Consider the following 55,979-nt stretch of genomic DNA (forward strand, 5'->3'; position numbering starts at 1 on the left):
CGGGTCACCTTCGCCCGCCCCATCACCGTCGATCTCGCCGCCGACTACGACGCACCCTATGAAGGGGGCTACTTCAACGGCTCCTTCACCCTTCTGGGCGAGACCCAGACCCTGACCGTCAGGATCCTGCCCGAGCCCGAGGAGTTCTGAGTCGGCGGCCCCCACCTGCTGGGCTCGGCGGGGTGGTGGAACCCGACCGGGCTCGCACCCTCCATCGGCCTCGCCACGCCAGGGCCGTTGTGCGCGGCCATCCGACAGCCGTCTCTCAGCTTGCCACCAACATCACCCACACCGGCCCCTTCGCGATGTTCAGCGGATCGCCGTCCGGTGTGGTGAAGGTCGTTCCACCTCGCGCCGAGGCGCGCTTCCACTCCCCCGGATATGTCCGCCCGTCCCGTAGCACCTCGGCGCTGCCGGAGCCGACGGTCACGGTCAGCGGGGAGTTGTTGCCCATGAAGTCCTGGAACTGGGACTCCTTGATCTCCACCCGCTGGACGACGACGGTCGCCGCGGTCACCGCCGTACCGTCCGGCTCGACCGCACGGCGACCGTCCATGGCGATCTGCCAACGGCCCCGATCGGCGGACCAGGTGAAGGTGAACCGAGCACTGGGGAAACGCACGGTGCGTTCGGTCACCGCCTCACCGCCACCCGGCGGTGGGCCCGTACGGAACCCGGCCCGCTCCAGGGCCTTCGCCCCGGCCGTGTCCTTCTGGACCCGCTGCGGCCGTACGTACAGGTTGTAGGGGGCGGTCCGTTCCTGGTCGCGGACGAAGGCCCCCGCCGGAGCGCTACCCGGGGTCACGGCGCGCAACGGCGCAGCCTCGATCAGCGGCAGCAACTTCGACTGGGCCCCGGAGAACACCAGCGTCGGGTCCGGGAACTGCGCCAGAAGCTCAAGATCGGACTCCCGGGCGCTCCGCACGGGTCCCACGGAGTCGGGGAGCCGAGTCGCGTACAGGGCCATGAGCCGGCTCAGCCCCGCCTCGACCTGCTCCGCGTAAACCACGTCCGCCGCGCTCAGCCCCGTCTGGGGACGGGCCTGCGGAGCATTGTCGATCTTGACGGCGAGCACGGGGCCCGCCGAAGGGGTGGCGGACTCCTCGGGCGAGGTCCCCGAACCGTCGGAGCACGCGCCCAGCAGGGTGGCGAGCACCACCGCGAGCACGGTGCCGAGCGCGGCTCTCCGTGTCCTGACCGACCGTTCCATCTTCTGCACCCCCGGAGTCGAGCGTGGGTCTCACCGTACGTCCGCCGGAGCCGTCCGACCTCCCGGGTGGTTCCTTCGGGTCCGCCGATGTGCGCGCGGTGGGTGGCGGCTGTGCCGCGTGCGACCGGGTGTCGCCCATGCCGGGCCGCGGACTCCGCTCAACTGCTCGAACAAACAGCCTAGTGGTGACGTACGAGGGGCTGAGCAGGTGGTCTCACCGCATGCGCAGGTGTCGGGAGAAGAACGACAGCACGTGATGACGCACCTGCCGCACCGACTTCGCCGGATCGCCCGGGCCGACCAGCCTGATCCGGTCATCGGCGGTCATCAGCCCGGCGATCTGCAACCGGGGTGCGATGGCCGCGTAGTCGGTGAACACCCAGTGCGCGGCGTCGTTGAGCTCTCGTCGACGGGCATGCCCACGCGAGTGCGCGAGCAGGGCGGACCAGGAGCGCTCGAACCGCGCACTGCGGTAGCCATCGGTCCCCAACAGCAGCAACGGCCGGTCCACACCGTGACGGGCGACCGGGAACAGTTCGCCCTCTCGACCGGGTCCGACCGATGGGTGGTCCAAGTACCCCTCAAGATTGACAGCAGCGCCCATGCGATCGTCCTCGTACATCACCTGGGCAGCGGTCGTCCCACCCGCCGAGTGGCCGTACACCCCCACCCGCCCCAGATCGAGCGCACACCCGAGGCCCTTCGGCAGCCTGCGTCCCTCTGCATCGGGATTCTGACCAGCCGCCAGTACGGTCAACTGGTCCAGTACGAACCGTACGTCTGCGATACGGGTGTCGATCATCGTGCGGAAGACCTGCGGGTAGTCGGGGGTTCCCGGTAGTGCGTACTCCCGTACGCTCCCGTCGGGAAACTCGACCGCACCGGATTCGCCCGGGTGATCGACGGTCACCACCACATGGCCGTGACTGGCCAGCTCTTCGGCAATGGCCGTGCCCACGGTGCGTGGGTCACCGCCTCCCGGGGTGTACAGCAGCACCGGGCGCGGGATCGGCTGCGCCGGCGCGTCCGTGTACGCATGGGTCATGGTGGCCGCCCAGTCCACCCCGCTCTCCGGCAGCTCCGGACGCAGATGGACGGTGTCGAACGCCGTGAACCACCGGGCTGCGACGGCGGTCATCTGTGGTGCGATCGAATGGCCGCGGACGGTACGGGCCGGGTAGAAGAGCGAGACCATCACCTCGCGAACACGGCCGGCGTCCCACGGGTCACGCCTCGCCCGATCGACCAGATGGAGTGTGGTGACCCCGATGCGGTGCGGCCCGGTGGGAGCCGGCAGTCTCAGGGTGAGGGCGTCCGTGGTCCGTTCCTGCGCAACGCCGTTGGACGCGAGCGATGCCGTGGCTACCGCCAAGACGGAGGCGATGACGGTCCTGCGGGCCACCACACCATCCCTCCCCCGGTCATGAGCACCATCAGCACCGCGTCCACTCGCTCCGGATCGACCGGCGCTGTGATCGTCCTCGTACCGTCCTAGGAACATGGCTGTCTCCCGCTGCCTCGGCGATGTCGGTCTTGCGCGTTCCGACAGCCCCCTGGGTGAATGAACGAAAGGGCATGGCCGGAATGCTGACGTAGGACAAAGGCGTGGGGCGAAGGTTGAGGTTCCACCCGAAACGATGGTGCAACGCGGGCAGGGAGAGTAGTGATCCGGATACGTTTCACGGCCGCCGACTTGGCACGGGTCCGGTTCGCACCCCGACCGGCTCCACTTGCGGAACTGAACGCGGCACTGATGATGATGTGCCACCCGCACGACCAACTGCTCTTCGGCCGTTGGAAAGAGCGGGTGCTCCGCTCGCTGCCGGCCGCTGTCAGCCCCTTGAGGGACCTGGTTCCCACGACACGGGCCCCGCGCTTCATCGATGTGTTCAGCGACAGCCTCGAAGGAGCACTGGAGACCGTACGGGCTTCGCCCCGAAGCCTGGTCCGCTCCGAGATCGAACGGGTCCACGCCAACGAGGGTTTCGCCGCACCACCGTGGATCCACGATCTGCACCGAGGTGACCACCGTGCCTGGCAGGTACTGCACCGGGCACAACACGCGGCGTTCGAAACGGTCGTACGCCCCGTCTGGCCTCTGGTGCAGGATCTGCACCAGAGGGAGTTCGCGCGCCATGCACTGACAGCGGCCGAACACGGCGTCGGTGCCGCACTCGCGGAGAGCGTTCCCGGTACCCGATGGCACGAGGACGTCTGGCAGCTGGAGGGGCCGGAACGGGACATCACCCTCCGTGGCCACGGCCTACTGCTCCTGCCCACCTTTCACTGGACCGGCCACCCGCTCATGTCCCAAGTCCCCGATCAACCGCTCGTCGTGACCTTTCCGGCAGGTCCGGGGCTGCCGCTCACACCGACCGGTTCGCAGAGCGCGGACGAGGCGCTGGCCGGCGTCATCGGGCGGACCCGATTCAACATCCTGCTTCGCTCGGCGGAGGAGCACACCACCAGCGAGCTCGCCCGGCTGCTGGGGGTGAGCAACGCGACCGTCTCGGCTCACACGACCGCGCTGCGCAGCGCCGGTCTGATCACCACGGTCCGCGCCGGGCGGGCGGTACTGCACCAACGCACCGCAGTGGGAACCCTGCTGGTCCAAGGTCGCGAAGTGCTCAACAAAGGAGCGGGTTGATGTCGTTCGCTGCCCGCCCACGGCTGCCGTCCCCTCTGGGCGGTCCGGAAGGAGTCCCCATGACAACGCCAGAAAACCTGGGCGAAGAAGTGCTGACGGGCGGCGGAGTCAACCATGTCGTACGGATCGGATCGACTGTCCGACGGCCGGTGGGGCCGTGGACCCGCACGGTCCATGCCCTGCTCGACCATCTGCGCATGGCGGGGTTCGCCGGTGCGCCGCGCGCCCATGGGTTCGACACGGAGGGCCGGGAGGTGCTGGATTTCCTGCCCGGCCATGTCGCCGACCATCCCCTGCCGGACTATGTGCGATCGGACGCGACCTTGTGTGCGGTGGCCCAACTGCTGCGCGATTACCACGATGCCACCGTCCGCTTCGTTCCCGGGGCGGACGCCGACTGGTACTTCCCCAGCCGCGAACCGGCCGAGGTGATCTGCCATGGCGATGTCGCACCGTACAACTGTGTCTTCCGCGGTGGCAGGCCGATCGCGTTCATCGACTTCGATACCGCCCACCCCGGGCCGCGTCTCTGGGACCTCGCCTATGCCGCCTATCGGTTCGTCCCCCTGACCGACCCGGACCGCGGAGAGTTCACCCTGCCCGTCGAGGAACAGGCCCGTCGGCTGCGGCTCCTCGCGGATGCCTATCGGCTGGGTGTCGACGATCGCGCGGCACTGACCGCAACGGCCCGGGACCGCTTGGAACACCTGGTCCGCCATATACACGCACAGGCGAGGGCGGGTTCCACGGCGTTCGCCGGGCACATCGCGGCCGGGCATGACTCCCTCTACCGCACCGACGCCGCGCACATCATCCGCCATACAACGACCTTCTCGACAGCATTGATGCGAGACTTCCCGGCCCCGTGAGACTCAGCCACCGGGGACAAGGATTCTTGCCCTCCCTGGGTGCTGGTACATCGATGGGCGTCCGGCCCTCGGGTCGGGCGCCGCTTCCGCTCCGGTCATGGGTGCAGCTCGGCGTACACCGGTGTGCGCTCAAAGGGGAACTCGACATGGGAGTCCCCCGCGAAGCACTGGTTCGCGTGCCGGCGCATCCTGGATCCGTAGACGTCGTGGTCCATCAACTCGGTGTAGCCCCGCGATTCGCCCTCGGGCAGAAAGCCCGCTGCGTCGGCCAGATAGACATCGAGTCCCGGATACATGAGCCCGAGGAACGGCATGTCGTCACAGTCGAGGGCGAGCACCGGGTACTCGCCTTCTGCATCCGGCTCGGTGACGGCGAGGATCCGTCTGGAGTCCGATCCGCCAGGCAGCAGGAAACACTCGGAGAAACGCCCGGCCAGCCATGTGAACTCCTCGGCCCACATGTCGCCCATCTCCTGCCCCACCAGTTCGTCGAGCGGAAGCGGCGTGAAATCGCCGTCGGAGTCGAACCACTCATGGCGCTCCAGGAGGCTGGTGTCGAACGCCAACCAGGCGCGCAGGCTCGGTGACAACGGGCGTCCGGACGGAAACACGGCACCCGCGAGGGCCTTTTCGTCCATCGGGCGGGCAGCGGCACCCTCCACCCAGGGTATGTGCCGATACGACAGCACGGACGCCGCCGGATCGCGTCGCACCTTCTCAATGACCTGCTCCGTCAATGCCACTCCATGGGCAGGGCTTCCCGCCCCCTCAATCGTCATGGCCCGGACGGTAGCAACTCCCATTGACAGCAGATGGATCGGCGCCCCCTGATCCTGTCGTGGTCGACCCCGGGAATCGCCAACGGGCGGGACACGGTGGAGGGGCGGCGCAGTGGGCCCGCGAAGCCCCAGTGTCCCAGGACCGCGAGACCGCGACACCACATGGGCACAGGAGCACAGTCAACTCATATGGGTGGTCGACTATCGCTTTTCGGACAACCATCGCCACTCGCCGAGGCATTGCCTCACTCATACACTCCCCCTCTATGCTTCTACAGTCGTGTAGAAATAGAGTGGGGGTGACGGTGCTCCGGTCGGCTCGTGGAGTGACACGCGCCCAGGCTTGCGCTGGGGCCAGGCAGTCCCAACCGAAGGGGCCGGTGTGCCCCATCACGCGCACATCGGCCCAACACTCGAACATGACAACGCACAGATGAGGAGTGAACTCCGCGATGGTGTTCAAACGACTGCTCGGTTCGCTCGGCGTGGGCGGTCCCACGGTTGACACGGTGCTCGACCCCGGCACCCCGCTGCCCGGAGGCAGCTTCACGGGGCAGGTCCATCTCCAGGGCGGGAACACGGGCGCTGCCATCGAGCGGATCGGATGGGAGTTGGTCGCCCGGGTCGAGGCCGAGACGGACGAGGAGGCGCACGAAGGATCGGTGGTCTTCGACCGGTTCACCGTGAGCGGAGGCTTCCACCTCGCCGCGGGACAGCAGCTCACCCTCCCCTTCCAGGCGACACTGCCCTGGGAGACCCCGATCACCACGCTCCACGGCCAGAACCTGGGCATCACACTCGGAGTGCGCACCGAGGTGGTGGTGGCAGGAGCGAGGGACAAGGGCGATCTGGATCCCTTGACGGTGGGCCCCCTACCCGCGCAGCAGGCGGTCCTGGAGGCGCTCGGACTGCTCGGGTTCGGATTCGCCTCGACCGATCTGGAGTACGGACGCATCGGCGGCACGGGGCAACGACTGCCCTTCTACCAGGAGATCGAGTTGACTCCGGCCCCCCAGTACGCGTACGCCATGCAGGAACTCGAAGTGACCTTCCTGGCCCATCCGGGCGGTATGGAGGTCGTCTTGGAGGCCGACAAACCGGAGGGCCTGTTCTCCTCGGGGCACCAAGCCCTCATCCGGTTCGAAGTCAGCCACCGGGAGAACTCCGGGCGGGACTTGACGGCGGAGGTCGACGGCTGGATCCGTCAACTGACCGCATCACTCGGCACCCGGACAGTACCGGCTCAGTCTCATTCCGGATCGCCGGACGGCCATGCGTACGAGGTGGGCCACCGGGGAGCCGAGGGCCCTTCCAAGGGGTCGGGTACGGCCATCGCTGCCGGAGCCGCGGGCCTGGCGGTCGGGGTCGCCGGGGGCATGGTGGCCGCCGAAGTCGTCGACGAGGTGGGTGACTTCTTCGAGGGGGCCTCCGAGGAAGGATCCGAGGAAGACTGAGCGCGGGCCCCTAAACCCTCGGCGGTCCCGCCGCCACGTCCCTTGCGTGCGCGCCCATCGCCGCGGCGGCAAGCGCGTCCATCGGTTTGCGTGGCGGGCCGCGCGAACCGGGAGGGGCTCCTACCTCCGCGCCTCGGTCGACATCGGTTCAGCGGGCGCGTCGCGCAGCCCGAGCCGTAGGTGTTCCACGTGGTAGAGGGCCTGGTCGAGGAGTTCAGCGACATGGTGGTCGTAGAGGGCATAGACGATCGAACGGCCACGGCGTTCGCCGGTGACCAGGCCGAGGTTGCGCAAGAGGCGGAGTTGGTGGGAGCAGGCCGAGTGTTCCATCCCGACCGCGTCCGCCAGGTCACCGACCGAGCAGGGTCCTTCCTGGAGCCGGGCCAGGATGTAGAGCCGGGAGGGGGTAGCCAGCGCCTGGAGCGTTGCGGCCACATCTGACACCCCTGCCGCGTCGAGGCGCTCGCGGGCGGTGACACTGCTCTTGTCGGCGGCTCCATGACCCATGGGGCCCATCTTACCGACAACACATGAAGACATATTCATCTGTACATGTATTCTGAGTTGTGTCGCCGCCCTCCTGCCCGTGAAGGGTTCTTCCGCCATGCCCTCTGCCGTGGTCCACCGCTCCGAAAACCCCCTACCGGCCGTCACGATGAGACCGCCGCTGCGCCGTACGCGGATGTTCGCCCTCGCGGAGGCCCGTTGGGCCGGAGCCGCTCTCGCCCTCTTCCTCATCGCGCTGCCGTTGCAACTGACCGGAGCCCCGGCCTGGGCCTGGGGGCCGCTCTACGGGCTCGCCTACATCGTCGGCGGCTGGGAACCCGCCTGGGCCGGGGTGTGCGCACTCAAACAGAAGACGCTCGATGTCGACCTGCTGATGATCGTGGCCGCCCTGGGGGCGGCGGCGATCGGGCAGGTCATGGACGGCGCTCTGCTCATCGTCATCTTCGCGACCTCCGGCGCCCTGGAGGCACTGGCCACCGCACGCACCAAGGATTCGGTGCTCGGCCTGCTCGACCTCGCCCCGGAGAGCGCGACCCGACTCCTGGACGACGGCGGCGAGGAGAGGGTGGCGACCGGGGACCTGCTGGTCGGGGACTGTGTGTTGGTCCGGCCGGGCGAGCGGGTCGGCGCAGACGGTCGGGTGCTGGACGGTGCCAGCGAGGTGGACCAGGCGACCATCACCGGGGAACCACTCCCCGTGGCCAAGCAAGCGGGTGACGAGGTGTTCGCCGGCACACTGAACGGCACGGGCTCCTTGCGGGTACGGGTCGAACGGAGTGCCGGCGAGTTCGTCATCGCCCGGATCGTGGCCATGGTCGCGGAGGCTTCCCGGACGAAGGCACCGACCCAGTTGTTCATCGAGAAGGTGGAGCAGCGGTACTCGGTGGGCATCGTGGTGGCGACACTGGCGGTGTTCGGGATTCCGCTCGCGTTCGGCGAGGAGTCGGCCGACGCGCTGTTGCGGGCCATGACCTTCATGATCGTCGCCTCACCCTGTGCGGTGGTGCTGGCGACGACGCCTCCGCTGCTGTCCGCCATCGCCAACGCCGGGAGGCACGGCGTACTGGTGAAGTCCGCCGTCGTGATGGAGCGCCTCGGCCAGGTGGACACGGTCGCACTCGACAAGACCGGCACCCTGACCGAAGGCACTCCGCACGTCGCCCTGGTCGCCGCTTTGGAGGACAGCGGCCTCGATGAGGACGGCCTGTTGGCTCTGGCCGCCGCGGCGGAGCACCCCAGCGAGCACCCACTGGCGCGGGCCGTCATCGATGCCGCGCACGAACGCCGGCTCAGCATCCCTTCCGTGGGGCAGTTTGAGTCGACCCCCGGTGTGGGGGTGCACGCCACCGTCGGTGGTTTGCAGATCTCGGTCGGAGCCCCTGCCCGATTGCTGTCCGGAGCGCCGACAACAGCTCATCCCGTCGCGCTTGCCGTCGCCCGGGAAGTCGAGGACGGGGGCCGGACCGCGGTGGTCGTACTGCGGGACGGTGTCCCGATCGGAGTGTTGGGCATCTCCGACCGGCTGCGTCCGGACGCGGCTGCCGCGGTCGCCTCCCTCACGGCACTGACCGGAGCCGCCCCGATCCTGCTGACCGGCGACAATCCACGAGCCGCCGCGCGACTGGCCGAGGAGGCGGGCATCACCGACGTTCGCGCGGGTCTGCTGCCCGAGGAGAAGGTCGCCGTCGTTCGTGAACGGGAAGCCGCGGGCGGGCGGGTGTTGATCGTGGGGGACGGTGTCAACGACGCCCCCGCGCTGGCCGCCGCCCACACCGGCATCGCCATGGGCCGCGCCGGATCGGACCTCGCGCTGGAGACCGCCGATGCGGTCATCGTCCGCGATGAACTCGCCACGATTCCTGCGGTGATCGCGCTGTCCCGTGCCGCCCACACCTTGGTCGTGCAGAATCTGGTGATCGCCGGTGTGTTCATCTCCGGCCTGGTCCTCTGGGATCTCGTCGGCCATCTGCCGCTGCCGCTGGGAGTGCTCGGCCACGAAGGGTCGACGGTGATCGTCGGTCTCAATGGCCTGCGGCTGCTTCGGGATTCGGCCTGGCGCCGAGCTGTTTCGTCCACGTAGACCGGACAGGGTGCCGTAGGAGCGTCCCGTACTCGGGCCCTGTCCTGGAACTCGGCCGGCTCCGACCGAGGTCGACCGGTGCACGAGCACGGCCCGCACTCCTCCCGAGACCTTTCGTCCCGAGCAGCCCTGCCTTCAGTGTGCGTCGGCGGGCGGACTCCGGGACCGCCTGTGGGGCTGGGCCGACGATCACCCGTGCGCAGGGACGCACCCATGGCTCCCGCACCGCCTACGATGTGGGCATGAGCGCAGGCATGCACCTGGCAGGTGCGCATCATTCGCAGCAACCGGACGAACGGCTGGACGTCGCCGCATCCGTCCTGGCGCTGCTCGCGGACCGCACCCGGCTGGCTCTGTTGGAACGACTCGGTCGAGGCGAGGCCGACGTGACCACGCTCACCCATGCATGCGGCGCGGCGCGGCCGTCCGTGAGCCAGCACCTGGCGAAACTGCGCCTGGCGGGCCTGGTCACCGCCCGCAAGGACGGGCGTCATGTGGTGTACGCCCTCCGCCATGGGCATCTGCGTCGACTGGTGGACGAGGCCCTGAACGTCGCCGAGCACCAGATTGGCGCCCTACCACCCCACGACTGACAGCGGGGCGGTCCGGTATGCCCAAAACCAATAGGTGCATACGTGCGCACCTATTGGCTACGATGCCGTCGTCGCACCATGCCGCCTCAGGGGACGGAACGGGATCGATGCTGTCCGTGCTGCGCAACCGCACCTATCGACATCTGTTCACCGCCCAGGTCGTCGCCCTGGCCGGAACGGGGCTCGCCACCGTCGCTCTGGCCCTTCTGGCATACGACATCGCAGGTGACAGCGTTTCAGCAGTCCTCGGCACCGCGTTGGCGATCAAGATGGTCGCCTATGTCGCCATTGCCCCCGTGGCAGCCGCATTCGTCGACCGGATACCGCGGCGTGCCCTGCTGGTCTCGATGGATCTCGTCCGCGGCGGCGTCTCTTTGGTCCTGCCATTCGTCACCGACGTATGGCAGATCTATCTGTTGATCTTTCTCCTACAGTCGGCTTCGGCAGTCTTCACCCCGACCTTTCAGGCCACGATCCCCGAGGTCCTGCCCGACGAGCGCGACTACACCCGAGCCCTGTCGATGTCCCGGCTCGCGTACGACCTGGAGAGCCTGTTCAGTCCTGCGCTGGCCGCAGCCCTGCTGGCCTTCGTCTCGTACAACTGGTTGTTCGCCGGAACCGGTGTCGCCCTGATGGCCTCCGCCGCCCTGGTCGTCTCCGCCGTCCTCCCCAAGCCGAGGCCCGTCGAGCGGACGGGCAACAGCTATACGAAGGCGGCGTTCGGCACCCGGCTGTTCCTGGCGACCCCCCGCCTACGGGCGCTGCTGGCCCTCGACCTCGTGGTCGCCGCCGCCGGAGCCATCGTTTTCATCAACACGGTCGTGCTGGTCCGCGACCACTTCCAACGCCCGGCCACCGCGGTCTCCCTCGCGCTGGGCGCCTACGGTGCCGGCTCCATCCTGGCCGCGCTGGTGCTTCCCCCGCTGCTGCGGCACTTCACCGACCGTACGGTGATGATCGCCGCGGCCTTCACCCTCCCCACCACCTTGACGGCCGTGATCCCGATCGTCGCCACACCGCCGAGCGTTTGGTCCTGGCCCGCACTGCTCGCCGCCTGGGCGGCGATCGGCGCCGGCTGCTCGGCCGTCCTCACTCCCGCAGGGCGAGTGATCCGCCGCTCGACAGGCGACGCGGACCTGCCTTCGGCCTTCGCCGCGCAGTTCTCCCTCTCCCACGGCTGCTGGCTGCTGACCTACCCCCTCGCCGGATGGCTCGCCACGCAGAGCGGGCTTCCGATCACGGCCATGGTCCTCGGTGTCATCACATTGATCGCCGCAGTCACAGCAGCCGCGCTCTGGCCCGTCCGTGATCCCGCACAGCTCGAACACATCCATCCAGACCTGCCCCGAGACCATCCTCATCTCGCCAACGCCCACCCCTGTCCCGGCGGATGGCGGCATGACCACCGCTATGTCATCGACCAGCACCATCATCACTGGCCGCGAAGGAGCCCGATCGGCACGGTCGGATCCGGGCACCGCTGACACGTGGAAGGATCCGGGCACAGCTGACACGTGGAAGGCGGTGCCAGCGCCGGTCGGCAGGTCCTTTGGCCCTATATCGGGGTTGCTGCCTTCAGGATGAAGAAGAGGGTGAAGGCCGAGTTCGCCGAGGACAGTGCGGAGGCCGTGGTTCCCGCCGCAGCCGCCCAGGCCGCCAGGCCCGCCAGGGTGAAGACGGGCGGCCACAGACGTGCGACGGGGGCCGGTTGCAGCAGCGCGGCCACCCTGCGCGGCACCGGTCCAGCGGTGGCGAACCCCGCGATGGTGGCGAAGGGCGCTCCCTGGGACACCAGTGCGGCCTTGCCGACTGCCCGCGCAACGGTCCGGCGACTCCCGACGGCTTCGGCGGCGCTCTCGTCCGCCCACCGTTCGACGGTGTAGGCGACGGCCGTGCGCAACGGCCTCAGGAACGGGTTGGCACCGGCCGCGAGCCATACGGTCAGCAGGAACCGATGATGACGAGCGGCCAGATGGGCTCCCTCGTGTGCCAAGAGCGCGCGGCGCTCGGGTGCGGTGAGTTCCGCCAGCATCCCCGTCGTCACCACGATCCGATCCCGTCTCCCGGGCAGGGCATACGCATAGGGCGTCTCGTCGGGGAGGACCACGACCGGCCCCGGAGGAAGCTCCACCAGGGCCCGCTGGGCATGGTGGCGTACGCGGTGATGGCGCCAGGCCGTTCTCGTGCAGGCGAAGATCAGGGCGAGGAGTGCGGGGATGGCGGCCTTGCCCGCGAGTTCGTCGTACGGCACCGCCGCGCGGACCTCGGGGTCCGACCATCCGTCCGGCAACGGGTTACCCGGCAGTTGGGCCGTCCCGACCACGACCAGCAGGGCGAGACACATGGTGCTGCACAGCGCGAGGACGCCCGCCACACCGGTCAGCAGCCATGTCGCGACGCGCGGATGGAGATGTTGTTCGGCCACGCGGGCGATCGGCCACGCGGTGAGCGGCAGTACCAGTGGCAGGAAGACGAAAACCCCCATGGGTTCAGTCTTCCTCTTCCTCAACGCTCTGAGCCAGCAGGTCGCGCAGGAGTCGCTCGTCCCCCGGCGACAACGCGGTGACGAAGCTCGCCAGGACCGCTTCGCGGTCACCTTCTCCGTCCAACACACGGCGCATGCGCAACGCCGCGAGTCCCGCCTCGTCCGTTGCCGGAGTCCACTGGAACGAGCGGCCGGCTCGGGCACGGTTGACCAGGCCCTTGGCATGCAACCGCGTCAGAATCGTGATCACCGTCGTATAGGCGAGGTCTCCGCCCAGGCTGTCTTGGACCCAGGCTCCGTTCACCGGCCCCTCGGCCCGGCGCAGAGCGGTGAGGACTTGGGCTTCCAGCTCGCCCTGGCCCCTTCGGCGGGGCTGCTGACCGGCACCGCCGTTGTTCTGGCCCGTCATGTCCGTCAACCTCCCGCCTTCGAAACCCGCCGTGCGTTGGGATGGGGCCATCGTACTGAGGCACCACCGGCGCACCGCGTGTCAGCGCTGCCCTCCCAGGCCATCGGACGAGGAAGTGGACGCCGACGGCCCTCTTGCCGACCGTGCGCGGTCCCGGCTGATCAGCCAGCCACATCGGGTACGGCGGGGAGCATGACGCAGTACGCAGACGGCCGGCCGACCGCCGGGGCCATTCCCTCTCCTGGACTGCGGCGGAGCAGTGGGTCGGCGGCTCACCGGCCTCGGGCGAGGAGGCCGGTGGCGTGCCGCACCGATATCCCTATCGGTCCCGGAACCGTCAGTCGAAGGGGGTGCGGCGGCCTTCTCTCACGTAGTTGCCGGTGCCGGAGATGTGTTCGTTGCTGTGTACCGCCTTGCCCTTGGCGAGGTGGCCGAACATCTGGATGCCGAATCCGCCGTCGAGGTCGTCCAGGATGCGCTTCTTCCACGGCCGCCGGACGATCTGGGTGGTCAGACGGCGAATGGTGCGCGGCTGAGTCATGATGTGGTCGGCGATGGTGTAGGCACGGTCGACGAGTTGGTCGGCCGGGAGGATCTCATTGACCAGGCCGTGGTCCAGGGCGCTCTGAGCGTCGAAGGATTCACCGGTGAGAAGTGCATAGGCGGCGCGCTTGACGCCGAGGAGTTCCTGGAAGGCGTTGTGGATGCCGTCACCGGGCACCGAGCTGATGCCGTAGTGCAGGTCGTAGATGTGGGCGTCCTCGGCCATCAGCGTCAGATCGCACATCAGGAGCACCTCGGAGTGGTACCCGTCACCGTTGAACAGGCCAATGGTGGGTATCTCAAGGTCGTTGACCATGGCGCTGACGTTGGTGCGGCCGTCCTTGTAGGCGTACTCGTACGCCCAGTACTCCAGGTCCTCCTCCTCCAGCTCGAAGCCCGTGGGATCGGAACCCATCATCCAGTCACGGCCGGTACCGGTCAGGATGAGCATCTCGTTCTGAGGGTCGGCTCCCACGGTCTTGAGGAACTGACCGAGGGCCCGATGGTTCTGTACGTTGAGCTGGACCGAGTCCCCTCGGGTGTGGGCACGTGCCAGGAGCACGCCGTCCTCGCGACGATCGAGGGTGAAGAAGTCCTTGAAGAAATCCTTGTACTCGTCGAACTTTGGTGTGGGCAGGAACTCCTGCAACGACATGCTGCTACCTCCGTTGCACATGCGGGTGCTGGTTCGTCAGTGGATCGGTTCGGTACGGGGTTCAGAAAAATGTGCCCGTGACGGAGCGGACCGGCACGAGGGCGGCGTCGCCGGCCAGGCGACTACCGGTTCCAGGGCGCTAAACCGGATCGGACGGTGATCGCCCAACGCCCACGGCCGTCATGGGTGCCGTGTGGCACCACTGCCGCGGAGCAGGGTGCCATGCCGCCTCGGGCGTTCGGGCCCCAGCAGGGCTCGACAAGGAACGGAGTGTCGAGTTGCGGTGCCGGTACGGTCCGGGCAGCAGTGATCAGTACGGACTCTGACCTGTGAATCATGAAGTGATCCCCCTCCGCTGCGTCAGCGGCACGTTCAGTGAACGCTAGTGGTTGGATCCATTCAGCGCAATACCCACAGGGAATTCAGGAAGAATTGCCATATTAGGGCTCCGATCGGATACAACTCACTGATCTGATGCCCCACCAAGGCCAGCCCCCATGCACACAGGAGCGGGCCGTCCCACGAGGTGGGACAGAGAGGTGGGACAGAAGGGTGGGGACCCATGGGGTCGGAGGGTGGACGCCGGCTCCCATCACACCGCCGTGGACACAGTGACCACCGCACCGGACACGTCCTGCTTGGCCCCGAATCCATAACGCCAACGGGGGCTGGCCTCGGAGCGGGACGACGTCGCAGATCTCCGCAGTGCCGGAGTCCTCGCCACCGCCCCGGGCGGCAGCCATTCGAGGGGACCCCGCGCTTGCCCTGTCCGGCCTCCCGGAGAACTCTGAGGACATAGGGGGAAGGTTCGCGACGATCGCGCCCTGGCCGCAGCCTCCGTCGCCGCTCGGGCAGCCGAGGGCAGCGACTACCGGAGGATCGCCATCGGCGACGGTTCGACGGCCGGGACACCGGCGCTCAGCCTCGGGCGCGCCGCCGCACGCGTACGCCACCCTTGATGCCTCCCTGGGTGTGGGGACAACGAACCCAACCGGCCCAGGCAGCGATCGGGAGCGCTAGACCTCGTCGGGGTGCAGTGCGTCGAGGATGAGGGAGAGGCCGAAATCGAACTCCTCGGCGTAGTCGTACCCGGGCCCCAGGGACTGCGCGGTGATGAGCTCTGCAAGGTGCGGGTGGGTGTCGGTGGGCAACGCACGCAGGATGCCCCCGGCCACGTCATCGAGTTCGCTGTCGCTGGTGAAGGGCAGGCTCAGCTCCTGGAGGACGAACCCGTAGACGTAGCTGTCGATCACCGTGACGGCGCGCGCAGCCATCGTGATGGAGAAGCCTCCCGCCCGTAGGGCCCCGAGGACGGCGTCGTGGTGACGCAAGGTCGCCGGACCCGGCCGGCTGCGGGAGTCCATCAGGCCGACGGCCCACGCGTGGGCTCGAAGAACGGCGCGAGCCGAGCTGGCGCCGTGACGCATGACCGCCTTCCAGTCCCTCGTCGAGGACGGCAGGTCGATCTGGCCGAACACCGCGTCGACCATTCCGTCGAGGATGTCGTCCCGGCCGCGCACATGGTTGTAGAGGGACATGGCCTCGACGCCCAGCGTGGCGGCGAGCGCCCGCATGGTGACCCCGGCTTGACCCTTCTCGTCGGCCAGGGCGATCGCGGCGGTGACCACTCGTTCCCGGCTGAGCCCCGCCCTCTTCGGTTTGGTGCGCCGACCGGTGCCGTGCTCGCTCATGAGCCTCCTCCGCTACCGCCTTGCTTGACGTACGGCGTAAGCTTACCTTTACTTACAGCGTAAGTTTCTTTGGTCGAGCAGGGCAGGAGCTGAGGAATGAGCAGGGAGCGGATACGGAAGGTCTGCGTCGTCGGCGCTTCGGGGAAGCTGGGGCAGTACCTGGTTCGGCATGCACTGGACCGCGGCTACGAGGTCGTCGGGGTCTGCCGCGAACGCAGCGTCGACAAACTGGCCGCACTCGCGGACAGGATCACGATCGTCGCCGGCCCCACGAACGACCGCGAAGTGATCCGACGAGCCGTCGCCGGGTGCGAAGGGGTACTGACCGTGCTCGTCCCCTGGGGCATGCAGCAGTACTCGTCGGGCACCGCACAGGCCGTACTCGATCACGCGGACCCCGACGCCCGCCTGGTCTTCTCCTGCGGCTGGCACGTCCCCCGGAACGAGCAGGACCGGTACTCCCGGAGATTCACGGCGTCCGCCCGGATCGCCACCTGGCTGGGGCGCGCACTGCGGGTCATCGACATCGATGACCAGGTGGAGGCATCGCGCCGGATCTTCGCCAGTGACCGACGGTGGACCCTGGCCCGCGGAAGCGACCTGGAAGAGGGCGAGAGTCAGGGGCTTCCCGTGTGGAGCCGACACGTCGGTGCCCCGCTCCTGGAGAGCAACATGACACGGCGAGTGGACTTCGCACTCTTCTTGGTCGAAGCGCTCACCGACGAAACACTCGTCCACGAGGCCCCGGCGATCGTCGGGCGTCTCACCCCCAGCGCGCTCGCCCACGCCAGCGACGGTTGATCCCCCGCAACACCACACACCGACGAAAGGCAGGGCGACAGATGACCGTACCGACCACCACCACACGTCTCGCAACGGCCTCCGAACTCGAAGAAGTGGCAGCGTTGTGTACTGCCGCATTCGCCGACGAGGCGGTGATGGCCTGGGTCCTTCCTGATCCCAGCACCCGCATCCAGCAGTTGCACGGCATGTTCGGCAGCTCTCTCGGTGGCGCCGCTGACGCGGGGGCGTTGATGCTCGCAGTCGCCGACGGCGAACGTATCGGCGCCTCGATCTGGCTGCCCCGAACGGGCGGGCCGCAACCGACGGAACTGCCCGTCGGCACCGACCCAACATCCCTGCGTCTACGGGCCGTTCAGAAAGCGACGGACACCCGGTGCCCCGAGGATGCCCACCTCTACCTCCAGTCCATGGCCGTTCGGCCGGAACACCGAGGTCGGGGGGCAGGAAGCGCGATGCTCACATCCGGACTTGCCCGGGCGAAGGACATGGGGCTACCGGTCTATCTGGAGGCATCCACGCCCGACAACCGCACGTTGTACGCACGGCATGGATTCCGCGACCACGGTGAACCGATCCACCTCTCGGACGACGGCCCCTCACTCCAACCGATGTGGCTCGACAGCTGATGCGCAACACCCGGCGGGGCGCGTCAATGGAACGCGGTCGCCAGTAGTCCCGGCAGGTCGCGGATGTCGTCGAAGACGACGGTTCCCGATCCCTCCAGTCGCGAGGCCGGTGTGAGGCCACCGCAGTAACCGAAGGACCGCATGCCGGCGTCCCGGGCCGCCTGCACTCCGTACCCGCTGTCCTCGATCACCGCGCACCTCTCGGGATCGACGCCCAGGGAACGGGCAGCGTGCAGGAAGAGGTCGGGTGCGGGCTTACCTTGGCTGACGTCTGCCGCGCTGAAGATGCGTCCACGGAAGTGGTCGATCAGATCGACGATCTCCAGGCTTCGTCGGATCCCGGCGTGATCACCGTTCGATGCAACACAGAAGGGGGTCATGAGTCGGTCCAGTACGTCCGCGATTCCTTCGACGGCGGTCAGTTCGGCCTCGAAGGCGGCCTGGTACCAAGGCTCGTACTGCTGCTGCCAGTCCTTCTGCAGGCGCCGTCCGAGTCGCTCTTCGACGGCCGCGGTATAGACCTCGGTGGACGATCCCACGAACCGCTCGATGATCTCGGCCTCGGTGAATGTGCACCCCAGATCATTCATGACCATCGCGTCCACGGCGACGCATATCTTCTCGCTGTCCACCAGCACGCCGTCACAGTCAAAGATCACCAGTTCAACAGGGGTCTGCTTCATGGTTCGCAGCCTAGAGGTGTGACCGACCGGGACCCACACCATAGTGGACCACCTCGGTCGTGCCGGGATTCTGTGGTGGGTTGTCGACGTCGGCGCATTGACTGCTCCCCGGCTGCGAAGTCGCCCGGTACGCATGGGCGATGCTTCCTTCTCCAACCCAACCCCTGAAAGTGACTTTTGTCGGGTCGGGCCGAAGGATCGGAGCTCTCCGGTCCTCTTGTTGCGATCGTTCTGTCGCGGCCGGAAACCCAAGTCCCTGTACGCGCCGGCGACGCCAACGTGGGTCACACGAAAATCTCTGGTCGCAGAGGTATCGGCGTCGGCGATTCGGCCACCACATGCCCCAACGGCACCCCGGAGCTGGGGCGGGTCGATGGCCGATACAGACTCCGGATTTCGCTCTTTCATGCGGTTCCCGCTCCGTCTCAAACACATGTGTTCGATCGGAGGGGTCGAATCGTTGTCCCGGATATCACCCAACCGCCGTGCCGAACGGACCAGTCGTCGGCATCGAGATCGGCCGAGGCCGACCGGGCGGATGGCTGGTCGTCCCGCGCGCTGGGCACGGGACGGGAAAGGGGAACGCCGATGGATTGTGCGACTTGTACGGGGGCTCACCCGCTGGCCCGGGGGCGGGTCGTCCGCCCGTGCCGCACCTCGGAAGCAGTGGCCGTGCCGAGGTGGCACGGATGAGTGCGACGGAGGATCAGGCCGGTGCGGCCGGGGCGCGCATCCCGCCAGCACGGGCGGCGCGAGTGCTGGAGCTGCCTCCGGCATTTGTGCCTGCCGGGCCCGCTGAAGGCGATGACATCACCGACACCCTGGAGGTGGCGTACTGGGCGGTCCACGACGGGGCGTCCGCGAAGGCGAGCGTGCGGGAGATCCTCGCCAGCCTGCCCAGGATCGTGCGGCAGGTCGGGGCGCTGGCCTGGCAGGCGGACAGGCTCAACACGATCGCGGTCGCGGTCCTCCAACTCGCGTCGGCGGCGATGGGCGCGTTCGGACTGGTCGCCTCGGTGGCGGTCCTTCACGAGCTGTTCGGGTCCGGGCCCACTCCGGACAAGATCCGTGCCGCCCTCCCTCAACTCCTGCTCGTGGTCGGGCTGCTGTCGCTGCGCGCAGTGCTCGAAGCATCGGTGGAATCGGCACAGGCGAGACTGACACCGAAGATCAGGACTGCTTTGGAGTCCGAGTTCTACCATCTTGCGGCGCACGTACGACTGGAGGCGGTCGACGACGCCGACTGGCACGACGACATCCATCGCGCCAGCGACCGCGGGCTGTTCTACGCCCGTCAGATCGTGGGGCAGATCGTCGCCCTCGCCGCTGCGGCCCTGGACATCATCGGCACGATCGGGGTGCTCGGCCTCCTGCATCCACTGCTGATCCTCATGCTGCCGCTGTCTGTCCTCCCGGTCGGTACCGCCGCCGTCCGCGCCGCCCGTGACCGCTTCCACTCCTACATGCGGTGGAACGCACTCCAGCGTCGGGTGCGCGTGTTCTCCTGGCTGCTGCTCGACCAGGACTCAGCTGCCGAGATCCGCTCCAGTACCGCCCAGAACGCGCTGCTGTCCGAACATCGGCGGCTGACAGCGCGCATCGCGCAGGAGGACACCCGGCTGGGAGTGCGCGCGGCCCGGATCACCCTCGCCGGGCGGGCCGTGGGAGGGGTCGGAACCGGCATCACGTACGCGGCGCTGTGCGCCATGCTGATCGGCGGCTGGATCCCACTCGCCGTCGGCGCCGGGGCGGTCCTCGCGATCCAGTCCAGCCACCGCTCCCTGACCACCTTCGTCAACATGGCGCACATGGTGTACGAACACGCCTTGTGGGTCGGCGACCTGCTGTCGGTTCAGACACGGTGCAGAGAGCTACTGCCCCGTAGTGGTGGGCGGGCCGCGCCGGAGGAGGTCGAGGAGATCCGCCTTATCGATGTCTCCTACACCTATCCAGGCAAGGACTCCCCCGCCCTCGACGGAATCAGCCTGACCCTCCGGGCCGGGGAGACCGTCGCGTTCGTCGGCGTCAACGGTTCCGGAAAGTCGACCTGCTCCAAGCTGATCGCGGGCCTCTACGACGCGGCGTCCGGCACCGTGTCCTGGAACGGGAACGACGCCCAGCAGTTGGACGGGGTCTCGCTTCAGCAGCGGGTGGCCATGGTGCTCCAGGCCCCCGTTCGCTACCCCTTCACCGCCCTGGCGAACATCGCCGCCTCCCGTGGGTCGATCACCGAAGCCGAGCCGCAGGCCGCCCACGACGCGGCGGTCGCCGCCGGCGCGGACCAGGTCATCGGGGCCCTGCCAGGCACCTGGGAAGCCCTGTTGTCGAAGCGCTTCCAAGGCGGGCAGGAGCTCTCCGCGGGTCAGTGGGCGAAGATCGCTGTAGCTCGCGGCCTCTACAAGAACGCACCCGTGCTGCTGCTCGACGAACCGACCGCCAGCATGGACCCGAAAGCCGAACACGCCGTTTACCAGGCCGTCCTTCGAGGCGCACGGCGCTCCGGGCAGATCACCGTCCTCATTTCGCACCGGCTGGCTTCGGTCACCGAATGCGACCGGATCTATGTCTTCGACGGCGGAAGGATCGTCGCCAGCGGATCCCACCTGGAGCTGATGGATCAACGGGGCGACTACGCGGAGATGTTCATGCTCCAGGCCGCCGGCTATCAGAACGCCTTCGCCGCCGGGACTGACGCCCCATGACTCCAGCCCCCGGACCGTCCGACCCCTGGTCGCCACCAGGTCGCGCTTCGATTCACCTGGTCACCGGCGGTCGGCCCGTCACCATCTGGCAACCACGGAGCCGATTGCCAGGGCGGGCGGGCCGACCTGGGGTCAGGCCGAGGCGCGTTCCCCTCCCCCACGGGCACACCATCCAGCGCAGCAGCAGAGGAGCAGCACCATGGGATACGTCGTCCAGGGGGAATGGGACCAGCACTACACCGACGGGAAGGGGTTCAGGCCGCTGGGAGACGTAGAGCGCGCCGTGCTCGCCGAGCACGCCCCCGCACCGAAGGGCGGTGGCCGGGCGCTCGACGTGGGCTGTGGCGTCGGTGACCTGGCCGTCCACCTCGGGGGCCAGGGCTACGCGGTGGATGCCGTGGACTTCGCCGCAAGCGCGATCGCCCGGGCCGAGTCAGAGCACGTGGATGTGAAGGGGGTGCGCTGGCTACGGCTGGACATCGAGCGGGACGACCCGGAGGAGTTGCACAGCACGGGCTATGACCTCATCACCCTGCGGCTCGTCCTGCCGTTCCTACGGGACCGCGCCCGGGTCATGCACGGACTCGGCGGACGGCTCAGACCGGGCGGGGCACTCGTGATCATCACACCCACCGCCGAACACACCCCCGAGGACCGACGGGACATCGCCCTCGATGAAGAAGAAATCAGACTCCTCAGAGCGGATTGGAAGGAGACCGAGCGATTGACGGTGGATGAGCTCGCCGTCCTGGTCCTGCGCGGACCGTGCCCCAACGGCACCAGCGCGGTGCGGTAGCGAAGGCCCCAAGGGCCGCTGCCCTGGCGGCCCTTGGGGAGGGGATGCAGACGCGCTCGACCGGAGCACCTCGCCACCGAGAGGTGCCGCCCGGAGCCCTCACCACCGCATCCCCGGCGCATTCCCGGCACGGGTCCTGCGATCAGCCCTGCGAGCGGTCCTGCGATCGGGCAGATCAATTCTCACAGCGCTGTTATATTAGCGCTGTGATAAATCCCGATCCCACAGTGCTACCCGATCCCTGGTACTCGCTGCACAAGCTGCTGTCCGACATGGACGCCGAAATCGAACAGGTCTACGTCGAGCGCGGCATCAAGGGGGTGCGGCCACGGTTCGCCTATCCGTTGATCCGACTCGCCCACACCGGACCGCTGACCATCCGCGAGCTTGCGGAATCCCTCGACCGCTCACACTCGGCGATCAGCCAGACCATCGCTGCCATGCGCAAGGAGGGGCTGGTCACCTCCGAGCCGGGGCCCGACGCCCGCACCCGACGGATCGAACTGACCGAACGCGGCCGTTCGCTGGTCCCGTTCCTGGAGGCCGAGTGGCGCGCCACCCACGCGACTGTGGCCGAGCTGGACGGGGAGGTCCCGTACGCGATGACCACCGTCGTCGAGGAGTTGCGGCGGGCCCTGGAACAGCGGCCGATGCGGCAGCGGGTCCTCGACCATCTCGTCGAGCCACCTCAGTGAAGGGGCGGATCCGGTTCCTTGACCTTCGTCCGCTGCGGAGCAGTCGGCCCTTCCGTGACCTGTGGATCGGCTCCTCGGCCTCCCAACTCGGCTGGCAGATAGCCACCGTGGCGGTACTGGCCCAGGTCTGGGACCTGACCGGCAGTCCGGTTGCCACCGGTGCCATCGGACTGGCAACCGGGCTGCCGATGGTGGTCTTCGGCCTGCTCGGAGGCACGTTGGCCGACACCGTCGATCGTCGTGCGGTGGTGTGGATCACCACCGTGGGCCAACTGCTGGCCGCCGCGGGGCTGTGCGCCCAGGCACTGGCGGACAACCGGAACGTGCTGCTGCTGCTCGCGCTGGTCGCCTTCGGGGCCGCCTCGGGCGCGCTCGGTGCCCCTGCGCGGCGTACGTTCCCCGTACGACTGCCGCGCTCGGTGCCCCTGCGCGGCGTACGTTCCCCGTACGACTGCTACCGACCGATCAGGTGGCCGCGGGGCTCGCGCTCAACAATGTGTCCTTCCAGGCGGCAATGCTGACCGGGCCCGCACTCGCCGGGCTGATCATCGCCCGCTGGGACTTCGCTGCCGCCTATGCCGTGCAGGCCGTGGCCATCGGCGTATCGATGCTGACCGTGCTGCGACTCCCGGTCATCAAGCCCGAAGGCGCGCTCACCGCAGACGGGAGACGCCGCGCGGAGCGCGGCGGCTGGCTGATCGTCCTGCGCCGTCCCGCGCTGTGGGGGGTGATGGCCACCGACCTGTCCGCAACCCTGCTGGCCATGCCGATCGCGCTCTTCCCCCTCGTCAACGAGATCCGGTTCGACGGCGATCCACAGACGCTCGGCCTGTTCCTCTCGGCCGTTGCGGTCGGGGGGATCTCAGCCGGTCTGCTGTCCGCGACGGTGACGCGTTGGCCCCGTGCCGGTGTGGTCCAACTGACCGCGGCCGGCGTCTGGGGCCTGGCCCTGGCGGGCTTCGGACTGCCCGGGCCGCTCTGGCTGGCGCTCGGCTGTCTGGCCGTCGCCGGCGCTGCGGACACCGTATCGGTGATCACTCGTAGCACTCTGATCCAGTTGGAGACTCCGGACGCCTACCGCGGGCGGGTCTCCTCCGTGGAACACGTCATCGGCGTCGCAGGCCCCGAACTGGGCAACTTCCGTGGCGGTCTGCTGGCGTCCGCCACCTCCGCCACCTTCTCGCTGGTCGCAGGCGGCCTCTCCGCCACCTTGGCGATCGCTGCCGTCGCGGCGACCAACAGGACCCTCCGCGCCTACCGCACACCACCCGCCGTCGCACAGCCCCCCGCCCCCGCGGTCACCGACGCGGTGAAAGCCGTTGGCCCGCCGTAGTGGCCGTACGTCAGCCCTTCTCCAGCACGACCTGCACGACGTGGACGACCTAGTGCCACGGGTGGCGGAGTCCTCCTGGGGAGCGCTGTCGGCTCAATCGCCTACCTCGACGTACGAGGCCAGGTTGGCCAGTGAGGAGGCGAGGCCGGACTCATGGACCGTCTGGTCGATGCCGGGCGGTACGTCCGTGGCGGTGACGGCCAGCTCGGTCCCGTTGGCGGTGGCGGCAAGATCCCAGGTCATCGTCATCGTGCCCGCGAATGACGGGTCGTCGGCCTCGAACACCGCCCGTTGCACCACGCGCTTGAGTGGCACCAGGTCGGCGAACTCGATGTCGACGATGTCGGTGGCGTCCGAGGTCTTGCCGGGGTTGTCGGACGGGTCGAGATAGGTGAGGACCATCTGAAATCCCCCGCCGGGCCGGGGGTCCCATCGTTCGACCCGCCCGCTCATCCCGTCCGGCGGTAGCCATGCCTCAAGGGACGCCCGATCGAGGAGGGCGTCGTACACAGCTGCCGGTGGTGCGGCGATCACTCGGCTGGCGCGGTGGGGCGTACTCATGCCCCGACTCTAGGACAACGGGTCGCACGACACCCGTCTCCGAGCTGGACACGGCTGGAGAAGACGGGCGAAGAACAGGGCGCAGGCCGACAGGGCCACCGCCTCCCAGTGATTCCGAAGCGGTGGCTTCCGATCCCGCCATAGCGAACGCCGCCGACACCGACGCCGACCGTCCGTCCACCTCCTGGCCAGGCCACCGAACCCACCCTGTTCAACCCACCGTCCACGTTCTGGCCGGCTCAGGCTCCGTACGGACCGAAGTCCGGGCCCCTAAGAACCAACGCAGGCCCAGGGCAGACCGATGCGAGCCCCGTACGGACCGACCCGGGACCCGGACCGTGGCGCCGGCCGGATCGAAACCTCTCGATCCGGTTCCGGCTCCTCGAATGAGCATCCGTACGGATACCGCATGCAGCCCGCCCGTGGCCCACTGATGGCCATGGACGAAACCATGCCGCAGCCACGCCCCCGTACCCGCGACCGACGGTGGCGGCGCACAGCAAGGATCGGGCTGGCGACTCTGGCCCCTGTGTACGTCATCGCGATCCTCGTGATGCTCCCGCAGTGCAGTCTCGCGGACGACTGCGGCAACCCTCCGCGTGCACGGGAGCATCTCGCCTGGGCGGCGTTCGCGATCAGCGCGACGGCCGGACTCCTCGCCTCCTTCGCACCACAGCGGTTCCACTGGAGCCAGCGCGTCCGCCCGCCCCTCACCCTGCTGCATCTCGCGGGGATGGTGGTTGCTGCGGGGACGGTGCTGGCGACCGCGCCATGAGCGCCCGTCATCCACAACGGTGTGCCACCGCTGCTGCGGCTGGGCATCGTACGAGGGCGGACGGCAGAGCCGACGGGCAAGCCCGATCAGCTCCGGGCGGTTGCCGAGGGCTCGGCCTGCATCAGGAGTGCGCAGGCACATCGACAGCCGAGAGGACGGCGGTTGGTGTTGCGGTGGGCCTGAGGACCCCCGTCGTGCGGGTGGTGCGTTGCAGTGCGGGCCGCGGATCTCCGCCGTGGGTGAGGTTCGGCCGTCCAGGGCCCCACCCGCTCGGAGTCATCCGTCCGTCAGCCCGGCCCATTCACCGACCTTCTGGGTCAGTTCGCCGGGCGCGCGACCAGGGCGGGGTGATGGTCAGTCCGCCTCCAGTTGGAAGTTGAAGACGGTGGAGTCGAAACGGCTGTAGCTCTCGTAGTCCACGAGGTCGTACAGGTCACGCCGGTGTTGCATCTCATCGAGTTCATTCGTCAGTGAACCCTGTTCCAGCAGTGTCGTCAGGCCCCGGTCCGCCGCTCCCATGGCCATGCGCAGCAGTGAGACGGGCCAGATCACGATGTTGACCCCGACGTCCCGCAACTGGTCGGTGGTGAACAGCTCGCTCTTGCCGAACTCGGTCATGTTCGCGAGGATCGGTACGTCGATCGCGGCGCGCACCTGGGCGAACTCGTCCAAGCTGCGCAACGCCTCCGGGAAGATCGCGTCCGCCCCGGCGTCCACCAGCTGTCGCGCCCGATCGATCGTCGCGTCCAACCCATCGACCGCGCGTACGTCCGTACGGGCCACGATGAGGAAGTTGGCGTCGCGCCGGGCGTCGACTGCCGCCCGAATCCGTCGCCCTGCCGTCCCGGCGTCGACGACCTGCTTGCCGTCCAGATGGCCGCAGCGCTTCGGGTTCATCTGGTCTTCGATGTGCACGCCCGCGAGGCCGGCGTCCTCAAGCTCCTGGATGGTGCGCGCGACGTTCATCGGCTCACCGAATCCGGTGTCGGCATCGGCGAGCGTGGGGAGGTCGGTGACGCGCGTGATCTGGCGCGTGCGCCCCGCGACCTCGGTCAGTGTCGTCAGCCCGATGTCCGGAAGGCCGAGGTCGGCGCTGAGCACTGCCCCCGACACATAGACGCCGTCGAAGCCGCGGCGCTCGATGAGCCGCGCCGAGAGCGGGTTGAAGGCTCCCGGCAGACGCAGCAGCTCACCGGAGGCGAGCCGCTCGCGGAAGGATCTGCGCTTTTCCGCATCGGTTCGAGTCGTGTAGAGCATCGCTGGCTCCTCAGAAGATTCCGGGTCGGCCCGCGGAGGGCAGCTGCCCCGCCTGGGCTACGAAGGTCAGTTCGCGCACCTCGTCCACCCCGAGCTCCGGAAGCCGCAGCGCCAGGTCGAGGAACCGCTTCACCTCGACCTCTCCCAGTACGGGTGTCGCGAGGGTGCGGAACTTCTCGATGTAGTTCTCCCGGGCGAAGGGGCGGGCTCCGGCGGGGTGTGCGTCCGCAACGGCGATCTCGTCCTCCACCGTGCGGCCGTCGACGAGCGTCACAACGATGCGACCGCCGTAGGACTGGCTGTCGCCGCCCGCGTGGTACCGCTCCGTCCACACCGGGTCCTCGACGGTGGTGATCTTCTGCCACAACGCAACAGTGTCGGCACGTGTGGCCCGCTCGGTGGCGTACGAGTCGACGTGGTGCCAGCGTCCGTCCTGGAGTGCGACGGCGAGGATGTAGGGCAGTGAGTGGTCGAGCGTCTCACGGGAGGCGTTCGGGTCGTACTTCTGCGGGTCGTTGGCGCCCGAGCCGATGACGTAGTGCGTGTGGTGCGAGGTGTGGACGACGATGCTCTCGACCTTCGCGGGATCCGCCACGTCGGGGTACTCACGAAGCAGTTTCCGCGCCAGGTCGATCCACGCCTGCGCCTGGTACTCCGCCGAGTGCTCCTTGGTGTAGCTGAGCAGAATGGCTTCCTTGGGCTCGCCCGCACCCGGGAGCGGCACCTCGTAGCGGCCGTCCGGACCGTCGAGGAGCCAGGCGATGACCCCGTCCTCACCCTCGTAGATCGGGGCCGGGCTCGTCTCTCCGCGCATCGCCCGGTCCACGGCCTCGACCGCGAGCTTGCCGGCGAACCCGGGCGCATACGCCTTCCAGGACGAGATCTCACCCTTGCGGGACTGTCGCGTGGTCGTCGTGGTGTGCAGCGCCTGACCGATGGCCTGGTAGATCACCTCGGTGGACAGGTCGAGCAGCGTTCCGATGCCGGCGGCGGCCGACGGGCCGAGGTGCGCGATGTGGTCGATCTTGTGCTTGTGCAGACTGATGGCGCGCACGAGGTCGATCTGGAGCTCGTAGCCCGTTGCGATACCGCGGACGAGCGCGCGTCCGTCCTTGCCGACGTGCTGAGCGACGGCGAGGACCGATGGGATGTTGTCACCGGGGTGCGAGTAGTCCGCGGCGAGGAAGGTGTCGTGGTAGTCGAGCTCGCGAACGGCGACCCCGTTGGCGTACGCCGCCCACTCGGGGCCCGTGCGGACGTCCGACCCGAGTCCGAAGAGGGTGGACCCAACGCCACCACGGCTCGGGGTGTGTGACAACGCCTGCTCACGCGCCGAGGAAGGGGCCGAGCGGCCGATGGAGGCGGCTGCGACCGCCGCGTTGTCGATGACCCGGTTGACGATCATCTCCACGGCCGAGTCCGTGACCTCGACGGGGTCCGTGGCTATCTGCGCCATCTTCCAGGCCAGCTGCTCCTCCCGGGGGAGGTTCTCCTCGCTGCGGTGGGATCGGACGAGATGGTTCCTCATCGTGGTGTCTCCGTTGTTGTGGTGGGGCTGTTGTGTTCCTCGATCGCGTCCCGGTCGTCGGGACGCCAGGACTGGCGGAAGTGCTCAAAACTGTTGTGAAGGTGAACGTGCGTGGCGTGCAGCGCGAGCGCCGCGTCGCCCCGGGAGATGGCCCGCGCGATGAGCGCGTGCTCCGAGGCGGACGCTTCGAGCCTGGCCTGGGAGTGGCCTGCCATGCGGCGTACACGGGCGATGTGGGTCCGAAGGTTCTCGACCGCATCGACGAGGAAGGAGTTCTCCGTCGCCTTGTAGATGGCCTCGTCGAAGCGGCTGATGAGCGCGTAGTAGTCGCTCACCTGCTCGTCGGAGACCGTTGAACCACGGAGGTGACCGTGCCACTGCGTGAACTGGAACTCGAAGGCCGCGAAGAGCGCGGATTTGCCGCGCACGGCGGCGAGTTGTGCTGCTTGGGCCTCAAGGCAGGCACGCAGTTCGAAGAGGCTTCGCACGTCGTGTTCGGCGACCTGCGTGACGACGAGACCTCGTTTTCCCGACGGCTCGACGAGGCTTTCCGCGGCCAGTCTGCGAAGCGCTTCGCGAACCGGTGTGCGGGAGACCCCAAGGCGCGCGGACTGTTCCACCTCTAAGAGGGGGGCGCCCGGTGGCAAGTCGCCGTCGAGGATCTCCGACCGCAGCTGAGTATATGCACGTCCTGCGGCAGTGGAGGAAGTGGTCAACATAGGGCGGAGTGTATACACGAGTTGATTCTGGGTCACGAGGCGAGCACAAAGTACCGGCAAACTCTTGTGAGTACCCCGCAGTCTGTATACATTCCGTTTCTCCAGACGCTCCCGTCGCAGAGACAAGGATGTCTCCCATGAAGCTCACCCGCATCGCCGCTACCACAGCGGTCGCTGTCCTTGCCCTCACCGCATGCGGCAGCAACGACAGCTCCTCAGGCACGAAGGCCAAGGCCGACAAGAAGCCTGAGGCGCTCAACCGACTTGAGATAATCGCGCCCGCAGCACCAGGCAGCGGTTGGGACCAGGCCGCCCGCGCAGTCCAGGACTCGCTGAGAACCGAGAAGCTGGCGAAGTCTCCAGAGGTCAAGAACGTCCCGGGTGCCTCGGGCACCGTCGCCCTCGCGCAGGTCGCGCCGCAGAAGGGCAAGGAGGACCTCTGGATCGCCTCGGGCCTGGCCATGATGAGCGGTGTCATCAGCAACGGCACCAACGTGACCCTCGACGACCTCACGCCTCTCGCCCGCATCATGGGCGAGTACGAGGTCATCGTCACGCCGAAGGACTCGCCCTACAAGTCCATCGATGACCTCTTCGCAGCGATCAAGAAGAACCCGAAGGCGGTCTCCATCGCCGGAGGCTCCGCCGGCAGCGCCGACCACATCTTCATCGGCCTGCTCGCCAAGCACTACGGAGTCAAGCCCGCCGACGTCAACTACGTCCCCTACAGCGGTGGCGGCGAGGCGACCACGGCCATCCTCGGTGGCAAGGTCCAGGCAGGTGTCTCGGGCCTCAGCGAGTTCTCCGCGCAGATCAAGGAGGGCAAGATGAACGGCCTCCTCATCTCGTCGCTGGAGCAGATCGAAGGGGTCAAGTTCGCCCAGACCGCGGCCGACGTGGACAAGACCCTTGAGTTCCAGAACTGGCGCTCGGTGATGGCGCCGGGCGGTGTGAGCGACGCGCTCAAGACCCAGTACGGCGAGGCACTCAAGAACCTGCACGCCTCGCAGAGCTGGAAGGACACGCTCAAGAAGAACGCCTGGAACGACAACTTCATCGCCGGTGACGAGTTCGCGACGTGGCTGAAGGAGGAGAACACCCGGGTGCAGGGCGTTCTCGACGACCTCGGCCTGTCCAAGAAGTGAACTGAACCTCGTTGTGGGTGCCCGCCGTGCGCGGGCACCCACCACCTCGGCGTGAGAAAGGCACACCCATGAGCACCCACCCGACAACACCCGAGCCCTCCTCGGCCCAGCCCCGCGACCACCGAGGTGTGGCCCTGGGCGAGTGGGCCGTGACCGCCGGGCTTCTCGCCATCGGGGTTGTCACACTGCTCGACGGCCTCGGGCAGGCGACCTCGACGTCCGCATCGGGCGTCGGAGCCGGCTTTATGCCCAAGGTCGTCGGCGTACTGCTGATCGCGCTCTCCGTGGCTCTCGGCATTCAAGTGGCGCGCGGCAAGCGCGGCGAGGCCGACGCGGCAGAAGGCGACGTCGACGTCCGCAGCACCAGGTGGGTTCCCCTCGCCGTCTGTGTGGGCGCCGTGCTGATCTTCATAGCCGGCGTCGAGACCCTCGGCTACATCATCGTCTCCGCCGTGGCGTTCTGGCTCACGGCTTGGGCCCTCGGGGCTCGTAGCCACCTCAAGTCGGCGGGCATAGCGGTCGTGCTGTCCGTCGTCGTATATCTCGTCTTCACGCGCGCCCTCGGCATCTCGCTGGCCGCCGGTGTTCTGGAAGGGGTCCTCTGATGTCGGGCTGGGAAGGACTTCTCCACGGGCTCTCGCTCGCCGTCACCCCTGAGAACCTGCTGTTCGCACTGATCGGCACCATCGTCGGAACGCTGATCGGCGTCCTGCCGGGCATCGGCCCGGCGCTGACGATCGCCCTCCTCCTGCCGATGACGTACGGACTGGAGCCGGCCAGCGCGTTCATCATGTTCGCCGGCATCTACTACGGCGCCATGTACGGCGGATCGACCACCGCGATCCTTCTGAAGACCCCCGGCGAGTCCGGTTCGGTCATCACCGCCATCGACGGCAACAAGATGGCACGAAAAGGCCGCGGTGCCGCCGCACTGGCGACCGCAGCCATCGGATCGTTCATCGCGGGCACCATCGCCACCCTGCTGTTGGCGTTCTTCGCGCCGTGGATGGTCGAGGTGGCGATCAAGCTGGGCGCCCAGGACTACTTCGCGCTCATGGTCGTCGCCTTCCTCACCGTCAGCGCGCTCGTCGGCAGCTCACCGCTGCGCGGGCTCATCTCGATGGCGCTCGGCCTGACCGTCGGGCTCGTCGGACTCGACTTCCAGAGCGGTCAGCAGCGCCTCACCTTCGAGCAGGTGTCCCTGCTCGACGGCATCGACACGGTCGTCCTCATCGTCGCCCTGTTCGCCCTGGGCGAGGTGCTCTACGTGGCGGCGCACCAGGTGTCGAGCCGCTTCGACGTCATGCAGGTGAAGAAGGGCAAGCACTGGATGTCCCGCGAGGACTGGGGGCGCGCCTGGCGACCCTGGCTGCGTGGAACGTCCATCGGGTTCCCGCTCGGTGTGATCCCCGCGGGCGGTTCCGAGATCCCGACCTTCCTCTCGTACACCCTTGAGCGCAAGCTGTCGAAGCGCCCGAAGGAGTTCGGACAGGGCGCGATCGAGGGGGTGGCAGGACCGGAGGCGGCGAACAACGCCAACGCCGCCGGTACCCTCGTCCCGCTGCTGACGCTCGGCATCCCGACGTCCGCCACGGCAGCCGTCATCCTCGTCGCCTTCCAGCAGTACGGCATCCAGCCCGGTCCCCAGCTGTTGGAGACCCAGTCCGCGTTGGTCTGGGGTCTGATCGCCAGCCTGCTCATCGCGAACGTGATCCTGCTCGGTCTGAACCTGCCGCTCATCGGGCTCTGGGTGAAGATCCTCAAGATTCCCAAGCCCTATCTCTTCGCCGGCATCATGGTCTTCGCACTGCTCGGCACCTATGCCGTGAACGGCAGCGCGTTCGACGTGGGAGTGCTGCTCTTCTTCGGTCTCGCCGGCTATCTCATGCGCCGGTTCGGCTTCCCGGTCTCACCGATGATCGTGGGCGCGATCCTCGGCCCCCTGGCGGAGGTCCAGCTGCGCCGGGCACTCGACATCGCCGGGGGTGACATCTCGACGCTCGTGTCGACGCCGTTCACGATCGTCGTGTACCTGACGCTGGCCACCGTCCTGGTCGGAGGCTTCCTCCTCCGCAGGCCAAGGCGCAGCGTCGGCGTTGCCACCGAGACCGTCCACGAAGATGAGGTTCCCGACGTCCGGGAGTCCTCGGACCGTTGAGAGCCCCTGCGGCCCTCCTGTGCCATGCGTTCCTCATCCAGCTCGCCGCTTACATCGTGCGGCCGACCTCGGCCTACCGTGCGATCGAGCTGGGTGTGGATCCGCAGATGGTGGGTCTCATCGCGGCGAGTTTCGCGCTCATACCCCTCGTGGTGGCCGTGTCCATCGGGCGGTGGAACGATCGCGGTCATGTCAGGCTGAGCCTCGTCATCGGCGGTGTGCTGATGACGGGGGCCGGGCTCGGGATCCATTTCTGGTCCGAGAGCCTGGCGAGCCTGCTGATCTGGAACGCCGTCATCGGTCTCGGGCACCTCCTCGCGATCGTGGGTCAGCAGACGCTCGTTGCCGAACTCGGACGAGAGCGGTTGGACTCCGCCTTCGGTACCTACACCTTCGTGGGGTCCCTGGGGCAGGCGGCGGCCCCGCTGGTGCTGGCGGCCGTCGGTGGAAGCGCAGTGCTCCCGGACACCGGCGTCCTCTTCGGCATCTACACGGCCACATGTGTGGGCCTGCTGGCCGTGACCGGACTGCTTTCGCCTCCGCGGAACGCCGACCAGCGCCTGGGCAGCCAGCACTCCTTGAAGTCCGCCCTCCGCGTCCCGCGGACGACCCGGCGCACCATGACGGGTGCGATGTTGCTCAGCATGCTCGTGCTGGCGGCGGTCGACCTGATCCAGGTCTACCTTCCAGCCCTCGGGGTGGAACGGGAGATCCCGTCGGCCACCATCGGTGTGCTGCTCGCCGTGCGGGCGGCGGCAACGATGCTCTCCCGGCTGGGGCTTGCGCGACTGGCCACCCGAGTGGGGCGGACCCGGCTCGCGTACGTCTCCACGATCGTCGCAGGCGCGGCCGTGGCGGCCCTGGCCGTTCCCGCACCGGTCGTGGTCGCGGGCATCCTCCTCGCCATCGCGGGGTTCGCCCTCGGGATCGGTCAACCACTTTCGATGTCGATCGTGACCGCCGCCGCCCCGGCCGGGACGACGTCGACCTGGCTCGCCCTACGCCTGAGTGGCAACCGTGTCGGCCAGTCCGTGATCCCTGTCGTCCTCAGCGCGTTCACCGGCAGCATCGGGACGGGTGGCATCTTCGTGATCACCGGTGTCGGGCTGCTCGGCACAGCCGCCGCGGCGCGGATCCTGATCGCCGACGACCTCTGACCCGCTTCGACACCTGGCCGTTTCCACACCCGGCCGTTTCCACACCCGGCCGATTCGGACGGTGCCACTACCCCCGGCCGTGCCACAGTCGTACGGCCGGGGCGGCTTCCACCAAGGGTCCGCCGGGGGACGTAGCAGCATCGGTCCGATGCGCCTACCGCTTCGTCGACAGAGCGATCACCGGGCGATCACCGGGGAGATCGCCACACTCCAGGGATTCGGACGGGCGGTGCTGTGGTCGATGAAGTCGCCGATCCTCGGTGCAGGAAGACGAGTTCAGTCGATGATCGCGGTGGCTTCGACCTCGACGAGGAGGTCGGGCCCGGCCAGGGCTGCGACTCCTACGCCGGTGAGCGGCGGGGTCGGGAGGGTGCCCAGTTTGGCCGCTGCCCGGGCGATCCCTTCCCTGAGCAGGGGCATCTTGTCGGGGGTCCAGTCGACGAGATAGACGGTCAGTTTCGCCACGTCGTGGAAGGTCGCGCCGGCTGCCGCCAGCGCCGTACCGATGTTGATGTAGCACTGCTCGACCTGAGCGGCGAGATCATCCTTGCCGATGGTGACACCGTCGGGATCGCAAGCGACCTGCCCGGCGATGAAGACCAGCTTCGACCCGGTCGCGACGGACAGATGTCGGTACAGGTCGACCGTTGCGAGTCCTTCGGGGTTCTGCAGGGTGACGGCCATGCTGGCTCCTTGTTGAGATCCCGTGGGTCCGCGTCGCCGAACGGGCGCGCTCACGGTTACTTGTGGTTACTTAGGAACCGTAGGAGAGTCTTCTCCGGCAGGGAAGAACGCACTTTTTGGTGACTGGAGAACCAGATGGTGACCAAGCAGCTCAATGACGGCTCCCCCGACGAGGCGGACTTGACCCGCGCGGACTCGCTGGCGCGGGAGATCTTCTCGGACGTCGCCAACAAGTGGGCACTCCTGATCATCGAGGTCCTCGGTGACGGCACCCTGCGCTTCGGTGAGGTGCGGAACAAGGTCGAGGGCATCAGCCACAAGATGCTCACCCAGAACCTGCGCATGCTGGAACGCAACGGCCTGGTCGAGCGGAATGTGCATCCCACCGTGCCGCCGCGCGTCGAGTACACGCTCACCGAGCCGGGCCAGGCACTCCGGGCGACGGTCGATGGAATGTGTGACTGGACCCATCGGTACTTCGGCCACATCGAGGCATCCCGCCACCGGTTCGACGCCTGATGGGTGGAGCATTCGGGTGCAGGGCGACCGACGGAGCTCACCCGGCAGTACGACGGGCAGGTACTCCGGCCGGTCAGCGGTCGTCGAACGGGCCGACGCCAAGCGCCTCCAAGGCATCGAGGACGAGGTCGATACTGACGGCCGCGAGGAGCAACCCCAGAAGCCGGCCGAGTAGTTCGACGGTCGCATGGTGCGTGGCACGCAGGACGCGCTCCAGGAGAAGGATGCAGACGAGGTCCAACACGATCACGGCGACGTACGCACCGGCGACGGTGGAGCGCCAGGTCCAGCCGGAGCGCGCTGCTGCTTCGATGAGCAGGGCGGTCATGGCCAGGGGGCTGACGACGAAGGGCACGAGGAGCTCTCGTAGGGCACCGGTGGTGTCGGCGCCGTCCTCGTGCGGTGCGCCCGCTCCCGCTGGCAGGCCCAGTACGAGGCCGACGGCGTAGAGGAAGAAGATGATGCCGCCCGCGAGCAGGAGTGCGGGGGTGCTGATGTGGAACAGGTCGAGGACCCAGGGAGCTGTGAAGCTGGTTGCCAGACCGATGAGGATCGCCGCGCCGCACGAGAGGAAGGCGATGGTGCGGAGTTCGCGGGTGGGGTGCGTCTGCGCGAGATGGGCGAAAGAGAGCAGGACCTTCGGCGGGCCGACGACGGATACGAAAGTGATCAGGGCGGCGGAGAAGCTGAGCGCGTTCACTCTGGGGAATCTAGGCCGAGGCCGCCGACGTGACCGGGCACGGCACGGGGTGTCGGTGGAACTACGGGATCTTCCTCCCCGGGCCGGTCGGGCGTTCTGACCGTGACCGTATCGGGGAGGACCGACCCGGATTCGATGTCAGCCCGTCAGGGCAGTGGCCGATCAGGCACGGCGTGCGGCCCATACGGTGCGTTCGGTACGGACCGCGAGGTCACGGCGGCGCAGGATGCTCTGGGGGCTGTCCGTGTCCAGCAGTCGATCGAGAGCGCTGAGGTCCTCAGCGGCAAGAGCGTCGCTGACGCCGGCGCGCAGGCGCTTCAGGCTGCTCCATGCGTACCGGCCGACTGACTGGTCGTCGGAGCCTTCGATGTGCACGGTGATCGAGCGTTCGCCCTCGACGGTGAACCCGGCGGCGGTCAGTCTCGGACCCCAGTCGGCACCACGGTGCGGCACGTGCTCGGCGTGGTGCTCAAGGGCCGCATGGCAGCGGTCTTCGAGACCCGGCCGCTCCTGCGGAGCGTCGTCGGGCAGGAAGCGCGGGAAGCCGGCCAGTTCGACGACGGCGAACAGACCGCCCGGAGAGAGCAGGTCATGGACCTTGCTCAGGGCTCGGTCGGGGTCGGCCATGTGGTGCACCGACGCCGATCCCCACACCAGATCGGGTCGGCCCAGCGCGGGCCAGTCCGCGTCGAGATCGGCCGGCACGGTGCGCACCCTGTCGGCCACGCCGAGCTCCTCTGCCTTCTCCCGTAGCCGGTGCAGATGACTGGCCGATACGTCGACGGCGGTCACCTCCGCCTCGGGGAAGCGCGCGAGCAGGGCGAAGGTGCCGGCCCCGGTCCCGCATCCCAGGTCGAGGATGTGGCGCGGCGCGCTCTTGAGGGGTAGCCATGCGGTGATGGAATCCGTGTGCTCGGCGAGCACCTCGGCGTCCAGATCGAGGAGCTCCACCTGATCGTGGGAGTCAGGGGTGGGGTGTGCGTCGGGGTGAGCGTGTGCCGTGTGGTGAGCGTGTGCGTCGGGGGGAGCATGTGCCGCGTGCGAGGAGGGGTGTGTCATGCCAGCCACGCTATGAGGATCACACCATCGCGGCACCATGGTTCCCGGTGTGCGCAAGACGATGACGTCTTTCGCTGCCGAACGCGCAAGCCGATGCCCCCTGCGCATCGATGCCCTGCGCACAGAGTGCGGGGATGCCTCGTCACTGTCCTGCCGAGCGAATGCGGAAGTGAACGGCCTGGTCGATGACGTGGTGGGCGACCGTCTCAGCCGTCATCACCGCCTCAGCCGTCATCACCGCGCTGATGGCCGCGGCGAGCGTCGCGGTCGAAGATGCCCAGGATCTCGCAGGGGCCGCCCTCGGCACCGATGGCATGGGGCAGCATCGTGGGGAACTCCGCCGCCTGGTTCGTCTCTACGCGAATCCGCCGGTTGCCCAGCAGCAGGACCGCGGTGCCGGACAGGACGACGAGCCATTCACGGCCCGGATGGGCCCGCAGCCGTGCGGGGCTGTCGGGTGGGGGGTTCGTCATGCGCTGGCGCACGACGCTCAGACCCGGTTCGGCCTTGATGGGCCAGCGCATGAGTCCATGGGCTGCGTCGATCGTCGGGTTGGTGACGATGTCGTCGGTGGCGGTTTCGACGAGCTGATCCAGGGAGGTGTCCAGGGCTCGGGCCAGGGTGACCAACTGGTCCAGGGCCAGTCGGCGCTGGCCGTTCTCGATACGGCTGAGGGTCGACTGGCTGACGTTCGCCCGGGTCGCCAGGTCCGCGAGGGACCAGCCCTGCGCCACCCGCAGCGCCCGGATCCGCTTGCGCACCAGGCTCTCCAGCTCGCCATTGTCTTGCGTCATAGGCAACACTCTATGCCCCAGACGCCAGGTCGGCCGATCGACGGCATCGCAGCCTCCGGAACGACCGCGACCGAGGCCCGTGCGAGGCAGAGACGAAGAGGCACGAAGAAGGGGGACGACTCCCTGACCGGCGGCTTCACAGACCCTGCGAGCCCGCATGTCCACCCCGGTCCCACACCGTCATCAGCCCCGGGACGCCAGGAGTTCTTCCAGTTCGGCCGCGTAGAAAAAGGCGGGGTCGAAGCCCATGCCGCCGAAGTGGCCCGCCAGTTCCAGCGACAGCAGACCGTGGAGCCGGGTCCAGACGACAAGTGCCCGATGGAGTGCGGCGGGCGGAGCGGGGTGGCCGGCGGCCCACTGTCGATGGCTCTCCAGATGGGTGCTGAACGGCGTCTCCTGGCCGCCCGTGGCGAGCGCCGCGCATGCATCGAGCAGCGTGGTCATGATCTCCGAGGAGATGCCGGTGATGTCCTCGGGCGCGTGATAGCCGGGAACCGGGGTTCCGTAGATGAGCAAGTACCGCTGGGGGTCTCCCAAAGCCCAGCGGCGCAGGACGTGTGCCAGCTCGGCCAGATCGGCACCCTCGGCGGCGGCTGATCGGAGGGTCTCGGCGAGGCTTCGGTACGCCTCCCTGATGAGTTCGGTGATCAGATCGTCCCGGCTGGCGAAGTAGCGGTAGAGCGCGGGTCCGCTGACGCCCATCCGCTTGGCGATCGCGTTGAGGGAGAGCGCGGACGCTCCCGCCGTGGCGATCTGCTCCCAGGCGTGTTCCTTGATCTCCGCACGCACCTGGGCGCGATAGCGCTCCCTCGGTGTTGCGGTACCCGCCTCCTGCATTCTGCTGCCTCCCTGACCCAGAGGTTACAGCGTCTAAGTTTCGCGAGAAGCCATCACGTGATCGTTGACCGCGCACAGCGTCGAGTTATAACTTCTAACGAACACAAGAGCCTCTAGATACCGTGCTCTGTCCAGCCCGTCACCCAAGCTTGTCCGCACGGTGAACCGGCCCCGGCCCCGCCAGGAACACGCACCTTCTCGGAGCCAGGTGGGGAGGGTCGCCGGACACCGTCGACGACCACCCGGCCCGCCTACCGAGAGGCCGGGCGCCCAACGGACGGCGGACACGTGCTCAACAGAGAAACCGTCACCAACCGACAAGGGGAACACCGTGCCCGGCATCCGCAACACCGGTATCCGCACCGCCCTGTTCACCGTCCCGCTCGTCATCGGCCTTCTCGGCACAGCCGTCACGCCGGCCGGGGCCGCCCCGCCCCACCACGAGAGGCCCCTCACCTGCCGCGGGGAGGGCGTCGACCCCGACGCCCTTGTCCGTCACCGCACCGAAACGGTGATCCATGCACCGCTGCGGACCATTTGGAAGCTTCAGACCGACGTCGAGCGCTGGCCGTCCTGGCAGGCCCCGGTCACCGCGGTGGACCGCCTGGACCACGGCCCCCTGCGGGAGGATTCCGCGTTCCGGTGGACGACCCCGGTACCGCCCAACCCCGTGACACCCGCCACCAGTCTGGACATCACGTCGACCGTCGAGCAGCTCAAGCGCAACGCCTGCATCCGCTGGACCGGCCCGGCGATCGGTGAGGGGCTGCACATCGACGGCATCCACGTGTGGACCTTCACGAAGGTCAAGGGCGGTGTCCGGGTGAGTACCGAGGAGACCCACACCGGCCCACAGGTCGATGCGAACGTCCCCTTCGCAACCGAGGTCCTTGGCCAGGGCCTCGAAGCATGGCTGCGCGATCTGAAGACAACCGCTGAAGCCCAGGCCACCCGGTCGCATTGAGCCGCGCACCGCAGCCGCTCATCGAGTCCCGTCCGACATCCGCTGTTAAACGCAGCAGGCCCGGTTCCCGGCATCAATACTGATGCCGGGAACCGGGCCGTGCGCGGCTAGCTCTGGGCGACCGTGCCCCAGGGCTCGATCAGAGGCCGAACTCCTGCGGGGACACACCGAGTGCCATACAAGCTTCCCGCAGGATCTGCGCCTCTGCCGGAGCGATGTAGCCATCCGCTCCAGCGACGACAAACCCGGTCTGCACGACCGCCTTGGCCTCCGTCGGCTTCTTGGCCGCCTTGGCGATCTCCTGCATGGCCTCGGCCTTGCCCTGCTGGAAGTTGAACATCAACTGATCGACGTGCTTGTTGAACCGCTGCCGCAGTTGCTCCGGCGGGAAGTTCTGCAAGACGTCGTTCTGCAGGATCAGGGACTCCACGTGCTGCCGCTCGGCCGGGTCCACCGATCCGTCGGCAGCCGCGACCAATGCGCACATGGCCATGCTCGCATCGCGGTAGGAACCGCTCTTGAGCTCGGTCTTGAGGGAGCCGAGCTGGGACTTGAGCAGACCTACGAGCTGGGCCTTCGATCCCCCGCTGGCTCCTGCCGCCGGCCGTCCGTGGCCACTGGAGCTCCTTGCCCCCTGCGCCTGCTGCAGGCCCTTTGCCTGGTCCTTGATCCGGTCCCACATCGCCATCCGTGCCACCTCGGCTACCTAATTCGCTCGTCCGCGTGACTTCCGCGCGTCCCTGTGAGAACGCGTACCCGCCACTCGAAGTTCCATGGCCGGCACGTCGGCGGAACCCTTCCGCTTCCCGGTGCAGCACCCCCGAGGGAAGCGCCGGCCCGCGGGAGTCGGATGCATGCGCAGCTCCGTGCGTGTTCCACCTGGCCGCGCAGGGAGAGCGGGTGGAGGCTAGGGGGGTGGATGTGGACCAGATCACCGCCGAGTTGTACGGAATGAAGCCGTCGGAGTTCATCGCGGCCCGCGATGCGTACGCCGCGCAGGCGCGTGCCGCGGGCGATAAGCAGACCGCCCGACGGATCACTGAGCTACGGCGCCCGACGCTCGCGGCATGGGCTGCGAACCTCCTCGCCCGCAACGACTCCGACGAGACCGAACGGTTTCTCCGGCTCGGACAGGCCCTGCGTGAAGCGCACCGCACGCTCGACCCGGCCCGGCTGAGGGAGCTGAGCCACCAACAGCACCAGGTCATCACCACGCTCGCCCGCAGCGCGGTCACCCTCGCAGAGGAAGCGGGGCAGCCGGTCACGGAGGGAGTGCACCAGGAGGTGGAACGTACGCTTCGTGCCGTGCTCGCCGACCCCGCGACCGCCGAAGCCTGGGCCGCTGGTTGCCTGGTGAAGGCCGGGGAGGCGTCCATCGGGTTCGCCGGGCTGGAGCCCGAGGTGGCGCCTCATCGGTCGGCCACCACCCGACGCACCGCGCCCGACGGGACCGACACCGGTTCACGGAAGGCCCCGTCAGCACCTGCCACCGGATCTGTCGAGAAGAAGAAGGAGCGGGCCCGTCGCGAGGCCGCTCGGAAAGCTGCACGCACCGCCGCCACGGAGGCCGGCCAGAAGGAGCATGCGCTCCGCGCGGCCGGACAGGAACACGAGCGGGCCACCACACGACTCGCCGACGCGGAAGAACGCCTCGCGACCCTCAGAACCCAGTTGGATCAGGCCCGCGAAGATCGGACCGCGGCCCGGTCCCGGGCGAACGAGACCGCGAAGCGTGTCCGGACGGCGGAGAAGGAGGCCAAGGCGGCACGCCGCGCCGCGGATGTCGCCACCCGTGCCGTCGACACGACCGGGGACATCGGCTGACGACGGGGCTCCTTGGCTCCACTCATACTCTCGGCTCTCGGTGATGTGCGGCAGTGAAAACCCCCTTGCGAAGTCGTCTTGGCACTCGATACTCGACATCGGGATGACAAGGAGCACAGGATGACGACCCGTCTGGGTTCACTGAACGAATTCTGCTGGATGGACCTCAAGACCCGGGACCTGGTCGGCACATCCGATTTCTTCTCGAAGACACTGGGCTGGCGCTTCGAGGTGGATGAGAAGGATTGGCGCAAGGCGACCAAGATAGCCGTCGACGGTCATCTGATCGGCGGTGTGAGTGACCTGGCGAATCCCGTCTACCCACCGGGAACACCCGCCCACATCGCCTACTACCTCGCGGTGGAGGACGTCGATCGCCGTGTCGAAGCGGCGACGGCGCATGGCGCTCGTCTTGTCCTGCCGCCCTTCGACGCGGGTGATCAGGGCCGCATCGCAACATTGGTCGATCCGGTCGGCGCCGCCTTCTCCCTGTGGCAGCCACACCACTCCGGCGGATGGAAGCTCCCATCCGGTTTGTCGGGCGCTCCCCACCACATGGTCCTGACCTGCGATCAGCCGGACAGGGCCCGGCATTTCTACGAGCAGACGACCGGCACTCCACTGCTGTGTGCCGACTTCATCGCCGGACCACGTGCGTCCGCCCCGCAGTGGGAGCTTGCAGTCGGAGTCGACGATCTGGACGGCGTCGTCGCCCGCGCAGACGGCCATGCCCACGAGTCGGTCACCCGGTCCGGGGAGACTGTTTGTCGCACGGTGCGGTTGCGCAGTCCGGAAGGACTGTTTTTCCTGGTCCGCAGCTTGAAGGCATGAGTCGGACTTCGACCCAACGGCGGTGTCGACAGCGGTCTCCGGCTAACCCATACGATCGCGGCAGCAGCCCATGGCCAGCCTTCTCGGCCTTCGTCGAGGTGGCTGCCGCTCAGGTGCCTCCCGGTCCGGGCCCGTACGAGTGATGCACATCGTCGCCACACCGGGCCTTTGCCACACCGGTCCACCGCACTGTGCTATCCCTCCCACGGGGGATGGAATCCAGGAGCGGAGTGCGCAGCGAGATGCGTGGTACTTCCCGTGGGCGGCGGCTCGGTGCCGTCCTGTGCGCAATGGCGGTCGTGGCCGTACCGACCGCGACCACTGCCCGGGCGACTCCGTCGTCGGCGACCGCGGTGGTACGGGCAGCACCTGGGACTCCGGGTGTGCCGCAGGACCCGGTCGCGGTCTTCCTGGAAGACTTCGAGAACGGTACGGGCCCCACTCCGATCCTGCTCGACGAGTACGTCGGAGCGCCACCGGTGAACGCCATGTACACCGCTGACCCGAACTGGCTGGATCCGGCGCAGTGCAACGGCATCATCCTGAGCGAATCGGGTGAGGACCAGCCGGATTGCGAGAGCGCGAGCTCGGTGGCGATGCTCGATCTGCGGGACATGGCGGGGGTACTGGGCCAGGTCGGGGGATCGGCCGATCCGACGGTCAACCATGCCGTCTCCGCCTGGACCGCCGGAAGCCCGGGGGCGGACCTGACCGAGTTCGCGACGGTGGATCCGATCCCGCTGGTGACCGACAGCCGGTTCATCACCTTCTCGGTCGATGTCGCCGCGATCAACTGCTTCGCGTCCGGACCGCAGTTGGAGTTCTATCTCACCGGATCGGGACCGGATGTCCCCACGTTCACCAGCCCCATCGACCCCTGCACCGATCCACGGGCGCAGACGTACGACGCCGGGGACAAGGACGTGGAGGCGGGTTCGTTCGCCAGCGACGGATCGGTCCTGTTCACCGGCACTTCCGTGGGCATCAAGATGGTGAACGCCAATGGGGGCGGAGGCGGCAACGACCATGCGTTCGACAACATCAGCATCCTGGATGTGACTCCCCAGCTCGACAAGGAGTTCAACCCGTCGACGGTCTCCGAGAACGCGGTGTCACAGCTGACGTTCACCATCACCAACACCAGCGATCTGGCGGCGAAGGACGGTTTCGCCTTCACGGACACGCTGCCCGCCGGCGTGGTGGTGGCCCCCTCGCCGAACGCGTCCACGACCTGCGGGGACGGGACTGTCACCGCAGGTGCCGGAACGTCCACGGTGGTACTGGCCAATGCGAACCTGGAGACCGGTGCAGCATCGTGCACGATGACCGTGGATGTCACCGCGGCCAACGAGGGCGTCTACACCAACACTCCCGCGGGCCTTTCCCTGACCGGGCTCGATGCCCCAGCGGCGGCGACCTTGACGGTCACCGCTCCCGGCCCGTCGTTGGTGAAGGCAGCCGCCGAAGCGTCGTTCAGCTCGGGGCAGCAACTGCACTACGCGTACCGCGTCACCAACCACGCCGACGAGCCCTTGACGGATGTGACGGTCACCGACAACGGGCCGGGCAGCCCGACGGTCACCTGCCCGGCCGGGCCGCTGGCCCCGGGGGCCTCCGTGACCTGCAATGCGCTGTACACGGCGACGGCTGGGGATGCGGCGACGGGCACCATCACCAACACGGCGACGGTCACGGGTACCACCGACGCGGGCACCCGACTCAGCGGCACCAGCAACACCGTCGTCGTTCCCCTGCGCTCACTGGCGGTCCAGAAGGCCGTCTTCGAGCCGGCTTTCACGGCAGCGGGCGAGACACTGCACTACGTCTACCGGGTCACGAACACGGGGCGCACCCAACTGACCGATGTCACCGTCACCGATGACGGACCGGGCACGCCGAATGTGATGTGCCCGACGATCGTGCTCGCCCCGGGCGCCACCCTGCGGTGCACCGCGACGCACACCACCACAGCCGCCGACGTACAGGCCGGGCAGGTGGTCAACACGGCCACTGCGAGCGGCGCTGATCGACAGGGGCAGACCGCACGGGCGACCAGTGGCACGGTCACGGTCCCCTACCGACCGTTCCTCGTCGATCTCGGCGTCGAGAAGACCGGGCCCGCCACCGCCGGTTCGGGCGAACGCGTCACCTACACCCTGACCGTGACCAATCACGGTCCCGCCGACTCCACCGGCTGGACGCTCAGCGACCCGCTTCCCGACTCATTGACGGGTGTGACGACCGACAGTCCGGGCTGCACCATCGGATCGGCCACCCTGACCTGCACCGGGGCGGCGCTTGCCGATGGGGAAGGCGTCACCGTCCAGTTCTCGGGAACCATCGCCGCAGACGTCACCACCGTCACCAACACGGCCACCGTCACCGGGCGGGAACCGGACCCGGACCCGGCGAACAACACCAGTACCGCCACCACGAACGTACCGTCGGTGGAGATCATCAAGAAGCAGAAGGGTCCCTCGGCCGTGAAGGCGGGCGACACCGTGAACTACACGGTCACGGTACGCAACACGGGAGCCGCCCCGGTGTCCGCGAGCTTCAGCGACGACCTGTCCCGTCTCCTCGACGACGCCCAGTACAACGACGACGCCACCGCGACCACCGGAGCCGTCGACTACAGCGAGCCCATCCTGATCTGGGAAGGGACACTCGCGGCCGGTGAGTCCGCCACCATCACCTTCTCGATCACGACGGATCGACGGACCTTCGGCGATCTGCGCATTGACAACACCGTCATGTCCACGACGCTCGGCAACAACTGCCCGGTGAACAGCACGGACACCCGCTGCACCACCCACGGGACCGTCATCGCCAAGGACAAGGACTGAGGGGAAGGACGCGGGCGGCCCATGACGACGGCCGCGGAGCACGGGGCTCCGCGGCCGTCGTCATGGTGCGGGCAGTGTGTGGCTACGGCGTTGCGAGGATGACCTCGGGGCCGGTGGTGCGGGTGCCCCAGCGGGTTCGGCCGCAGGTCAGGGTTCCGTACCAGCGCACCGCGCGGAGCACGGTCCAGCCCCAGGCGAGGGCCAGCGGGGTCAGCAGCCAGGTGACCGTCTGGTGGGCCGGGGTCTCATCGCTGCGGCGCAGGGTGAGGTAGCGCAGGGCCTGTGCGTAGCCGATGGCGAGGGGAACCGTGAGCAACCACGGGGACGGCGCGGTGCCGTGGTGCAGATGTACGGCGGCGAGCCACACCAGGGCTCCGGTGCACAGGAGTTGGAGGAACCAGCGCAGGAGTTGGGCGAGGTACGCCGGATGGGTGAGGGGGAGATGACGGGCGCGCCAGAGCGAGCGGATGGTGGATCCGCGCATCCAGCGGAGATATTGACGCAGATGGTGACCGGTGCGCTCGGGCATGGCGGTGAAGACGACGGCGGTGGGTTGTTGGACGACGCGTCCCTTGAGGAGGGCGAAGAGGGTGAGGAGGGAGTCGTCGGAGAACTGGACCGGCCGGCCGAGGAACGTCTCGCCGAGATAGGTCGGGAGATGATCGCGAAGAATGGGTGCGCGGTAGGCGGCGAGGCTGCCCGGTGCCACCATCACCGCACCAAGCGGAGAGAGCGCGGAGCGGTCCACGAGTTGGTTGGCGACGAAGTAGAGGTCCGTGAGGCGGGTGAGCCAGGTGGCGCGGTGGTTCGCGGCGACAACGAGCCCGGCCGCACCCTGGACGCGGGGGTCAGCGAAGGGCTGGAGCACTTCGTCGAGGGCGTTCACGGCGAGCGTTGCGTCCGAGTCGACCGTGACGATGATGTCCGCCTGGTCGGCGTGTTCGAGCCCGGTGGCCTGGGCCCGACGTTTGCCCCGGTTGGGGGTGCGCTGCCAACTGGTGTGGACACCGGCCTCGTGCGCGTGGCGCGTCCACCAGTCCTGGATCTCGGTGTAGTCGACGTCGGAGCCGTCGTCCACAAGGTGGACGGCCTCGGGACGACGGGTCTGGGCGGCCAGGGCGGTGAGAGCGGCTCGCAGGTAGGCCGGGTCCTCGTTGTAGACGGGCATCAACACGGCTACCCGGAGCCGGTCGAGTGCCTGTTGTCCCACCGTGTCAGCGCGGTGGGGGCGTTCGCAGGCGTAGAGGACGGTCTGGCCCGCCAGCAGGGCTGCCACCGGTGCCCATAGCCACACCGAGGCGGTCGGGCCGCCGCTGAGCAGGCTCGTGGCCTCCAGGCCCCGTACCGCTGCCCAACAGGCGACGACGAGTAGGGGGAGCGCCGCCGCGACGACGAGTGCGCGTGGCCTTCTGGCAACGACGGGGGCACTCACGGCTGGAAGGTTCGTCTCTGGAATCCGAACCGCACCAGCACGGCTCCGATCACGATCATGAGCGCGGCGAGTGCCACGATCCAGCCGGCTCCCACTGTCAGTCCTCCGATCGCCACGACCGTTGTGCCGGTGTGTGCGAGGTGGCCTCCGTACATCTTGGTTCCTGCCCTTCGTGGGTGTTGTGCTTGTCGCACCTTCGGTGACGACATGTCACCACGCAGGGCCTGCTTCGCTTGTTCTTGGACAGGCGTTCATCGCATGAATCACTCGAACGCGGCGCCGTGTGGATCGGTGCAGGCTCGATGGGTTCCGCCGCGGCAGTCCCATGGCTCCCTCCCGGAGTGCGGAAGGGAGCCATGGGGTGGTTCAGGCCCGGTGGCCGTCACCGCTCGGTGCCACAGCAGTGTGGTTCGGGCCATCGGTCACCGGGGCCGGCTCGTCAGGCGCGGTCCTTCTTGTCCTTGTCCTCAACCTTGACGGTGCCGTGGGTGGTGCAGTCCGGGTCACTGCTCGTGACCGGGCAGTTGTTACCGGGAGTCTCGGAGACGACGGTGTTGTCGAGCTTGAGGTCTCCGAACGGCCGCTCATTGATCGTCACGGAGAAGGTGATGGTCGCGGTCTGTCCGGCGGCGAGGGTGCCGCTCCAGCTCAGATCAGGTGCGTCATAGGTGACGCTGCCCACCGTGGCGCTCTCGTCGTTGTTGAAGGCGGCGTCGTCGACGAGGTCGCTGAGGTCATCGGTGAAGGAGGCGGCGGTCGGCGCGGCTCCGGTGTTCCGCACGGTGATCGTGTAGAAGACCGTGTCCCCGGGCTCGACGGTTGCCGATCCGTTCTGCTTCTTGACGATCTTCACCGAAGGTACGGAGGTGGTCGTCGTGCTGGTGTTGTTGCCGGGGTCGGGGTCGTCCTCCTCACCGGTGACCCTGGCGGTGTTCTCGATCACCGTGGCGCCGGGGGCTGCGGTCCCGGTGACCTGGATGGTGACGCTGGCGCCTTCGGCGAGTGCGCCGCCCGTACAGGTCAGGACTCCTGCGCCGATCCCACAACCGGGTGTGCTGGTGGCTGCGTTCGAGAGGTCCGCGGGGATGGTGTCCGTCAGCGTCCATCCCGTGGAGTTCCCGGGACCGTTGTTGGTGACGACGAGGGAGTAGGTGATCTGTCCGCCCGCGCTCACGGTCGCAGGGCCTGTCTTGACGACCGCGAGGTCGACCTGGGTGGGTGCGACGTACGGAATGGTGACGGTGTTGCTGTCCGCTTCGGCGTCGTCGCCCTGTTCGGTCGTGCCGGTGGCGGTCGCCGAGTCGACGATTTCACCAGCCTGCACATCTGCCGCGGTGGTGGTGTGGGTGGCGGTGCAGCCCACGGTCGCGCCGGGCGCCAGCGTTCCGCCCGGGCAGGTCACAGCGGGAGCGCCGGGCCCGAAGTCCGTGACGGTGATGTCCGACAGCGGTACGCGCCCGTTGTTGGTGACCGTGAAGGTGTAGCGGATCGTCTCACCGACGGCGCTGAACTGCGTCTCCTCAGCCGCCTTGGTGATGGTCAGCGACCGCAGTGGGACGACGACCTGGTTGCTCACCGCGGTGAGCTCGGTTCCCGAGGGCAGGGTGCCGGTGACGTTCGCCGTGTTGGTGATGGTCCCGGTGTCGGCATCGGCCTGCGTGGCCGTGTAGGTGGCCGTGCAGTTGACGGAAGCACCCGCGGCGAGTGAACCGGGCGGACAGGTCACGGTCGGTGTGCCCGGTCCCGTGTCGGTGACGGTGACGTTGCTGAGCGCCTGGTCACTGTTGTTGGTCACGATGTAGGTGTAGTGGAGCAGCTGGCCGACGGCGAAGGAGGACTCGGCGACCTGCTTGGTGATGGACGGCGAGCCGGGCACGGTCACCGTGATGGGAGCGGGCCCCGGCGGGTTCACCCCGGTCGGCGTCAGATCGGAGGGCTCGTTGACATAGGTCCCGACCGCGCTCGCGGTGACGTCCACGGTCACGGTGCAGGACGCCACGCCCGCGGCCAGGACTCCGCCGGTCAGGGCGATCGACGAACCGCCCGCGGTCGCGGCGACCGTACCCGCCCCGCAGGTCGTCGCGGCATTGGGAGTGGCGGCGACGGTGACACCGGCGGGCAGGGAGTCCGTGAATCCGAAGCCGCTCTTCTCCGCCAGGTCCGTGGTGTTGGTGACCGTGAACGTCGCCGTCGCCACATCCCCGGTATCGATCGACGCCGGCACGAACTCCTTGTCCAGCTGGGGTGTGACGTCCAGGATGCGGATGTTGTCGTAGGCATGGTCGTTGCCGATGCCACTGCCGTTGGCATTGGTCATCTTGATGCCCACGGACGGTCCGCTGAACAGAACGGAGCCGTCACTTGCGAAGGAGCCCGCCTCGATGGCCCGGGGACCGATGTTGTACGTCTGCGCACGGGGGTCGGTGCACGGGTTGATCGGCTGGCTGAAGGCGGGGATGTCTGGTCCGGCGCCCGTCAGGTAGAACTGGAGCCGGGGAGCGGAAGCGGAACAGTTCTGGGCTGCCACATCGACCGAGAAGGTGATGAATCGGTTGGTGGTGGGCAGCGGCAGCGGGTTGACCGTCTGGAACTCGACTCGGTTCGCGCCGGGGTTCGCACCGTCGGTGTAGGCCGAGACCGCGTGGTTGTTGGAGGGGTTCGCTGCGCCGTTCACCACGCCGAGGACATTGGCCATGAACTTCAACGACGCCATGGCGACCGGGTTCTGACTCTGGCAGGCGGACTGGTTGGCACCCGACTGGTTCAGGATGATCCCGTTGCAGTGGGGTGCGTCGATCCATTGGGACGCCGCCGTGTACTTCGCGTTCGTCGGCGGCGCGCCGGTGTAGTTGTTCAGCAGGATCGGGGTCTGGCCGGTGCCGTTCTCGAAGTCCTCGGCGTAGACGACGGTCGGCGGCTGCGGAATCCCGGGAGAGCCGGGTGCCGAGGCCACTGCCTTTTCCGAGGGGGCGGCGAGTGCCACGGCGCCGGGGTGGGCCGCGAGCATCACCCCGGTGGTGACAACGGCAGCGAGAACGCCCAGATGGCGACGTCTGCCGGGAGAGCCACGCATGATGACATGTACTCCGATCGGATTGGGAATCCCCCCAGGCACACCTACCAACACAACAGGAGCAGTCGGCACCCGATCGCGTCCGCGGGTCCGGTTTCACCCGAAAGCCCCGCCGGCTGCTCTCGGACGGCCCAAAGCGCTTGAACGGCGCCCGGAGTGCTGGACGGCCCGAAGCGCCGACCTGCTCACCGCACCTACCGGGGGAGCCCACGAGAGTGATCGCCAGGGACCTGCCACATAGCCGACCGGGCAAGTCACACCGACGCCAGTCCGACCTCCCGGCGGGTCTCACTCGCTTGGGCGAAGGGATGCCCCGGGGGGGGATCCGCCATGCCGTGTCCGGCCCGGTCTCGTCAGGACAAGGAGAGCTCCGAGTGAAGGATGGCGGGCAGTGGAATGAACCGACGCCGCTGTCCACCCGAGAGCTCTCGCCCCTTCTGCTGCTCGCCGGCCCTCCCCGCAAGCACCGACACCACCGGAACCGGGCACGACGTACGGCACCGAACGCCCGCCGGCCCCACATGGTGTGACGTGCCGGCAAAGGGCATCGAACGCCCCGACCGGTTCCTCCGTTCGCTCGCCCGTACGGTCCACTGGCTGGGAACATGTTCGTCGTCGCCTGCCTCAGGGGGAGAACCCGATGTCCATGCACGAGATCGAGGACCTGGTCGCGGACTCGATCCGCATCCTGGATGTCCATAGCGAGTCGGACGATCCGCGCGTCCGGGACTGGTTCGCCGTGCTGTACCGATTCCAGGGCGAGTACGACTGCTCGTTCACACACTTCCGCGTGATGGAGATCCTTCTGCGTCGTGGGTACACCTACCGGTTCCCGGTCCACCGGCACCCCGACTACGCCCAGCGCTCCGAGTACTTCGACGCACTGGACGAGTTCACCGGGCTGCGCACCTTCGACGAAGAGGCCCCGGACTTCGACGGCTACGACTCCTGGCTCGAAGACGGCTATGTCGAACCACCGTTCCTCTACTGCGACGCAGGCACCGGGCTGTGGCAGCGCATGACCACCGTCGGGGAGCTCCGGGGCCCCGATGCCAGACCTCCGCGCCCCACCCTGCTCATCGATGTGGTCCGTGAGATCGCCACCGCCGCGGAGAAGGAAGGAGATCACGAACTCATCGGCCTGTGGTACGCGTTCGGCTGCGAGACGCTCGTCGGCGGGCCCGCAGGCTGCCCCTTCGACGTCGACGAACTCGCCGAGATGCCCGCCGTGCGCGACCTGCGCGCAGTGGTGCGCCGCACCGGTTCCCTCGCCATCGCGCAAGGTTCGCCCTACGCGGTTCCCCTTGAGTTCACCGATCACCATGAGCTCGAAGCCTGGTGGTGGGAGCTCTAGGGCCCGCGTCTCCAGCCCTCCCCCATACCGCCACACATCAACTGGAGCGTCGGGGCGCTGCTCGGCCGCATGTCATCGTCGGCTCCCGCACAAGGGTCCCGGCTGTGCACATGTGCCCGGGGACCACCGCTGTGTACGCCCTCTTGGGGTTCGACGTCTCATCCCAGCTCCGTCGACCATCGAACCACGTCCGACACCGCCGCATTGCCGCCGCACACCACCAGTCCCAACCGCACCTCGGTTGCATCACCGACGCGCTCCAGGACCTGTCGGGCAGCCGGCAACAGGCAACCGGCGGCTGGCTCCGCCCACAGCTTGGCGTGCTGCGCCAGGTCGAGCACCCCCTGCACGGCTTCCTCGTCCGAGACCACGAGAACATCCTCGACCAGCGCCGAAACGTGCTCGTACGTGAGTCGTGAGACGGCGGGCGCGCTGAGAGTGGAGACGATCGACGACAGCTCGACGGGGACCGGGCCGTTCGCCACGAGTGCCCGGGACATGGCCTCCGCACCCACGGTTTCGACACCCCAGACCCGGATGCCGGGACGGCGGGCCTTCATCGCCACCGCAACACCCGAGATGAGGCCACCGCCGCCGATGCTGACCAGGACGTCGGTCAACTCACCCGCGTCCTCGGCGAACTCCAGACCCACCGTGCCCTGCGCCGCGATGACGAGGGGGTCGTCAAAGGGATGCACCAGGGTCAGACCCTCCGACCGCAGCCGGTCCATCAGGGCGAAGGCGCCGTCCATCGTGGCCTCCAGCCGTACTGACGCGCCCGCCGCCGCCGCGATCTCGACCGCGCGGGCGGGTGCGGATCGCGGCATGACCACGGTCGCCTTCACATCGAGCAGGCCCGCCACGACCGCCACGGCGATGCCGTGGTTGCCACCACTGACCGCGACCACTCCCGCGGCCCGCTCGGTCGGGCTCAGGGAGAGCAGCTTCGCCATCGCCCCGCGGGCCTTGAACGCACCTGTGTGCTGGAGCAGTTCGAGCTTGGCCGTCACCGGCGCACCCAGCAGCGCGGTGAGCCCCGGGCTGGGCACCGTCGGCGTACGCACGAGCCGCCCTTCGATCAGACGGGCCGCTGCTTCCACATCCGAGATATCGATCATTCGTACATCATCCGGCATGAATCCGCCCGACCCCTCAAGGACGGGCTCTCGGCTGGATCGCAACCGGATGACCGGCTACGCCCCGGTGCCTCGATCGGGGACGCCGAAGTCCACCCCGTGCCGCCGCCACACTCCCGGGCCGAAGGGTGCCAGGCCGGCCACTCCCCTGTGATGCAGGTGTCGTCCGCCACCATCGATACGCCGCCTCAGGGGCCGGACCGTAGGTGGGGCGAGGCGCCCACAGAAAACCGTCCCGGGGTCCGACCGCTCCGCGGCTGGACAGACAGAAGACCCCGGCCCCAAGAGGGACCGGGGTCTTGATCGAGCGCTGGGCAAGCCTTGCACCTGCATCTCCCCACGGGAAGTGGGGCGTCTTTCCTTGGACCACCAACGCCTGTCCCACCACCGGGAATCCCGGCCGCGAGCACAAGATCAATATAGCGCATCTCAGCGCCCTGCTGCATCGGGGGCTCGCCGCAGACTGCTGTTCGGTCGCCGCGGCTGCCATGAGACGAGTCGCACGGCCCCGCAACACAACGTGCCGCGGGGCGCTGCTGTGGAACAGCAGCGCCCCGCGGACTTCAGGTGCCAGAGGCAGAGCCGCTCATGCGGCGGATGTCAGCTCTCCCGTGACCGACGGATGGTGGTCAGGGCGTAGTAGCAGATGCCGAGGACTGCGGTGAAGGCGAGACCGATGCCCGCTGCCTGGCGCATGTCGGGGACCTCGATCGCGGTGGCGGCGACTGCCAGCACCCCGACCACGGCCACGACCGCCAGCTTTCCGCCCGCCGGGACACTGAACCCGGTGAACTCCTCGGGGTTCGCCTTCCGGTGGCGTCGGAAGGCGATGTACGAGGCGAGGATCAGCAGCCACACGAGCAGGACCGCGAAGATCGCGATCGACATCATGATGTTGAAGAGGCCGCTGACGTCGTAGAAGGCCAGCAGGGCCGCGGCGGCGATGCCCATGGACGAGACGGCCAGGGCGATCGCGGGAACGCCGCGCTTGCTCAGTTTGGCCGTCGGCGCCGGGGCCAGGCCGTCGTCGCCGAGCGAGTGCAGCAGCCGGGATGCGCCGTACAGGTGGGCGTTGGCGGCCGACATGGCCGCGATGAGCACGACCGCGTTGGTGATGGTCGCCGCGGCCGGCACACCGACCTCCGAGAAGACCCGCACGAAGGGGCTCGTCTCGACGCTTCCGTCGCCCTCCGCCAGCTTGCGCCACGGGATCAGCGCGAGGACCAGGGTGATGGCGAGGAGGTAGAAGAAGCTCAGCCGCCAGGCCAGCTGACGCATCGCGGTGCGGATGGTGCGCTGCGGGTCGACCGCCTCCGCGGAGGCGATGGCGACGACCTCGAAGCCCGCGTAGGCGAACATCACCACGGACATGGCCAGCCAGATGGAGTCCAGGCCGTGCGGCATGAAACCGCCGTCGTCGGAGAGGTTGGCGAAGCCGGATGCCTCCGTGTCGGGCAGACCGAAGAAGACCAGCAGTGCGGCGCACAGGATGAATGCGCAGAGCGCGACCACCTTGATGCTGGAGAGCCAGAACTCGGTGGTGCCGAAGGACTTCACACTGATGATGTTGACCGCGAGGACGATCGCGGCGATCGCCAGGATGGCCACCGACATCGGCACCTCGGGCCACCACCAGCGGATGTAGAGCGCGGAGGCGACGACCTCCGTCCCGATGACGACGACGGCGCTGAACCAGTACAGGTATCGGCTGAGGAACCCGGCCCACGGGCCGAGATAGCGGTGCGCGATGGTGCCGAACGAGCCCTGGACCGGGTGGGCGGCTGACATCTCGCCGAGCAGGACGGCGATGATGGCGACCAGTACCGCACCGATCGCATACGCAACGATCACGGCGGGGCCGGCCACGGATATCGCGGTGCTGGAGCCGAGGAAGAGCCCGGTACCGAGCGCGGAGCCCAGCCCGATCATGGTGGTCTGGCGGTGGGTGAGGGAACGGACCAGTCCTCCGCCGGTGGGTGCCGGTCTGGTGCCGTCGGCGTCGGGTGCCGGGGCGGGCGGTGCGGAGTCGCTGGGTGCGGCCATGGCGGTGGTGCCCTTCTGGATGGTGACTGAGCGGGAGTGGGAGAGGGGCAACGACTCAGAACTCGCTGTTGCGGAACGGCTTCGCCGGTGCGTTCAGGTCCGGCTTGCCGAGGACCTTCGACGAGGACAGTGCGTAGATGCCGTGGTTGGTCAGCGTCCAGGCGATGTTGCGGTCCCACTCCACGTAGACGCCGTGGGTCTGGTTACCGTACGCGTAGTCGGCGGTGGAGGCACCGTACGCCTTCGGGACGAAATAGGCGGAGATCTCCGGCGAGGCGGGCTTGGAGACGTCGAAGAACTGCACGCCCGCGTTGTAGAAGCCGTAGCTCAGGACACCGGAAGTGTGTTGACCCGGGTTGGTGTAGTAGCCGGTGCGCTTGGGGCCGAAGCTGCCGCGGCGCTGGCAGTAGTCGGTGATGCCGGCGGCCTTCGGCGGGGTGGGGCGGGGGAGGACACCGACGACGCGGGGCTTCTTCGGGTCCCGTGCGTCGATCTGGTAGATGTCCTTGTACGGCTCGTAGCAGTCCTCGGTGAGCGGGTAGCCGGAGTAGTAGATCATTCCGGTCTTCTGGTACTGGGAGACGTCGATGTTGTCACCCTCGGTGCCCGAGACCGAGGCCGGCAGGTCCAGGTGGCTCACGGTCTTCATGTTCGAGGGGTTGGAGACGTCCAGCACCGTCAGGCCGTAGCCGCCCATCGCGGCGAAGGCGTAGCGTCCGCCCTTCTCGACGGGCTTGGGGAGGAAGAGCGGCATCCGGGCGCCCATCCAGCTGGTTCGGTTGCCGCAGCGCGGGTTGTTCCGGTACGCGGCCTCCTCACCGGTCCGCTGGCCCGGCAGGTGCCAGGTGTCGAGGAGCTTCGGGCGGGCCGGGTTGGACATGTCCCAGGACTGGTAGCCCGCCGAGTGCAGATTGGTGGGGTACTCGGTCCCGGAGTAGGTGTCGTTCGGCGCGGTGGCGATGAACATGTACTTCTCACCGGTCCAGTGCGGCACGTCGATCGAGCCGGAGCCCTGTTGTGCCTTGGCCGGGTTGGTGTTCAGCGGGTTGGCCTGGGTGGAGTCGGTGGAAACCGTCGTCAGCAGCTTCCAGTCCTTCTTGCGGGGGCCGTCCAGACGGAACACCTTGAAGCCCTTGAGCCCCGGCTTCGCGCGCACCTTCGCGACGCCCTCCGGGTTGTTGTACTTGTCCTTGGGCGGGTGGTCGGAGAGCTCCGAGATCTGGCGACGGCTTTCGAAGCTCTGGACCATGACGTACGCGTTCAGCTTCTTGTTCCACTGGATGGTGGAGGCACCCCAGTAGTCGTGCGCCGCCCAGTCGCCGTTCGCCTTGGTTTCGTCACCGCCCACGTCCTTGCGGCTCATCCTCTCGACCACCCTGACCTTCTTGATGTCGGTGATGTCGTAGACGCGGCCGTCGGAGCGGCTGTACTGGAAGAGGTAGCGGCGGCCGTCGAAGTCGACGATGTTCTGCCAGGTGTGGAAGTAGTCGGGGGTGAAGGCGTCGCCTTCGTAGGCCGCCTCGACCTTCATGTTCTTGATGTACGAGCGGGTGTCGTAGTTCTTGTTGCGGCCCGGGAAGGGGTGCTCGTTCTGCTCGTCGACCGGAGTGAGGGCGGGGTGCCGGAAGCTGCCGTCCAGCTGCATGCCGTACGAGCCCGGGTCGGCCGCCACGGGGCGGCGGTCCTCGCACACATCGAGGATGTTCGGGTCGGTGGGAGTGGCAGCCTTGGCGCTGGCTGCGGTGTCAGCGCCGGACACACCCGGGACGAGGAGTGTGGCCGTGGCGGCGGCAGCGACCACCGTGGCCAGGGCGGCATTTCTGCGGAGGGGACGCATCTAACGGTCCTTTCGGAGCAGGAAGGGAGCGGGACGTGCGGTGTGCCCCTGGGGCGGGCGGGTGGGCCGAATCAGGTGACGGTGGGGCGCTGCCGGAACTCGGGAGTGCGGTGCTCGCCGCCGGTCACAACGGCGTGCAGTTCCCGCACGGCGTGCAGAACGTCGGCGTGCGTGACGTACAGGGCGTTGAAACCGAAGCGGAGCAGGTCGGGGGCGCGCATGTCGCCGATCACACCGCGGGCGGTGAGCGCGGCGATGAGCGGGTACGCCTCCGCGTGGTGCAGGGCGACCTGGCTGCCGCGGTGCGCCGGGTCGCGGGGGGTGGCCATGGTGAAGCCGAGGCCGTCGAGGAGTTCGTCGACGCACTCCTGGAAGAACCCGGTCAGGGATACGTTCTTCTCTCGTACGGCCGTCATCTCCACCCCGTCGAAGGCGGTCAGCGCGGCTTCCAGGGCGAGCATCGACAACAGCGGCGGGGTGCTGATCCGGGCCCTGCTGATGTCCGCCCCCGGGGCGTATGTGCCGGACATCGCGAACGGCTCCGCGTGCCCGTGCCAACCGGTGAGGGGGTGGTCGAAGTCCGCCTGGTGCCTGCGGGCGACGTAGGCGAACGCCGGGGCCCCCGGGCCACCGGAGAGGTACTTGTAGCCGCAGCCGACCGCGAAGTCCGCTTCGATGGCGTCGAGCTCGACGGGCAGGGCGCCGGCAGCGTGGCACAGGTCCCAGTGCATCAGGGCGCCGGCGGCGTGGGCGGCTGCGGTGAGCGCGGCCATGTCGTACAGCTCGCCGGTGCGGTAGTCCACGGGGGCGTAGGCGGCGACGGCGACGTTGCCGGCCTCGGCGGCCAGTACGGCGGCGGCCTCCCGCGCCGGTACCCGTCGGACTTCGAGCCCGAGGAGCCGGCCCACCGAGTCGGCGATGTACTGGTCGGTGGGGAAGTGGTCGGGGTCGGTCAGCAGCAGCCGGCGTCCGGGGCGCATGCGGGCGGCGGCGAGCAGTGTGTTGAACAGTTGGACGCTGGTGGAGTCGCCGACCACCGTCTGACCGGGGGCCGCGCCGATCAGCCTGCCGAGGGTGTCACCCGTCCGGAGCGGTGCCTCCCACCAGCCGTTGCCGTTCCAGGAGCGGATCAGGTCGGTGCCCCACTGCCGGTGCACTGCGTCCTCGACGACAGCCGGGACGGCG

The 55,979-nt window shown here is 68.2% G+C and carries 51 protein-coding genes (2 of these 51 running past the window's edge); 25 read left to right on the top strand and 26 right to left on the bottom strand.

Going from position 1 to position 55,979, the window contains the following annotated elements:
- Positions 1–150, top strand: partial view of a hypothetical protein gene (locus ACFXJL_RS25490; protein WP_384695996.1) — the end only. It extends 348 nt beyond the left edge of the window; the window shows 150 of its 498 coding nt (coding positions 349–498); the start codon falls outside the window, past its left edge; the stop codon is at positions 148–150.
- A 115-nt stretch (positions 151–265) separates the two neighbouring features.
- Here ACFXJL_RS25490 and ACFXJL_RS25495 read toward each other — a convergent pair whose 3' ends face one another.
- Together ACFXJL_RS25495 and ACFXJL_RS25500 are read right to left on the bottom strand one after the other, a co-directional pair.
- Positions 266–1,210, bottom strand: coding sequence for a DUF3048 domain-containing protein (locus tag ACFXJL_RS25495; RefSeq protein ID WP_384695999.1), 945 nt, complete (start codon positions 1,208–1,210; stop codon positions 266–268).
- Between the two features lie 214 nt (positions 1,211–1,424).
- Positions 1,425–2,612, bottom strand: a complete 1,188-nt coding sequence (locus tag ACFXJL_RS25500; protein WP_384696002.1) for an alpha/beta hydrolase family protein — start codon at positions 2,610–2,612, stop codon at positions 1,425–1,427.
- A gap of 261 nt (positions 2,613–2,873) precedes the next feature.
- Between ACFXJL_RS25500 and ACFXJL_RS25505 the strand changes: the two genes are divergently transcribed.
- On the top strand, positions 2,874–3,857 hold the full coding sequence (locus ACFXJL_RS25505) for an ArsR/SmtB family transcription factor (RefSeq protein ID WP_384696005.1): 984 nt from the start codon (positions 2,874–2,876) through the stop codon (positions 3,855–3,857).
- Positions 3,858–3,916: 59 nt separating this feature from the next.
- Complete coding sequence (locus tag ACFXJL_RS25510) at positions 3,917–4,726, top strand: phosphotransferase enzyme family protein (protein WP_384696008.1); 810 nt, start codon at positions 3,917–3,919, stop codon at positions 4,724–4,726.
- Between the two features lie 95 nt (positions 4,727–4,821).
- Here the strand turns inward: ACFXJL_RS25510 and ACFXJL_RS25515 are convergent, their stop codons facing one another.
- The gene (locus ACFXJL_RS25515; RefSeq protein WP_358881917.1) at positions 4,822–5,505 is read right to left on the bottom strand and encodes a hypothetical protein; all 684 of its coding nucleotides are present in this window, start codon (positions 5,503–5,505) and stop codon (positions 4,822–4,824) included.
- Between the two features lie 452 nt (positions 5,506–5,957).
- Between ACFXJL_RS25515 and ACFXJL_RS25520 the strand changes: the two genes are divergently transcribed.
- Complete coding sequence (locus ACFXJL_RS25520) at positions 5,958–6,959, top strand: sporulation protein (RefSeq protein ID WP_384635100.1); 1,002 nt, start codon at positions 5,958–5,960, stop codon at positions 6,957–6,959.
- A gap of 120 nt (positions 6,960–7,079) precedes the next feature.
- Here the strand turns inward: ACFXJL_RS25520 and ACFXJL_RS25525 are convergent, their stop codons facing one another.
- On the bottom strand, positions 7,080–7,466 hold the full coding sequence (locus ACFXJL_RS25525) for a metalloregulator ArsR/SmtB family transcription factor (protein WP_358881919.1): 387 nt from the start codon (positions 7,464–7,466) through the stop codon (positions 7,080–7,082).
- A gap of 97 nt (positions 7,467–7,563) precedes the next feature.
- Between ACFXJL_RS25525 and ACFXJL_RS25530 the strand changes: the two genes are divergently transcribed.
- The 3 genes from ACFXJL_RS25530 (at position 7,564) to ACFXJL_RS25540 (ending at position 11,623) form a co-directional block, all read left to right on the top strand.
- Positions 7,564–9,546, top strand: coding sequence for a heavy metal translocating P-type ATPase (locus ACFXJL_RS25530; RefSeq protein WP_384696011.1), 1,983 nt, complete (start codon positions 7,564–7,566; stop codon positions 9,544–9,546).
- Between the two features lie 242 nt (positions 9,547–9,788).
- Complete coding sequence (locus ACFXJL_RS25535; protein ID WP_329026317.1) at positions 9,789–10,139, top strand: metalloregulator ArsR/SmtB family transcription factor; 351 nt, start codon at positions 9,789–9,791, stop codon at positions 10,137–10,139.
- A 107-nt stretch (positions 10,140–10,246) separates the two neighbouring features.
- Positions 10,247–11,623, top strand: coding sequence for an MFS transporter (locus ACFXJL_RS25540; RefSeq protein ID WP_384696014.1), 1,377 nt, complete (start codon positions 10,247–10,249; stop codon positions 11,621–11,623).
- Positions 11,624–11,694: 71 nt separating this feature from the next.
- Here ACFXJL_RS25540 and ACFXJL_RS25545 read toward each other — a convergent pair whose 3' ends face one another.
- The 4 genes from ACFXJL_RS25545 to ACFXJL_RS25560 all read right to left on the bottom strand — a co-directional run bounded on the left by ACFXJL_RS25545 (position 11,695) and on the right by ACFXJL_RS25560 (position 15,922).
- Positions 11,695–12,624 (bottom strand): M56 family metallopeptidase, encoded by a 930-nt coding sequence (locus ACFXJL_RS25545; protein ID WP_384696017.1) that lies wholly within the window; start codon positions 12,622–12,624, stop codon positions 11,695–11,697.
- A gap of 4 nt (positions 12,625–12,628) precedes the next feature.
- Positions 12,629–13,033 (bottom strand): BlaI/MecI/CopY family transcriptional regulator, encoded by a 405-nt coding sequence (locus ACFXJL_RS25550; RefSeq protein ID WP_384635090.1) that lies wholly within the window; start codon positions 13,031–13,033, stop codon positions 12,629–12,631.
- Between the two features lie 337 nt (positions 13,034–13,370).
- The gene (locus ACFXJL_RS25555; protein WP_329026309.1) at positions 13,371–14,231 is read right to left on the bottom strand and encodes an enoyl-CoA hydratase/isomerase family protein; all 861 of its coding nucleotides are present in this window, start codon (positions 14,229–14,231) and stop codon (positions 13,371–13,373) included.
- Positions 14,232–15,247: 1,016 nt separating this feature from the next.
- Positions 15,248–15,922, bottom strand: a complete 675-nt coding sequence (locus ACFXJL_RS25560) for a TetR/AcrR family transcriptional regulator (protein WP_384635084.1) — start codon at positions 15,920–15,922, stop codon at positions 15,248–15,250.
- A 96-nt stretch (positions 15,923–16,018) separates the two neighbouring features.
- On the opposite strand from ACFXJL_RS25560, the gene ACFXJL_RS25565 reads away from it, so the two are divergent.
- A complete protein-coding gene (locus tag ACFXJL_RS25565) occupies positions 16,019–16,723 on the top strand; it encodes an NAD(P)-dependent oxidoreductase (RefSeq protein ID WP_384696022.1) in 705 nt (234 codons plus the stop codon).
- Positions 16,724–16,764: 41 nt separating this feature from the next.
- Entirely contained in the window at positions 16,765–17,352 is a 588-nt protein-coding gene (locus ACFXJL_RS25570; RefSeq protein WP_384696026.1) for a GNAT family N-acetyltransferase, read from the top strand.
- A gap of 23 nt (positions 17,353–17,375) precedes the next feature.
- Here the strand turns inward: ACFXJL_RS25570 and ACFXJL_RS25575 are convergent, their stop codons facing one another.
- Positions 17,376–18,035: an HAD family hydrolase gene (locus tag ACFXJL_RS25575; RefSeq protein ID WP_384696029.1), complete on the bottom strand. Its 660-nt coding sequence runs from the start codon at positions 18,033–18,035 to the stop codon at positions 17,376–17,378.
- Positions 18,036–18,724: 689 nt separating this feature from the next.
- Between ACFXJL_RS25575 and ACFXJL_RS25580 the strand changes: the two genes are divergently transcribed.
- The 5 genes from ACFXJL_RS25580 (at position 18,725) to ACFXJL_RS25600 (ending at position 23,561) form a co-directional block, all read left to right on the top strand.
- Positions 18,725–20,737, top strand: coding sequence for an ATP-binding cassette domain-containing protein (locus ACFXJL_RS25580; RefSeq protein WP_384696032.1), 2,013 nt, complete (start codon positions 18,725–18,727; stop codon positions 20,735–20,737).
- A 199-nt stretch (positions 20,738–20,936) separates the two neighbouring features.
- Entirely contained in the window at positions 20,937–21,533 is a 597-nt protein-coding gene (locus ACFXJL_RS25585) for a class I SAM-dependent methyltransferase (protein ID WP_384696035.1), read from the top strand.
- Between the two features lie 206 nt (positions 21,534–21,739).
- Complete coding sequence (locus tag ACFXJL_RS25590; protein WP_384696038.1) at positions 21,740–22,228, top strand: MarR family winged helix-turn-helix transcriptional regulator; 489 nt, start codon at positions 21,740–21,742, stop codon at positions 22,226–22,228.
- Positions 22,225–22,749, top strand: a complete 525-nt coding sequence (locus tag ACFXJL_RS25595; protein WP_384696041.1) for an MFS transporter — start codon at positions 22,225–22,227, stop codon at positions 22,747–22,749. Before ACFXJL_RS25590 ends, ACFXJL_RS25595 begins: the two co-directional genes overlap by 4 nt.
- Positions 22,698–23,561 (top strand): MFS transporter, encoded by an 864-nt coding sequence (locus ACFXJL_RS25600; RefSeq protein WP_384696044.1) that lies wholly within the window; start codon positions 22,698–22,700, stop codon positions 23,559–23,561. The genes ACFXJL_RS25595 and ACFXJL_RS25600 overlap by 52 nt, the downstream gene beginning before the upstream one ends.
- A 93-nt stretch (positions 23,562–23,654) precedes the next feature.
- Here the strand turns inward: ACFXJL_RS25600 and ACFXJL_RS25605 are convergent, their stop codons facing one another.
- Positions 23,655–24,122, bottom strand: coding sequence for an SRPBCC family protein (locus tag ACFXJL_RS25605; protein WP_384696047.1), 468 nt, complete (start codon positions 24,120–24,122; stop codon positions 23,655–23,657).
- 409 nt (positions 24,123–24,531) lie between these two features.
- Between ACFXJL_RS25605 and ACFXJL_RS25610 the strand changes: the two genes are divergently transcribed.
- A complete protein-coding gene (locus ACFXJL_RS25610) occupies positions 24,532–24,897 on the top strand; it encodes a hypothetical protein (protein WP_384635056.1) in 366 nt (121 codons plus the stop codon).
- Positions 24,898–25,251: 354 nt separating this feature from the next.
- On the opposite strand, the gene prpB is transcribed toward ACFXJL_RS25610, so the two are convergent.
- Genes prpB through ACFXJL_RS25625 form a run of 3 tightly spaced genes read right to left on the bottom strand, consistent with a single transcriptional unit; the run spans position 25,252 to position 28,401 of the window.
- Positions 25,252–26,154, bottom strand: coding sequence for a methylisocitrate lyase (gene prpB, locus ACFXJL_RS25615; RefSeq protein WP_358880576.1), 903 nt, complete (start codon positions 26,152–26,154; stop codon positions 25,252–25,254).
- 10 nt (positions 26,155–26,164) lie between these two features.
- Positions 26,165–27,682 (bottom strand): MmgE/PrpD family protein, encoded by a 1,518-nt coding sequence (locus ACFXJL_RS25620; protein WP_384635050.1) that lies wholly within the window; start codon positions 27,680–27,682, stop codon positions 26,165–26,167.
- Positions 27,679–28,401, bottom strand: a complete 723-nt coding sequence (locus ACFXJL_RS25625) for a GntR family transcriptional regulator (protein WP_384696051.1) — start codon at positions 28,399–28,401, stop codon at positions 27,679–27,681. Before ACFXJL_RS25625 ends, ACFXJL_RS25620 begins: the two co-directional genes overlap by 4 nt.
- 137 nt (positions 28,402–28,538) lie before the next feature.
- Here ACFXJL_RS25625 and ACFXJL_RS25630 point away from each other — a divergent pair, with 137 nt between their 5' ends.
- From ACFXJL_RS25630 to ACFXJL_RS25645, 4 genes are all read left to right on the top strand, one after another.
- Complete coding sequence (locus tag ACFXJL_RS25630) at positions 28,539–29,546, top strand: Bug family tripartite tricarboxylate transporter substrate binding protein (RefSeq protein ID WP_384635047.1); 1,008 nt, start codon at positions 28,539–28,541, stop codon at positions 29,544–29,546.
- A 68-nt stretch (positions 29,547–29,614) separates the two neighbouring features.
- On the top strand, positions 29,615–30,151 hold the full coding sequence (locus ACFXJL_RS25635) for a tripartite tricarboxylate transporter TctB family protein (protein WP_358880573.1): 537 nt from the start codon (positions 29,615–29,617) through the stop codon (positions 30,149–30,151).
- Positions 30,151–31,704, top strand: a complete 1,554-nt coding sequence (locus ACFXJL_RS25640; protein WP_358880572.1) for a tripartite tricarboxylate transporter permease — start codon at positions 30,151–30,153, stop codon at positions 31,702–31,704. The genes ACFXJL_RS25635 and ACFXJL_RS25640 overlap by 1 nt, the downstream gene beginning before the upstream one ends.
- Positions 31,701–32,861 (top strand): MFS transporter, encoded by a 1,161-nt coding sequence (locus ACFXJL_RS25645; RefSeq protein WP_329026272.1) that lies wholly within the window; start codon positions 31,701–31,703, stop codon positions 32,859–32,861. The genes ACFXJL_RS25640 and ACFXJL_RS25645 overlap by 4 nt, the downstream gene beginning before the upstream one ends.
- Before the next feature lie 276 nt (positions 32,862–33,137).
- Here ACFXJL_RS25645 and ACFXJL_RS25650 read toward each other — a convergent pair whose 3' ends face one another.
- Entirely contained in the window at positions 33,138–33,545 is a 408-nt protein-coding gene (locus ACFXJL_RS25650; protein WP_384696056.1) for a RidA family protein, read from the bottom strand.
- 135 nt (positions 33,546–33,680) lie between these two features.
- Here ACFXJL_RS25650 and ACFXJL_RS25655 point away from each other — a divergent pair, with 135 nt between their 5' ends.
- Complete coding sequence (locus tag ACFXJL_RS25655) at positions 33,681–34,064, top strand: winged helix-turn-helix transcriptional regulator (protein ID WP_384696059.1); 384 nt, start codon at positions 33,681–33,683, stop codon at positions 34,062–34,064.
- A gap of 73 nt (positions 34,065–34,137) precedes the next feature.
- Here ACFXJL_RS25655 and ACFXJL_RS25660 read toward each other — a convergent pair whose 3' ends face one another.
- The 4 genes from ACFXJL_RS25660 to ACFXJL_RS25675 all read right to left on the bottom strand — a co-directional run bounded on the left by ACFXJL_RS25660 (position 34,138) and on the right by ACFXJL_RS25675 (position 37,454).
- A complete protein-coding gene (locus ACFXJL_RS25660) occupies positions 34,138–34,764 on the bottom strand; it encodes a MarC family protein (RefSeq protein WP_384696062.1) in 627 nt (208 codons plus the stop codon).
- A gap of 162 nt (positions 34,765–34,926) precedes the next feature.
- A complete protein-coding gene (locus ACFXJL_RS25665; RefSeq protein WP_384696065.1) occupies positions 34,927–35,823 on the bottom strand; it encodes a class I SAM-dependent methyltransferase in 897 nt (298 codons plus the stop codon).
- Positions 35,824–36,047: 224 nt separating this feature from the next.
- Positions 36,048–36,617, bottom strand: a complete 570-nt coding sequence (locus tag ACFXJL_RS25670) for a helix-turn-helix domain-containing protein (protein ID WP_384635031.1) — start codon at positions 36,615–36,617, stop codon at positions 36,048–36,050.
- A 183-nt stretch (positions 36,618–36,800) separates the two neighbouring features.
- Positions 36,801–37,454 (bottom strand): TetR/AcrR family transcriptional regulator, encoded by a 654-nt coding sequence (locus ACFXJL_RS25675; RefSeq protein ID WP_384696068.1) that lies wholly within the window; start codon positions 37,452–37,454, stop codon positions 36,801–36,803.
- 331 nt (positions 37,455–37,785) lie between these two features.
- Here ACFXJL_RS25675 and ACFXJL_RS25680 point away from each other — a divergent pair, with 331 nt between their 5' ends.
- The gene (locus ACFXJL_RS25680) at positions 37,786–38,418 is read left to right on the top strand and encodes an SRPBCC family protein (RefSeq protein WP_384696071.1); all 633 of its coding nucleotides are present in this window, start codon (positions 37,786–37,788) and stop codon (positions 38,416–38,418) included.
- Positions 38,419–38,557: 139 nt separating this feature from the next.
- Here ACFXJL_RS25680 and ACFXJL_RS25685 read toward each other — a convergent pair whose 3' ends face one another.
- Complete coding sequence (locus tag ACFXJL_RS25685; protein ID WP_358880564.1) at positions 38,558–39,106, bottom strand: tellurite resistance TerB family protein; 549 nt, start codon at positions 39,104–39,106, stop codon at positions 38,558–38,560.
- Between the two features lie 212 nt (positions 39,107–39,318).
- Here ACFXJL_RS25685 and ACFXJL_RS25690 point away from each other — a divergent pair, with 212 nt between their 5' ends.
- From ACFXJL_RS25690 to ACFXJL_RS25700, 3 genes are all read left to right on the top strand, one after another.
- Positions 39,319–40,242, top strand: a complete 924-nt coding sequence (locus tag ACFXJL_RS25690; protein WP_384696075.1) for a hypothetical protein — start codon at positions 39,319–39,321, stop codon at positions 40,240–40,242.
- Between the two features lie 120 nt (positions 40,243–40,362).
- Complete coding sequence (locus tag ACFXJL_RS25695; protein WP_384696077.1) at positions 40,363–41,073, top strand: VOC family protein; 711 nt, start codon at positions 40,363–40,365, stop codon at positions 41,071–41,073.
- A gap of 242 nt (positions 41,074–41,315) precedes the next feature.
- Positions 41,316–43,919 (top strand): hypothetical protein, encoded by a 2,604-nt coding sequence (locus ACFXJL_RS25700; RefSeq protein ID WP_384696080.1) that lies wholly within the window; start codon positions 41,316–41,318, stop codon positions 43,917–43,919.
- Positions 43,920–44,001: 82 nt separating this feature from the next.
- On the opposite strand, the gene ACFXJL_RS25705 is transcribed toward ACFXJL_RS25700, so the two are convergent.
- The 3 genes from ACFXJL_RS25705 to ACFXJL_RS25715 form a co-directional block, all read right to left on the bottom strand.
- The gene (locus ACFXJL_RS25705) at positions 44,002–45,351 is read right to left on the bottom strand and encodes a glycosyltransferase (protein ID WP_358880560.1); all 1,350 of its coding nucleotides are present in this window, start codon (positions 45,349–45,351) and stop codon (positions 44,002–44,004) included.
- On the bottom strand, positions 45,348–45,506 hold the full coding sequence (locus ACFXJL_RS25710; protein ID WP_358880559.1) for a hypothetical protein: 159 nt from the start codon (positions 45,504–45,506) through the stop codon (positions 45,348–45,350). The genes ACFXJL_RS25705 and ACFXJL_RS25710 overlap by 4 nt, the downstream gene beginning before the upstream one ends.
- Positions 45,507–45,790: 284 nt before the next feature.
- Positions 45,791–48,424 (bottom strand): hypothetical protein, encoded by a 2,634-nt coding sequence (locus ACFXJL_RS25715; protein WP_384696084.1) that lies wholly within the window; start codon positions 48,422–48,424, stop codon positions 45,791–45,793.
- Positions 48,425–49,064: 640 nt separating this feature from the next.
- On the opposite strand from ACFXJL_RS25715, the gene ACFXJL_RS25720 reads away from it, so the two are divergent.
- Entirely contained in the window at positions 49,065–49,778 is a 714-nt protein-coding gene (locus tag ACFXJL_RS25720) for a hypothetical protein (RefSeq protein ID WP_384696088.1), read from the top strand.
- 158 nt (positions 49,779–49,936) lie between these two features.
- On the opposite strand, the gene ACFXJL_RS25725 is transcribed toward ACFXJL_RS25720, so the two are convergent.
- The 4 genes from ACFXJL_RS25725 to kynU form a co-directional block, all read right to left on the bottom strand.
- Positions 49,937–50,896 carry a pyridoxal-phosphate dependent enzyme gene (locus ACFXJL_RS25725; RefSeq protein WP_384696091.1) on the bottom strand — a complete coding sequence of 320 codons (960 nt, stop codon included), beginning with the start codon at positions 50,894–50,896 and terminating at the stop codon, positions 49,937–49,939.
- Positions 50,897–51,514: 618 nt separating this feature from the next.
- The gene (locus ACFXJL_RS25730; protein WP_358880556.1) at positions 51,515–52,957 is read right to left on the bottom strand and encodes an amino acid permease; all 1,443 of its coding nucleotides are present in this window, start codon (positions 52,955–52,957) and stop codon (positions 51,515–51,517) included.
- A gap of 55 nt (positions 52,958–53,012) precedes the next feature.
- Positions 53,013–54,794, bottom strand: a complete 1,782-nt coding sequence (locus ACFXJL_RS25735; RefSeq protein ID WP_358880555.1) for a hypothetical protein — start codon at positions 54,792–54,794, stop codon at positions 53,013–53,015.
- Between the two features lie 71 nt (positions 54,795–54,865).
- Positions 54,866–55,979, bottom strand: partial view of a kynureninase gene (kynU, locus tag ACFXJL_RS25740; RefSeq protein WP_384696095.1) — the 3' portion only. It continues 122 nt past the right edge of the window; the window shows 1,114 of its 1,236 coding nt (coding positions 123–1,236); its start codon lies beyond the right edge, outside the window; its stop codon occupies positions 54,866–54,868.

It is taken from the genome of Streptomyces sp. NPDC059256, from assembly GCF_042753785.1.
Taxonomy (GTDB): domain Bacteria; phylum Actinomycetota; class Actinomycetes; order Streptomycetales; family Streptomycetaceae; genus Streptomyces.

Excerpts from the sequence above, each read along its gene's own strand:
- ACFXJL_RS25625 (WP_384696051.1), bottom strand. The coding sequence starts at position 28,401 with ATGTTGACCACTTCCTCCACTGCCGCAGGACGTGCATATACTCAGCTG.
- ACFXJL_RS25630 (WP_384635047.1), top strand. The coding sequence starts at position 28,539 with ATGAAGCTCACCCGCATCGCCGCTACCACAGCGGTCGCTGTCCTTGCC.
- ACFXJL_RS25695 (WP_384696077.1), top strand. The coding sequence starts at position 40,363 with ATGACGACCCGTCTGGGTTCACTGAACGAATTCTGCTGGATGGACCTC.
- ACFXJL_RS25610 (WP_384635056.1), top strand. The coding sequence starts at position 24,532 with ATGCAGCCCGCCCGTGGCCCACTGATGGCCATGGACGAAACCATGCCG.
- ACFXJL_RS25565 (WP_384696022.1), top strand. The coding sequence starts at position 16,019 with ATGAGCAGGGAGCGGATACGGAAGGTCTGCGTCGTCGGCGCTTCGGGG.
- ACFXJL_RS25585 (WP_384696035.1), top strand. The coding sequence starts at position 20,937 with ATGGGATACGTCGTCCAGGGGGAATGGGACCAGCACTACACCGACGGG.
- ACFXJL_RS25510 (WP_384696008.1), top strand. The coding sequence starts at position 3,917 with ATGACAACGCCAGAAAACCTGGGCGAAGAAGTGCTGACGGGCGGCGGA.
- ACFXJL_RS25575 (WP_384696029.1), bottom strand. The coding sequence starts at position 18,035 with ATGAAGCAGACCCCTGTTGAACTGGTGATCTTTGACTGTGACGGCGTG.
- ACFXJL_RS25535 (WP_329026317.1), top strand. The coding sequence starts at position 9,789 with ATGAGCGCAGGCATGCACCTGGCAGGTGCGCATCATTCGCAGCAACCG.
- ACFXJL_RS25550 (WP_384635090.1), bottom strand. The coding sequence starts at position 13,033 with ATGACGGGCCAGAACAACGGCGGTGCCGGTCAGCAGCCCCGCCGAAGG.
- ACFXJL_RS25635 (WP_358880573.1), top strand. The coding sequence starts at position 29,615 with ATGAGCACCCACCCGACAACACCCGAGCCCTCCTCGGCCCAGCCCCGC.
- ACFXJL_RS25720 (WP_384696088.1), top strand. The coding sequence starts at position 49,065 with ATGTCCATGCACGAGATCGAGGACCTGGTCGCGGACTCGATCCGCATC.
- ACFXJL_RS25710 (WP_358880559.1), bottom strand. The coding sequence starts at position 45,506 with ATGTACGGAGGCCACCTCGCACACACCGGCACAACGGTCGTGGCGATC.
- ACFXJL_RS25540 (WP_384696014.1), top strand. The coding sequence starts at position 10,247 with ATGCTGTCCGTGCTGCGCAACCGCACCTATCGACATCTGTTCACCGCC.
- prpB (WP_358880576.1), bottom strand. The coding sequence starts at position 26,154 with ATGCTCTACACGACTCGAACCGATGCGGAAAAGCGCAGATCCTTCCGC.
- ACFXJL_RS25545 (WP_384696017.1), bottom strand. The coding sequence starts at position 12,624 with ATGGGGGTTTTCGTCTTCCTGCCACTGGTACTGCCGCTCACCGCGTGG.
- ACFXJL_RS25735 (WP_358880555.1), bottom strand. The coding sequence starts at position 54,794 with ATGCGTCCCCTCCGCAGAAATGCCGCCCTGGCCACGGTGGTCGCTGCC.
- ACFXJL_RS25730 (WP_358880556.1), bottom strand. The coding sequence starts at position 52,957 with ATGGCCGCACCCAGCGACTCCGCACCGCCCGCCCCGGCACCCGACGCC.
- ACFXJL_RS25725 (WP_384696091.1), bottom strand. The coding sequence starts at position 50,896 with ATGATCGATATCTCGGATGTGGAAGCAGCGGCCCGTCTGATCGAAGGG.
- ACFXJL_RS25555 (WP_329026309.1), bottom strand. The coding sequence starts at position 14,231 with ATGTCGTTGCAGGAGTTCCTGCCCACACCAAAGTTCGACGAGTACAAG.
- ACFXJL_RS25605 (WP_384696047.1), bottom strand. The coding sequence starts at position 24,122 with ATGAGTACGCCCCACCGCGCCAGCCGAGTGATCGCCGCACCACCGGCA.
- ACFXJL_RS25675 (WP_384696068.1), bottom strand. The coding sequence starts at position 37,454 with ATGCAGGAGGCGGGTACCGCAACACCGAGGGAGCGCTATCGCGCCCAG.
- ACFXJL_RS25655 (WP_384696059.1), top strand. The coding sequence starts at position 33,681 with ATGGTGACCAAGCAGCTCAATGACGGCTCCCCCGACGAGGCGGACTTG.
- ACFXJL_RS25640 (WP_358880572.1), top strand. The coding sequence starts at position 30,151 with ATGTCGGGCTGGGAAGGACTTCTCCACGGGCTCTCGCTCGCCGTCACC.
- ACFXJL_RS25650 (WP_384696056.1), bottom strand. The coding sequence starts at position 33,545 with ATGGCCGTCACCCTGCAGAACCCCGAAGGACTCGCAACGGTCGACCTG.
- ACFXJL_RS25685 (WP_358880564.1), bottom strand. The coding sequence starts at position 39,106 with ATGGCGATGTGGGACCGGATCAAGGACCAGGCAAAGGGCCTGCAGCAG.
- ACFXJL_RS25515 (WP_358881917.1), bottom strand. The coding sequence starts at position 5,505 with ATGACGATTGAGGGGGCGGGAAGCCCTGCCCATGGAGTGGCATTGACG.
- ACFXJL_RS25700 (WP_384696080.1), top strand. The coding sequence starts at position 41,316 with ATGCGTGGTACTTCCCGTGGGCGGCGGCTCGGTGCCGTCCTGTGCGCA.
- ACFXJL_RS25580 (WP_384696032.1), top strand. The coding sequence starts at position 18,725 with ATGAGTGCGACGGAGGATCAGGCCGGTGCGGCCGGGGCGCGCATCCCG.
- ACFXJL_RS25495 (WP_384695999.1), bottom strand. The coding sequence starts at position 1,210 with ATGGAACGGTCGGTCAGGACACGGAGAGCCGCGCTCGGCACCGTGCTC.
- ACFXJL_RS25665 (WP_384696065.1), bottom strand. The coding sequence starts at position 35,823 with ATGACACACCCCTCCTCGCACGCGGCACATGCTCCCCCCGACGCACAC.
- ACFXJL_RS25525 (WP_358881919.1), bottom strand. The coding sequence starts at position 7,466 with ATGGGTCATGGAGCCGCCGACAAGAGCAGTGTCACCGCCCGCGAGCGC.
- ACFXJL_RS25670 (WP_384635031.1), bottom strand. The coding sequence starts at position 36,617 with ATGACGCAAGACAATGGCGAGCTGGAGAGCCTGGTGCGCAAGCGGATC.
- ACFXJL_RS25620 (WP_384635050.1), bottom strand. The coding sequence starts at position 27,682 with ATGAGGAACCATCTCGTCCGATCCCACCGCAGCGAGGAGAACCTCCCC.
- ACFXJL_RS25560 (WP_384635084.1), bottom strand. The coding sequence starts at position 15,922 with ATGAGCGAGCACGGCACCGGTCGGCGCACCAAACCGAAGAGGGCGGGG.
- ACFXJL_RS25520 (WP_384635100.1), top strand. The coding sequence starts at position 5,958 with ATGGTGTTCAAACGACTGCTCGGTTCGCTCGGCGTGGGCGGTCCCACG.
- ACFXJL_RS25715 (WP_384696084.1), bottom strand. The coding sequence starts at position 48,424 with ATGCGTGGCTCTCCCGGCAGACGTCGCCATCTGGGCGTTCTCGCTGCC.
- ACFXJL_RS25570 (WP_384696026.1), top strand. The coding sequence starts at position 16,765 with ATGACCGTACCGACCACCACCACACGTCTCGCAACGGCCTCCGAACTC.
- ACFXJL_RS25530 (WP_384696011.1), top strand. The coding sequence starts at position 7,564 with ATGCCCTCTGCCGTGGTCCACCGCTCCGAAAACCCCCTACCGGCCGTC.